We start from the raw sequence: 54,817 nt of genomic DNA, 5'->3' as shown, positions 1-54,817 counted from the left end.
AGGAAGCCGTCGGCGACCCGACGCCGTCGCGCAACCTGAACACGTACGCCGGGACCGCCTCCTGCACGGTGAGCCGGATGCACAAGTCGGGCAACACGGTGACGACGGCGTCGGTGATGGCGATGCCGACCGTCTACAAGGACGTGGCCTCCGGCTCCGCCGTCGCCAAGCAGCTGCGGGACTCCGCCGCGCTGAACGGCACCGTCACCGACGTCCCGGGCGTGGGGGAGCAGGCGTTCACCTACGCCGACCTGCAGCAGCCGGCCGCGCCGACATTCACGCTCGTCGGCGTCGACTCGAACCTGGTCTACACCATCACGCTGGTCGCCGGCACGGGCGGGAAGGCCCTCACCGACGCGCAGGCCCGCGACATGCAGAGCCGCCTGATCCAGGTGGGGAAGGGCACGTTCCCGAAGCTGGTGGCGGCGCTCTCCTAAGCCCGGTCCTGGATGAGCGTCACCGGGTTGCCGGACGGGTCGGTGACCTGCGCCTTGACGACCCAGCCGTTGTCGGTCGGCGGCATCGTCACGGCGCCGCCGAGCGCGACGGCCCGCGCGACCGCCGCGTCGAGGTCGGGCACGGCCACGCCCACGGTGACCGACGGTGATTCGGCGTCGACGAGCGCGCCGCGCAGGCCGCCCTCACCGGTGCTGACCTGCGCGTACCCGGGCCCGCGCGGGCTGACCTGCCAGCCGAAGAGTCCGGCGTAGAAGCGGTGCTGCGCACTCTCAGGCGCGGCGCCGTGGATGTCGAAGTGGACGATCGGACTGGTCATGGCTGCTCCTCGAATACGGCATCGGGAAAGTCACGCAGCCAGGCGGCGAGGTCGGCCACACGGGCGCGGTCGGTGCTGTACCACCGGAACGTGCCCTCCTTGTGCAGCGTCACCAGCCCGCACTTGCGCAGCACCTTGAGATGCTCCGACACGCTGGCCGCGGCGAGTCCAGACGCGGCCGTGAGCGCCCCCGCCGACTGCCGCTCGTGCCAGCAGTGCCGCAGAATCTCCCGCCGCGCCGGATGGGAGAACGCCCGCAACACCTCATCAGCGTCGTCCTCCGTCACGCCCCGACTATTTCGTCTCAACCCGAAATAGTCAAGCACCCAACTCTCGCCAGTGTCCTGCTGTCAGCGGAGGAGCCGGGCCTCCGGAGCGACGGCGGGCATACAGCCCCCGAACGACGATGGCGACCGGATTCCCCAGGTCGCCGACGAGCGCGTGCCGGATGAAGCCCGGAGGCCGGTCGGGCCTCCGGGCTGTCTTCGTCAGGGCTTCTTCGGGTCCTCTCCGTAGCCGTTGCACTGGCGCCCGCCGTTGATGCAGTAGGTCACCAGGTACGCCTGCCGTGCCGCGTCCCACCCGTTCATGAAGTCGTAGTGGAACGTGTAGCTGGCCCCCGACGAGTACGCCAGGTTCGACGTGTTGCCGCCGGGCAGCTTGTACGGCAGCTTGATCTCCAGCATCGGCAGCGGCACCGGGTGCGAGGCCGGGCACACCCCGCTGACCGGCCACGCCATGTGTGACTTGTGGTCGGCGGTGTCGAGGTGCACGCCGTCCCAGCAGCTCGGCGCGGTCATGCGGACGACCAGCGACGAGCCGGACGGGCAGGACGCGGGGATCTCGTTGCCCTTGTACCCCGGGCACTGCCAGTTGCCGGTGAAGTGTGCCGCGTCCGGGGTGCGGGCGTCGCCGACGAGCAGTTTGAAGCCCGCCGGGAACGGTTTGACGGTGCGGTAGTCCTTGACGTCGGACTTGTAGTACACGGTCGGCTTGTCGGGCAACACGGGGTTGCCGTTCTGCAGCAGGGTCGGGAACCAGTAGCCGGACGCGTCCTCCTGGTCCTCGCAGGAGGTGGCGCCGCCGACCAGCGACGCCGGGGTCGAGTTGGCGTTCGTGGCGGGGTTGCCGATGAACGAGTGGTTGTGGGAGGCGCCGGCGAGCCCCGGGAACACGATGGGGTCGTCGCCGAGCCGGTGGGTGACGGTGCAGTTGGCGTGCATCTCGTGGTACTGGGCGCGCGGCGGGTCGTCCGCCGCGGCTGCGGTGCCGAGCCCTCCGACGGTGGCGATGACCGTCGCCGCGACCGCGACGACGAGGACGCGCCGGGCCGGACTTCGCAGGGCACGGGGCAGCACGGACCTGATGCTCATAGCAACTCCTTGGCGGTGGAATCGAGCATCTCCAATGGGGATGAAACCCGACGCTAGCAGCGCGTTCTTCACGCCGACAACCGTTTGCCACCGCTTGCCAGATGGATCATCAGTCCACTGTGGACAGCGCTGCGGCGAGATCGGCGACGATGTCCTCGGGCTCCTCGAGACCGACCGACAGCCGCAGCATCGTCGCGTCGACGCCAGACGCGGCGAGCTCCTCGGCGCTCTGGTGCGCGAACACGAGCGACGCCGGGTGCGTGATGAGGGTCTCGGGGCCGCCGAGGCTGACCGCGTTGCGGCAGAGCTTGGTCGCGCGCAGCACCCGTACAGCCGCATCGGCATCCGCCACGGTGAAGGCGAGCATGCCGCCGTGCCCGCGCATCTGCCGGACGGCGAGGTCGTGCTGCGGATGGCTGGGCAGCCCGGGGTGGTGCACGGCCCGCACCGCCGGATGCTCGGCCAGGAACCGCGCGACCGCGAGCCCGTTGGCGTTGTGCCGGGCCATCCGCAGCGGGAACGTCTTGAGCCCCCGGGCGAGCAGCCACGCCTCGAACGGATGGCAGACCGGTCCGAGGACCCGCGCGGTCTCCCACGCCTTCGCGATCAGGGCGGCCGACCCGGTGACGACGCCGGCGGTGACGTCGCTGTGCCCGTTGAGGTATTTCGTGGCCGACTGCACGACCAGATCGACCCCGAAGTCGAGGGGCCGGGTGTTGTACGGCGTGGCGAAGGTGTTGTCGGCGATGATGATCGCGTCGGGGGCGGCCGCCCGCACGGCGCGCAGGTCGGTCAGGGTCATCGTCGGGTTGCTGGGCGTCTCGACATAGACGACCCGGGTCTGCCTGCCGGCCGCGGCGGCGAGCTCCTCCTGCGGCACCAGCCGCACCTGCCTGCCGAACGCGGGCAGCATCTCCTGCAGCAGCGTCAGCGTGCCGGTGTAGTGGCTCTTCTGGGCCAGGATCTCACCAGCGTTGGCGGCCACTGTGGACAGCAGGGCGGCGCTGACGGCCGCCATGCCGCTGCCGACCAGCAGAGCCGCCTCGGCGCCGTCGAGGTCGGCGAGCATCGCCTCGGCCTCGCGGGCGTTGGGCGAGCCATACCGGGTGTAGTAGCCGGTGGGCGCCACCGCGGCCGCGATCCGTGCGGCCTCGTCGGTGCGGGGCAGCTCATAGGTGCTGGTCTGGTGGATCGGCGTGACCAGCGGCGCCCCGCCCGCCTGCGGTGCGACGTGCGGGTGCAGCAGCCTGGTCATGCTCGCTTGCTTTTCCATGCGTTCAGCCTGGCACGGGCGGGTGGGTCGCGGCGTCGGGCCTTGGGCTGGCCGGCTTCTAGGTCTTTGGGCCTGGGTCTCGGGCCCCGGTGCTCAGCCGTGCACCCGCCACGGCTCGGCGCGCAGGCCACCGCGCTGGTTGATGCCGTCCTTGATGCGGTTGCCGAGGTCGCCGGAGATGCCGGGCGCGAGATAGGCCGGGATCTCCACGGCGTCGGCGGTGTACGCGTCGCCCTCGCCGTTGTACTCGACGCGCAGCGCGACCGGCCCTCGGTCGGTCTCCAGCACGACGAACACGGTGCCGTCGGGGTCGCCGCCCGGCGGGGTGCGCCGGCCGAGCATCATGCAGGAGGCGACCACACCGTACGGGGCGTTCGTGCCGGCGGTCAGCAGCCCGCACGTGCCGGGCTGGTGCGCCGCGAGCGCGTCGGACCGGGCCGGGAAGTCGGTCGCGAGCAGGTATCCGGTCACCAAGACGACCGCGCCGACGACCCCGCCGCACCACCACCAGAGACGATTCATGCCCACCTTGGTACCGGACGCCGTCCAGCGATGTAGTACCGGGGTGGTACTGCGATGCAGTCCCGCAGCGTGACGACGGTGCGGGTGCGCCGACCGTAGCGTCGCCGCATGGCTTTGCTCGCCCTTGCGCAGCGCTTGGAAGACAGGACCCCGCCGACCCGGGACCGTGCGGTCGACGGGCTGCGTGCCCTCGCGATCGGCGGGGTCGTGCTCGGCCACTGGATGGTGACGGCGCTGGTCACCGACGGCGGCGTGGTGCGCGGCGCCAGCCCGCTGCGGTTCATGCCCGACCTGGCGCCCGTGTCCTGGCTGTTCCAGACGCTCGCAGTGTTCTTCCTCGTCGGCGGGTACACCGCCGGCCGGCCGCGGACGCTGCCCTACCGCCGGTGGCTCGCGGCGCGGCTGACCCGCCTGCTGCGGCCGGTGCCACCGCTGCTCGGCGTGTGGGCGGTCGTCGTCGCGGCGATGCTGGCCGCCGGCGCCGCCGACCGGACCGTGCACACGCTGGTGAAGCTGGTCCTGTCGCCGCTGTGGTTCCTGCTGGTCTTCGCCGCGCTGACCGCCGTCGCGCCGCTGGTGTCGCGGCTGCACTGGCAGTGGCCGCTGAGCGTGGTGATCGCCGTGGACGTGCTGCGCTTCGGGCCGCTCGGGCCCGAGTGGCTCGGCTGGGTCAACCTGGCCGCGGGGTGGCTGGTGCCGTTCTGCCTCGGTGCGGCCTGGTCCCGCGGCGCACTCGACGTGCGGCGGACCGGCTGGACGCTGCTGGCCGGCGGGGCCGTGGCGACGGCGGTGCTGATCCGCTGGTTCGGCTACCCCGCGTCGATGGTCGGGGTGCCCGGCGAGGGCCTGTCGAACCTCAACCCGCCGACTCTCGCGGCGGTCACCTTCGGTCTCGCCCAGTGCGGGCTGGCGTTGCTGCTGCTCGAGCCGCTCCGGGCGGTGCTGCGCCGGCCGGTCGCGTGGGCCTGCGTCGCGCTGCTGAACCTGTCGGCGATGACGGTGTTCCTGTGGCACCAGACGGCGATGATCGCGGTGTCGCTGCTGGTCGACGGCACCCGCCCCGGCCTGCACACGATCCCCGACACGCCCGGGTGGATGGCGGCGCGGATCCTGTGGCTGCCGGCGTTCGCGGTGGTGCTCGCGGTGTGCTGGGCGGCGTTCCACCGCTTCGAACGCGGCCGCCCGCCCGCTGATGCGAATATTCGGATATGAGGGACATTTCCGAGTATGGCTCGTTATGTTCCGTTGCATGGATGCACCCTGGCTCAAGGCATCAGCCGTCCTCACCGCGGCCGTAGCTGCCCTTGCCCCGGCGGCGGTCGCGCACGCGGCGCCGGCTCCCGCTCAACCTGTCGCGCAGACGGTCGTCGTACAGGCGGGAGACACGCTATGGGGGTTGGCGCGGCGCAACGGGACCACGGTCGCCGACCTGCAGCGGCTCAACAACCTCGGCACCTCGACCCTGATCAGGATCGGTCAGACGCTGACGATCACCGGCTCCACGCGGGCCGCCCGCGCCGCCACCGCGATCGCCTACGCCAAGGCGCAGGTCGGCAAGCCGTACAAGTTCGCGACCGCGGGACCTGAGACGTTCGACTGCTCCGGGCTGGTCATGCGAGCCTGGCAGGCCGCCGGTGTGCAGCTGCCACGCATCACGTACGACCAGATCAAAGTCGGACAGCGGGTGACCCGGGAAGCCCTGGAACCGGGCGACCTCGTCTTCACCAACAACGGCGGCCACGTGATGCTGTACATCGGCGAAAACCAGGTCGTGAACGCCGGCCACACGGGCGTCTCCGTGCACCTGCAGGCGCTGCCGCGCACGGAGAACGTGGTGGCGTTCGTCCGCCTGCCGTAGCTCCGCGTTACTTGGCGGTCTTCTCGTCGAGGTACTGCAGGAGGTCGTGCGCGGCCAGCTCGACCTCCTTGTGGCGCCACTCCGACGCCCGGTACACGCAGGCGATCAGGCCGGTGCGGTGCAGCCGCCGCAGGTCCCCGTAGGCGAACGCGTAGCGCGCCTTCGTCTCCTCACCCGGGCCGACGGTCAGCCCGAGATGCCACCGCGCGTACTCGTCCCACGTGTGCTTCTCCAGGAACGCGTTGTCGTCGGCCGCCTTGGGCTGCGCCGCGCCCCAGTCGCTGTCCAGCACGTACTGCCGCGCGTCGATCAGCTTCCGCGCGTACGCCACCGCGTCCTCGTTGACCTCATACTGCGCCATGGGTCAGCGATACCCGCCGGCCGCGCCTCCTAAGCGCGGGCATGGCGAAGGCCGGTCACCGTGGTGGTGGCCGGCCTCACGCCAGGGGCTTCGCTTGCTGTTACGCCGAGACGCCGCTGATCTGGGTCGACGAGGCGAACGCGCTGTCCAGGCGGGCCTGCAGGGCCTCGAGCTCGTGGAACTCGCTCGAGGACGCCGACTCGGAGCCCTCCGCGGCGAACACGTGGTCCGTCTCGGCCGCGCTGTGGTCGTAGGAGGTGTAGTCCGACTCCTCGTACTGCGCGCCGCTCGGGTCGGTGTAGGACATGTGGTGGCCCTGGTCGAAGCTGGTGCTCTCGGCGGAAGCGTGGTCCTGCTCGTACACGCCGAACTGTGAGTCGTAGTTCTGCTCGCTGGCGTCGACCTGGTGCAGCTGGTCCAGCGCCTCGTGGTTCTCGCCGGTCTCGATGTGGCCGTAGTCGAAGTCGCTCATCGTGTGCTCCCTGGAAAGTCTGTGTGCTGTTGGAATTGAAGGTAGGCGACTCCGTACGCGGACAAATCCCGGAAACGTGCCAGTGCCTCGACCCTGCTCCGGCGTGCACCCGCCGTAGGATCGGGAGGTGGCGCGGGTCGAGGTCGAGATGATGACGGGTCAGCACAACTACGCGGTGTTACGACTGCCCGGCCGCCGTCACCCCGGCGTCCTGGTGCAGGGTGACTCGCTGTCCGTCCTCGCCGGCGAGGTGCAGCAAGCCCTGGACCTGCTGCGCTCCGGCGACACCGCCGCCGCGGAGGAGGAGCTGGCGTACGCCGCGAACCATCTCGCGGCCATCGTCGACGGGTACGTCCGCGTCCTGGACGCCGCCGGCATGCCGCTGCCCTTCGAACGCCCTGCCTGACTCAGACCCGGCGGACCGCCTCGACTCAGACCCGGCGGATCGTCTCGGCGTCGGGGGCGCCGCCGAAGAAGCGGTCGACGACCCTGGCGAAGACGTTGTCCTCCGGCGCGGCGAGCTGGAACAGGGTCATCGACGAGCGCAGCTTCATCGCGTCGATGTCACCGAGGACCTGGCGCGCGGTCGCCTCCGTGTTACCGAGCATCGCCTCGGCGCACTCGTGCAGGCGCGGACCGAGGACCGGATGCTGCAGGTACGCGCGCGCCTCGTCCAGCGACGAGATCGCGAAGCGCTGCGCCATGTGGCTCGACCCCAGCCCCGCCACCTGCGGGAACACGAACCACATCCAGTGGCTGCGCTTGCGCCCCCGGCGCAGCTCGTCGAGCGCGTCGTCGTAGGTGTCCTCCTGCGCGACCACGAACCTGGCCAGGTCGTACGGATCATCCATCCCAGAATTGTCGTACCCGGGGGGCATGATGCGTGTGACGGGGAGGGGTGCTTTCATGGCGGTGCATGTGGCGAGCAGGCGGCGGGGTGCGGCCTCGCTGGCGGCGGCGTTCCCGGGAGCGACGGTGCTGGACGTGACGTCGCGGGGGCCGCAGCCGTGGGTGCGGCTCAGCCCGTTCTATCCGCACGGCGGCATCCCGGTGCCGTTCAGTCCGGGGACGGACGGGGCGTCGGTCGAGGGCATCTGGCAGGCGCTGAAGGTGTTCGACACCGCCGACGTCGACCCGGCGAAGCTCACGGCGACGGGCATGACCGGGCTGAAGCGGACGGTCCGCCGGTTCGGGCAGGTCCACGGGCACCGGCGCGGGCTGACGGGCGACACGCTGCTGGACTACGAGACGGCCCGCCGCCAGATCTACTTACCGGCGTATCGCTGGGTGCTGGAGCAGCAGGCGGCGGAGCAGGTCGAGGAGCTGCGGCGGCTCACGGAGGACGGCGAGGTGGTCCTGCTCGACTACACGACCAACGGCGACGTGACGGACCTGTCGACGCCGCTGTCCCACGCGGCCCTCATCCGCCACTACGTCCTCGACGACTGGCCCGCCTGACGATGAGGTCCGCCTGACGATTGGGTCCGCCTGACGACTGGCCCGCTTGACGGACGGCGGCCCGTGCCCGCGCGCGGGGCGAAGCGGGCCCAGCCGGCGGGGACAATTCCTGCACCGGGTCACCCGGCGCTCCACCTCAGAGGATGACGGAAGGTGTGCCTCTGGGGGATTGGCCCTCGGAGTCGCACGGGGGCTATGGGGCGCTGGTTTGGGCGGGTGGTGTTGGGAGTGGTGGTTAGGCTCGCGGGATGACGGTGGTTGCGGTGCGTGGTGAAGCGGTGCGTGAGGTCGACCCCGAGTTGGCCGAGTTCACGGTGACGGTGGTCGCGCGGGACAAGGATCGGGAGGCGACTCTGACGCGGCTGCGGGAGCGGGTCGAGGCGTTGCGAGGGCTGTTCGACCGGTATGGCGACGGGATCGAGCGGCGGGAGACCAGCGGGCTGCACGTGCACCCGGAGATGGGCAAGAAGGGTGAGCGGGTCACCGCGTATTCCGGCAGCGTGTCGACCACGGTGGTGGTGAAGGACTTCGCGGCGCTGGGGGAGATGCTGCTGACCGTCGCGAACCAGGACCAGACGCACGTGCACGGGCCGATGTGGTCGCTGCGGCCCGACAGTCCGGTGTTCAAGGAGGTGCGGCGGGACGCGGTCGCCGATGCGATCGTCCGGGGCAAGGAGTACGCCGACGCGCTCGGGGCGCAGGTCGTCGACCTCCTCGAGCTGTCCGACCCTGGGCTGAGCCGCGGCTCGGAGTCGTTCGCGCAGTTCCAGGCGTACGACGCCGGGGCGATGAAGCGGGCGTCGTACGGCGGACCGGCGCCGCTCGAACTGGATCCGCAGCGGCAGCGGGTGCGGGCGGAGGTCGAGGCGCGGTTCACGATCACGGCACCGACGGTGCTGTGAGACTTGATATGCAAGTAGCTGCTTGCCTATCATGAATGGGTCATGAGCGAGATGAGCGGCGACGTCTTCAAGGCGCTCGCCGATCCGACCCGCCGCGCGATCGTCGACGAGCTGACCGACCGCGACGGGCAGACGCTGTTCGAACTCTGTAGCCGCCTCACCATGAAGCACCACATCAGCTCGTCGCGCCAGGCGATCTCCCAGCATCTGGAGCTCCTGGAGGCGGCCGGGCTGGTCGTGGCGCGCCGGGAGGGGCGGTACAAGTACCACCACCTCGACACGCGCCCGCTGCGGGAGATCGTCGAGCGGTGGCTGATCCCGAGAGAGCCGGAGCAAACATGATCATCAACCTGGCGAGCGTGTTCGTCGACGACCAGGCCAAGGCGCTGAAGTTCTACACCGAGGTGCTCGGCTTCGTGAAGAAGCACGACGTGCCGATGGGGGAGTTCAGCTGGCTGACCGTGGTGTCGCCGGAGCGCCCCGACGGCACCGAGCTGCTCCTCGAGCCGGCGAACCACCCGGCCGTCGCCCCGTTCCGGGCGGCGCTCATCGAGGACGGCATCCCGTTCACGTCGTTCGCCGTCGAGGACGTGCACAAGGAGTACGAGCGGATGCGCGCCCTCGGCGTCGTCTTCACCCAGGAGCCGACGGAGATGGGCCCGGTCACCGTCGCCACGTTCGACGACACGTGCGGCAACCTGATCCAGATCGCGGCCCAGCAGGCGCAGTAAGGAACGTACAAGACGGGGCGAGGACCATGGGAGGCATGCAGCCCGTGAACCTCACCGATGCCCTCGCCTCCTTCGACGACGTCTACAGCCCGCGGATCGTCGCCCGGGTCAACGACTACGACGTGCGGATCGCGCACACCCTCGGCGAGCACGTCTGGCACGTGCACGAGCACACGGACGAGTTCTTCCTGGTGCTCGACGGGCGGTTCGACGTCGCCGTCCGCGACGAGCACGGCGAGCGGGTCGTGCAGCTGCACAAGGGCGACACGTTCGTCGTGCCGCGCGGCGTCGAGCACCGCCCGTCGTCCCCGGGCGGCGCGATCCTCATGTTCGAGCCGACCGGCACCATCACCACCGGCGACCGCCACGACGGCACGGTCCCCACCCACGTCGACAGCACCACCGGCCACACTCTGCGAGAAGACCCCCTATGAGAACACCCCCTGCGAGAAGACCCCTGCGAGCCGCGGGAGTCAGTGAGCCGGGGTGGTCAGCAGGTCGAGGAGGACGGCGAGGGGTGGCCAGGCGCGGCGGCCGAGGCGGGTCACGGCGAACGCGCGCATCGTCACGTCGGGGGAGCGCAGCGGCACCAGCGTGACACCGGGGATCGTGGGCTGGTCGGCGGGCAGGAGACCGATGCCGAGGCCGGCGACGATCAGGTCCTGGATCAGGTCGAGGCTGTCGGCGCGGTGGGTGATCAGCGGGGTGTGACCGGCCATCGCCGCGACGGTGTGGACCACGTCGTCGTCGGCGGTGTTGCGGGAGTTGACGAGCCAGTGGGTGCCCTCGAAGTGCCGGAACACCTCCAGCGCGCTGCCCTGAACGGCGCGGCCCGCGGGCACGCCGAGGCTCCACTCGCTGGTCCACAGGGCGGTGGCCTCGACGGTGTCCGGGAGCGGGGCGGGCGCGAGGTTGTAGTCGTAGGTGAGGCCGAGGTCGACCCGGTCGCCGGCGAGCAGCTGCAGCACCTCGGCCGGCTCGTGCTCGTGGATGAGGACGCGCAGCGCGGGGTGCCGGGACGGCAGGGCGGCGACGATCGGCAGCAGGGAGCGGCGGATCGCGGTGGCGAAGCCCGCGACGCGGACAGTGCCGGCCGGCTCGGCGGACGGGTCCAGGTCCAGCCGGGCGGCCTCGACGGCGGCGAGGATCGTCACCGCGTGCCGGGCCAGCCGGCGGCCCGCCGGGGTGAGGCGGACCCGCCGCCCGTCGGGCTCGGTCAGGGCGGTGCCGGCCTCCTTCGCGAGGACCGCCAGCTGTTGTGACACCGTCGAGGTGGTGGTGCCGAGCTCGTCGGCGACCTCCCGCATGGAGCCGAGCCGGGCCAGCTCCGCCAGCAGCAGCAGGCGGTCATTGTTCAGCATTCGCGAACGGTACATCAGCGAATCACACGTGGACGTGGACGATCCGGATGCCGTCTACTTCGCGGTATGTTCGCCGCGATCGCTTCCATGGTCTGCATCCAGATCGGGCTGGCCGCCTCGGTCGGCCTGTTCGACAGCGTCGGCCCGTCGGGTGCCGTCTGCCTGCGCCTCGTCTGCGCCGCGCTGCTCCTGCTCGTGCTGGTGCGGCCGCGGCGGCGGGACTTCACCCGCGCCAGCATCCTGGCCACCGTCGCGCTCGGGGTCGTCACCGCCTGCCTGATGCTGTCGTTCATGGCCGCGGTCGCGCGGATCCCGCTCGCCACCGCGGCCGCCCTGGAGTTCCTCGGCCCCCTCGGCGTGGCGGCGGTCCGCGGCCGGCGCGCGACGCTGGTCTGGCCCGTCCTGGCCGGCGGCGGCGTCGTGCTGCTGACGGAGCCGTGGCACGGCGGCACCGACCCGGCCGGCGTCGCGTTCGCCCTCGCGGCCGCCGCGTGCTGGGCCGGGTACATCCTGCTGACCCAGCACGTCGGTGACCACGTCAGCGGTTACGCGGGCCTCGCCGTCTCCACCGTCGTCGCCGGTCTCGTCTCCACCGCCGTCGCCGGCCCGGCGGTCGTCGCCGGCCTCTCCTGGCCCGTGCTGGCCGCGGGGCTCGGACTGGCGGTCCTGCTGAGCGTCGTGCCGTTCAGCCTGGAGATGTACGCGTTGCGCAAGCTCACTGCCGGCGCCTTCGGCACGCTGATGAGCCTGGAGCCTGCGTTGGCGCTCCCGGCCGGCGCGCTCCTGCTGCACCAGGCGCCCGGACCGGTGGCGGTCGTCGGCGTCGCCCTGGTGGTCACCGCCGGCGTCGGCGCCACCCGGACCGGCGCCCGCACCCCGCAGGACGCGGAGGCGCACGCCGGCTCACGGGCTGTAGGCGCGCAGGGTGGTGCCGTCGGTGGTCCAGATCCGGCCGCCGGAGACGACGACGTGCTGGACGGCGCCCTCCAGCCGTGCGGCGCCGGGCACGTCCCCGCCGGTGACCGGTGACAGGATCGCGACCGGCCTGCCTTCGACGGTGACGTACAGCAGGCCGCCCGCCCGCACGGGCCCCTGCGGCGCGCCCGGCAGGCTCCGCGACCAGAGCCGCGAACCCCGCCCGGCGTGGAACGCGGTGACGCTGCCGCCGCCCGCCGCGTAGACCCGCCGCCCGTCCGTCGCGACCGAGTCCACCGCCTCGGTCCGCTGCCACGCCACGCCGCCCGAGCCGGCCCGGATCGCGACGAGGCCCCGCAGGTCGCCCTGCGCGACCGGGTCGGGGACGGCGAGGAACCGGTCCGCGGTCGCCGCCAGGGGCTTCCACCGCACCTTCGACCGCCACAGCGCCGTCCCCGCGGCTATGGTCACCGCGGTCGTGCCCTTCGCGTCGTGCAGCAGCACCCGACCGGCCGACGAGACGGGGCCGGCGAGCACGGCACCGGTGCGGTCCCACCGCCGGTGGCCGTCGCGGATGTCGTACGCGATGACGGTGTCCTCGTTGGTCGCCGTGGCCCACCCGGACGTGAGGACGGTGCCGGCGTCGACGACGAGCGCGTTGACCGGCGGCTCCTGCGTCAGCCTCCACCGGCGGGCCCCGGTCGCGGCGTCGAGCGCGACCACCCGCCCGTCGGGGTCGCTGTTGGCGTAGCACGACGTCCCGGTGGCGATGAGCAGGCCGCCGGCGACGACGAGCTGCCGGAAGTCGAGGCTGTCGAACAGCTTCGGCTCCCGCCACAGCCGCTTGCCGGTCGCCGCGTCGAGCGCCGTGACGCCCTCGCCGTCCAGCACGTACACCCGGCCGCCGGCGACGAGCGGCGGCGGCAGCGCGGGCGCGCACCCTTCCGCCCCGGCGGCGGGCCGCACCGACCAGCGCTGCTCGAGCCGGCCGACGCTGCCGGCGTTGACGACCGCCTCGGACGGGTTGTATCCGCTGTTCCCGGCGTCGAACCCGGCGTGCGTCCAGTCGCCCGCGCGCCCGGCCGGTGCCGCTGTGCCCGGTGCTGCTGCGGTGGCGACGATGGTGACGGCGATGCCGATGGCGAGCATCAGCCGGGTCAGCCGCCGCGATGGCATGGTCATGCAGGAGGTCCCTCTCGGTCCGCACCGGGGGAAGCGCTCGACACAACCAGGCGATCGTACTTCCAGCATTTCCGGAAAATACGCATTTACCGGCCTGAAACGGCCGCGTCCATACCCTGGGTGTGATCATCCGGCGGCCGCCCGCGCCGCACCCCGAGGAGCGTCCTGTTGCCGGTCGGTGCGGCCCACAACTTTTGAACCGGCGACACTGGTCGGCATGTCAGCAGGTGCCGTCGTCATCGTCCTGGAGCTCGCCGGGCTGTACGTGTTCGCGACCTCCGGCGCGCTCATGGCCATCCAGAAGGGGTTCGACGTCGTCGGCATCGTGATCCTGGCGCTGCTGACCGCGCTCGGCGGCGGCATCCTCCGCGACGTCATCATCGGCGACACGCCGCCGCCCGCCTTCGCGAACCTCACCTACCTCGGCATCCCGCTCGCCGCCGCGGCCGTCACGTTCTTCATCCACCCGTACGCCCAGCGCCTGTCCTTCACGGTCCTCGTCTTCGACGCCGCCGGTCTGGGCCTGTTCTGCGTCACCGGCACCCTGAAGGCGTTCGAGCACGACCTGGGCCCCATCCAGGCGGCTCTCCTGGGCATCACGACGGCCGTCGGCGGCGGCGTGCTGCGCGACATCACCGCCCGCGAGACGCCCGCCCTCGTCAAGGCCGACACCCACCTGTACGCGATCCCCGCCGCCGCGGGAGCCGTCGCGGTCGCCGCCGCCCACGAGGCGGGCCTGCCCATGCCTGCCGTCGCGGTGGCCGCGGCCGTGTTCGTCTTCGCCTTCCGCCTCACCGCGATGCTCCGCAAGTGGACCGCCCCCCGAGCCTGGCAACGCCGCCCCCCGGCCGACCCGAGCTGAGCCCGCGGCCTGCCGTGCTGACCGGGCTCGGTCCGCGAGACCAGGACGAGGGCGCATGGTGCCTCCGCCGCCCGATCGGCGGCGCACCCCCGCGACCTGAGCAGAATCGTCAGACGACGGTCAGGGTCCGGACCACCACATGTACATCCCCAGGTCCGGGCGGGTGACCTCGCGGGCGAGGTCGCGCAGGCCGAGGACGGTGTCGTCGAGCTCGCCCGGCTCCCAGTCGCCGATCCACTCCTCGCACCTGGACCAGACGGCCGCGACGGCGGGGATACGCTCGTCGGCCAGCCCGGCGAGGGCCCGCACGAACCCGTCGGCGATCCGCAGGACGCCGTGCCCGTAGTCGTCGGCCGCCCCGACGATCTCGCCCGCGGCGTCGTAGCGGTCCAGGTCCAACGGCACGCGGTCCCCCTCGGCGGGGACGCCCTCGATGATGGCCCACAGGCTGCTGCCGAGGACCGCCGGCTCGACCCACTTCATCTCCAGCGTCGGCAGGTCGGGCTCGGCGGCCGGGCCGTGCTCCACGGCGGCCGCCGCGCGTCCGGCGGTGGCCACGAAATAGTCGGTCACGATCCCCAATGCCGGGAAGCTACTGCACGGCGACGGTCAGGGTGACGGGGAGTTCGCCGCCGCCGCTGAGCTGGGCGGCGAGGGTGCGGACGGCGGACTCGGTGAAGTTGCCGGTGACCTGGACGTCGCCGGGGATGACGCCGGCGATCTGTGGGGCGGAGATGACGGTGTTGTCCAGGACGATGGCGAGGCGCTCCTGGGCGTCGAAGAGCTGCTTCGACAGGTTGGTGAATTTGGCCTGCGCGTCGGGGCGGAACGACGCGACCACCACCCACATGCCCTGCTCAGAGCGGGCGGCCTCGGCCGAGGCGATGTCGGCGCCGGTGATGGTGGCCGGGTCCAGCAGCAGCTTGGTGGGGCCCTCGCAGGCGACGACGGGCTCGCCGGCGGCGTCGGCGGGGCGGGCCGAGAGCTGCTCGCAGCGGATCTCGGGGATGAGCAGCCGCATCCGGGCGGGGAGGGTCGCGACGTCCGCCGGCGGCAGGGAGGCGAAGGCCGCCCGTACCGAGGCCGGCAGCGCCTGCGCCTCCTGCTCGGTGGTGACCGAGGACGCCGCGGTGTAGGCGTCGCCGAGGGCCGCGGCGACCGGTGGGGTCGACGTCGGCGCGGGCAGGGAGGAGGTGGCGGCGCCGGAGCCGTCGGCGGCCGCGGCGACCCGCCGCAGGTGCAGCCGGCCCGGCGCGGTCAGCGCCTTCAGCTGCGCGGCCGTGGCGCCGCGGGCGGTCAGGACGAGCTTGCGGTCGCCGTCGCGGGTCACCGACGGGTCGCGCAGCTTGGCGGCCTTCATCCGGGCCAGGAGCATCGCCCGGGTCACCTCGAGGTCGCCGTCCCCGGCGGCGGTCGCGGTCACGCTCACGGGAGCCCCGCCGCCGACCTTGGCCAGCACCAGCACGATCCCCGTGACGGCGAGGGCGACGGCCGCCACCACCGCCGCGACCAGCACGAGCACCTGCCGACCCCGCAACGCCATGCCGACACTCTAGAGCGTCGATCAAGCGATGGTCTTCCATCGGTGGTTGTCGCGGAGGTACGCGTCGTGCCGGCCCGACTCGAACCGGTCGCCGGACCAGCGCCGTGCCGTGACGGCCAGCCGGTCGCCGGTGGCCTCGATGAGGTTGAAGCTGTTCGGTTCGCCCTTGAGGCGGTCGGAGAACGCGGTGCCGGACTGCGCGACGACGAGGCCGTCGACGAGGCCGCTGTACGCGAGGTGCACGTGCCCGCCGAGCAGCAGGTCCGCCCGGCCCCGCAGGTGCCGCAGCGCCGGACCGGACCGTCCGACCAGGCCGCGGGCGCGCCCGGCGGCGGTCAGCAGGAACGGGTGGTGCGCGACGAGCACGCGCAGGTCACCGCCGGGCGCCCCGTCGAACGCGGCGGCGACGGCCGCGATCTGCCGGGCGCCGAGCCGCCCTCGCGACCAGTCGTGGTGCGGGCCCCACCGGCGCGCGGTGGTGACCCCGACCGCGGTGACGCCGTCGCCGGACCAGGTGACCAGGCCGTCCGGGTCGGTGCCGAGGTGGTGGCGCCACGACCGCCACGGCCGGGCGAACCGCGTCCACACCCGCCAGCCGGGCAGGTCGTGGTTGCCGGGGACGACGACCGCCGGGGCCGGCAGCTCGTCGAGGAACGCGCGGACCGCCCGGAACTCCGCGTCGCTCGCCGTCTGGGTCAGGTCACCGCACACCGCGACCAGCGCCGGCGCGGCGGTCCGCAGGTCGGCCAGCACGGCCTGCGCCATGGCCGGGACGTGCCGGCCGAAGTGCAGGTCGGAGATCTGCGCGATCGTCGTCACGGCCGGTCCCCCGGAGCGAGCACGGCGAGCGCGCGGCGGCGCAGCTCGTAGTGCAGCGGCACCGTCAGCTGGGCGATCTCCCCGTCGCTCATGACGCTCATCATCGCCAGCGCCGGCGTCTTCACGCGCACGGTTTCGCCGATGTACGTGTGGACCCCGGGATCCCGCTGCCAGGTGCCCCGCACCAGCTTGCCGGCGACCCGCAGGAGGTCCCAGCCGGTCCGGTCGTCGGTCACGTAGACGGCGAGCGTGCCGGCGTCGAGCCGCTGCCGGCCCGGCATCGGGGCCGGCCCGGCGTCGAGAGGGTTGCAGGAGACCACGACGGCCCTGGTGCGCGCCTCGTACACGCGCCCGTCGACGTCGATCGTCAGCCGCAGCCGGGGGTACCGCCGCAGCAGCCGCCAACCGCGCCCGAGCAGCCGCACCGTGCCGGCACCGCGCCGCCCGCGCGCGTGCTCCCGGAGCCGCCCGAGGTGCGGCATCATCGCCAGCGTCGAGCTGCACAGGAACGGCACGCCGTTCACCGTCGCCACGTCGATCCGGCGGACCGGCGCCGCCAGCAGCGCCCCGATCGCGCGGTCCAGGTCCTCCGGCACGCCGAGGTCGCGGGCGAGCACGTTCATCGTGCCGGCCGGCAGCACCCCCAGCGGGACGTCGCCGCCCAGCATGCGCTCGGCGACCGCCCGGACGGTGCCGTCCCCGCCGGCGACGAACACCGCGTCGGGCCCGCCCTTCAGCAGCTCCTCGACGTCGGCGGCGAGGGTCTCCGGGGCGAACGCGCGCACCCGCGCCGTCACGCCCGACTCGCCGAAGCGCCGGACGAGCCGCTCCTGCGGCGGGTCGCCGCCCAGGAACGCCCCGGACCGGCCGTTGTACACCACCGCGACGCGCTCCACGGGCGGGATCGTACGAACCTTGCCGGGCCGCCCGCTGTCGCGGAGGTGGCCGTTGGCTTTCGTGAATATTGATAAGGACTGTTGACAGTTTGCGTGCGGAAATGTTTGCTGATGTCGAATCCGTCCGGCCCTTCCACCGCCATGGGGAGCCCAACGTGACATCGATGCCACACGCGTCCCGCCGGGACGTCCTCCGGCTCGCCGCGCTCGCCGGGCTGGCCGGCGCGGCCGGGGTCACCCTGGACGCCGAGGCGGCCAAGGCGTTGGCGGCGTCCACGTTCAGCCCGATCCGGCCGCCGGCGACGCCCCTGGCGGTCCGGTCGCCGTACCTGTCGACGTGGCTGCGCGGCGACACGCTGCCCGGCAACTGGCCCACGTTCTGGGCCGGCGCCGCGACCGCGATGACCGGCATCGTGCGGGTCGACGGCCAGCCCTACGTGTTCATGGGCTCGCCGAGCGGCGGCTGGCCCCTCGCCACGCAGACCGCGCTCGTCGTCACCGCGACCCGCTCCACGTTCACGATCACCGCCGGCGCCGTCCGCCTCGAGGTCGAGTTCCTGTCGCCGGTCGACCCCGCGAACCTGCGCCGCCAGTCGGTGCCGATGAGCTACCTGAGCGTCGCCGCGACCGCCACCGACGGCGGCAGCCACGCCGTCAGCGTCTACCTCGACATCTCCGGCGAGTGGGCGCACGGCGACCGGACGAAGCAGATCGGCTGGAGCACCGCCGTCGTCGGCGATCAGCGGGTCCACACCTGCGCACCGACCAGTCCGACGGTCCTCGGCGAGGCCGGCGACCAGGCGTCGTGGGGCACCGTCGTCTTCTCCACCGACGAGGTCGCCGGGCTCACCTGGCAGACCGGCGCCGACGCGACCGTGCGCGCCCGCGGCGCCGGCAACGCGACCCTGCTCAACACCGCCGACACCAACCAGCCGCGGGCCATCGACAACGCCTGGCCGGTCCTCGCGTTCAGCCGGGACCTCGGCCAGGTCGGCGCCGCCGGCAGCCCGGCGGTCGTCTGCGTCATCGGGCACGTGCGCACGCCGGCCGTGTCCTACCTGGGCGCCGACCTCGACCCGTACTGGCGCACCCAGTGGGGGACCTGGCAGGACATGCTGCGCTGGTTCCGCGCCGACCGCGACGCGGCCCGGGCCGGCGCCGCCGCGACCGACGCCGCCGTCACCGCGGCCGCGCAGCAGGCGGGCGGCACGCAGTACGCGGCGCTGTGCTCGCTCGTGCTGCGGCAGGCGTTCGGCGGCACCGAGCTCGTCAGCCGGGGCGGCGCGCCGTGGGTCACGCTGAAGGAGATCTCGTCCAACGGCGACTTCAGCACCGTCGACGTCATGTACCCGGCGTTCCCCGCGTACCTCGCGCTGAGCCCCCGCTACCTGGAGCTGCTGCTCGCGCCGCTGTTCGACTACACCGAGCTGCGGGGGTTCGACAAGCCGCACGCGCCGCACGACCTCGGCGTCTACCCCAACGCGTTCGGCCGGATCGGCACCGACGAGGAGGACATGCCGGTCGAGGAGTCCGCGAACATGCTCATCATGGTCGCCGCGCTCATCGCCCGGATGCCCGCCGCGAAGGCCACCGCCTACGCCACCGCGCACCTGGCGAAGCTGCGCCAGTGGGCCGACTACCTCGTCGCGAACCTGCCCGACCCCGGCAACCAGAACCAGACCGACGACTTCACCGGCTTCATCGCCCACAGCGTCAACCTCGCGCTGAAGGGCATCGTCGGCATCGCCGCGATGGACTCGATCGCCCGCGCCGCCGGCGTCACCACCACCTACGCCGCCACCGCGAAGTCCTACATCGGACAGTGGGCGACGATGGCGCAGAACGGCGGCCGCACCCACCTGAAGCTCACCTACGACGGCGCCGACACCACGTGGAGCCTGAAGTACAACGGGTTCGCCGACCGGCTGCTCGGCACCAACCTGGTCCCACCGGCGATCGCCGCGGAGGAGGCCGCCTGGTACCTGTCGCAGCAGCACGCCTACGGGGTGCCGCTCGACCCGCGGCACGGGTACACGAAGGTCGACTGGGAGCTGTGGACGGCCGGCTTCCTCGCCGCGCAGCCGGCCGCTCGCGACGCGCTCATCGCCAAGGCGTACCTGTACGCCAACACGACCACGTCGCGGGTGCCGTTCTCCGACTGGCACGACACCGACTCCGGCAACCAGCAGGGTTTCGCGGCCCGACCCGTGATGGGCGGCGCCCTGGCGCTGATGACGCTGCGGTCCGTGCCGAACGGCCTCACCGGCGCGTGGCCCTTCACCACCGGGCCGTCGGACGCCAGCGGCAACGGCAACGACCTCGGCGCCGGCGGCACCGTCAGCGGCGGCGCGCTGAATCTGACCGGCTCGACGGCTCCGGTCACCGCCCGGCAGGTGGTGCGCACCGACACGAGCTTCACCGTGATGGCCCGGGCCAACCCCGGCAGCCTCTCGGGCTTCCGCACCGTCGTCAGCCAGGACGGCACCCGCCTGTCCGGCTTCTACCTGCAGTACTCCGCCGCCGACAACCGGTGGGCCTTCACGATGCCCGCCGCCGACACCGACAACGCCGCCGCGACCCGCGCACTGTCCACAGTGGTCCCCACGCTCAACGCCTGGACGCACCTCGCCGGCGTGTACGACGCCGACGCCGGCCAGCTCCGCCTGTACGTCGACGGCGTCCCGCACGGCAGCGTCGCCTACACCACCGCCTGGCGTGCCGCCGGAGGGCTCGCCGTCGGCCGCGGCAAGTGGAACGGCGCGCCCGCCGACTTCTTCATCGGCGGCGTCGACGACATCGCCACGTTCGGCCACGCGCTCACCGCCGCCGAGATCGCCGCCGCCGCGGGGATCAATGCCGGCCTGGTCCGCGCGTTCGAGCTCGACGCCGCCGAGGCCGGCCTCACGCTGTCCGGGAACGCCACGTACAGCGGCGGCGCCCTCACCCTCACCGGCGGCTCGGCGGCGACCGCGGGGTCCCTTGTGGACACCGCCGGCAGCTTCACGGTCGCCGGGTGGGTCAACCTCACGTCCACCGCCGACTTCGCGACCGTGCTGAGCCAGGACGGCGCCCAGGGCAGCGGCTTCTACCTGCAGTACTCCGCCGCCGACAACGCGTGGGCCTTCGCCATGCTCGCCTCGGACACCGCCGGCGCCGCCGCGACCCGCGCGGTGTCGCCGTTCCCGCCGCAGGCCGGCGGCTGGACCCATCTCGTCGGGGTCCGTGACGCCGCCGCCGGGCAGCTGCGCCTCCACGTCAACGGCGTCCTCGTCGCGACCGCCGCGAAAACCTCGGCGTGGGCCTCGGGCGGGGCCTTCGCGATCGGCCGCGGCAGGTGGAACGGTGCCGCCGCCGACTTCCTTCCCGGCCAGGTCGACCGGGTCAGGGTCTGGAACCGGGCCCTGACGACCACCGATGTCAGAGTGCTGAGGTGACCTCATGCGACGCGTCCTGGTATCCCTGCTGCTGCTCGGGTTCATCGTGCTGCCCGGGCCGGCCGCGCACGCCGCGGCCGCGATCTGCGCGCTCTACTGCGACACCCGCGACCCGTCGCTCGCCCGGCAGGAGACGTTCCCCGTCCCGACGGTCCTGATCAACGGCCGCCGCCTCGTGCTGCACGTGTCCGATGTGGACGGCATGGCGTGGGGCAGCATCGACGCCGGCGTCGTCGGCGACTCGGTGTGGCTCGACCGGTCCTTCGACGGCGGCGCCACCTGGGACGGGCTGCTCGGCAAGGCGTCGATCCCGGGCACCTGGACCGGCACCCGCACCCTCATGTACAACGTGGGCGACCCGTCCCATCACCGGCGGGGCGTGATCCGCGCGTGCGGCGACGCCGGCGGGGTCACCTGCACCGGCTGGAGCCACCTGCCGCTGTGCGCACCGACGTGCGACGGGGCCTCCGGCGGTACCGACGCCGAAACCGTCAGGACGACCAGCCTCAACGGCCGGACGTTCGGGCTGCACCTGGACGCGGCCGGGATGGCGTGGGGCACCATGTCGGGCGCGCAGGCCGGCGACGAGGTGTGGCTGGACCGCTCCTGGGACGCCGGCGCGTCCTGGCCCGGCGGCTCGCTGCTCGGCCGCACCACGGCGGCGCGCACCGCCAGGTTCAACACCGCCGATCCCGTGTCGCTGCTGTACGGCGGCGCGATCCGGGCCTGCGGGCGGGCCGGCTCCGTCACCTGTACGGCATGGGCGCGCCCGTCCTCGAACCGTCCCTCGGCGATGGCCGACGCGCTGATGCACTCCTACGACCCGAGCACCGCCTGGTGGCCGTCGAGCTGGTGGAACTCCGCCGTCGCGCTGCGCACCGTCATCGACTACACCCGCCGCACCGGCGACACCCGGTACCTGTGGACGGTCCGCCGGACGTTCGACGTGAACCGGGTCGCGTTCCCGGCCGGCGCCCGCTCCTCCGACCCGATCGACGGGCACTTCATCAGCCGCTCCATCGACGACAGCGCCTGGTGGGGCCTGACCTGGGTCGCCGCCTACGACCTCACCGGCGACCGCGCCTACCTCGACGAGGCGGTCACCATCGCCGCCTACGTCCACGGCTTCTGGGACACGTCCACCTGCGGCGGCGGCGTCTGGTGGGACCGGGAGCGCACCTACAAGAACGCGGTCACGATCGGCCTGTACGTGCGGCTCACCGCGGCCCTGCACAACCGCCTCGCCGGCGACACCACCTGGCTGCAGCGCGCCGTCACGTCGTGGAACTGGTTCACCGCCAGCGGCATGATCAACGCCTCCGGGCTGGTCAACGACGGGCTCACCGCCGGCTGCGCCAACAACGGGCAGCCCGTGTGGAGCTACAACCAGGGCCTCGCGATCGGCGCCGCCATGGAGCTCTACCGGGCCACCGGCACCGCCGCCTACCAGGACCGCGCCCGGCAGCTCGGCACGGCGGCGCTCGCCTCGCCGCTGGTCCGCTCCGGCGTGCTCACCGAGGCGTGCGACGTCGCCCCGTCCACCTGCGACGACAACGGCAAGCAGTTCAAGGGGATCTTCATGGGGTACCTGGCGGAGGCGGGCACCCAGTTCCAGTCGTTCCGCACCACGCAGGCGAACACCGTGTGGAACGGCCGCGACTCCCTGAACCGGGTCAGCTCCCGCTGGGCCGCCTCCTCGTCCGCCCCCGCGGACTGGCGCACCCAGGCCAGCGCCCTGTCCGCCGTCCTGTCCGGCTGACCGTGATGCGGAAGGTTGCGTTCGCGCTCGTCGCGCTGGTGCTGATGGCGTGCGGGTTCGAGGCGTGGTGGCGCGGCTCCCAGGCAACGCTGCTGAGTCACGGCTTCGCGTTTCTGAAGTGTGCCGAGCCGTGCGGCATCAGCGGCGACCTGTCACCGGCGACGCCCCGCTGAGGGCGGGCTGCGTGAAGGTGTCGCGGCGCACGGGCATGGGGGCGGGCCGGCGGATTGATCGTGCGGGCGAGCGGGTGCGACCCGATCGGAGCTGTCCAGCGGTCCGGTCGCAGAAGACATGTCGCTGGTCGCCCTCGACCATGACACCCGCGACCCTGACGCCGCCGCCGGGCCCGACTGAGGAACCGCACCGTGACCGGCTCCACCCAGCACGTCAGAATGGTGAAACCATGGAACCTGACCGTGCCCGGGCCGCCGTCACACCGGTCATCACCCCCGAGGCCCTCATCCTGCGGATCGTCGGCGACGTGGACGCCGACACCAGCGGGGCCGTGCACGGCGAGTGCTGGACGGCGGTGGTGTCCATGCCGCCGCCCAGCCTCGTCATCGTCGACCTGCTCGCCGTCGAGTTTCTCAGCGCCGCCGCGGTCCGGCTGTTCCTGCAGTTCGCCGACGCCTGCGGCGCCAAGGGGCTGCGGCTGTGCCTCATCGTCGCCCCCGGCACCTTGCAGCTGCGGATCCTCATGTTGGCGGGCCTGCACCAGCGCGTCCCCGTCTTCCCCACCGTCAACGACGCGTTCGGCGCCGACGGGGCTTGACCTGAAGCCCGGTTGAGGTCGGATGGTGTCCGGCATGGACACAGCGATCGCAGCGATCCGGGACGTCGTCGGTAGGGTGCAGGACGCGCAGCGGCGGGAGGCGGTCGACGACTTCGTCGCGCTGTTCCGCCACGACGCGGTCTGGACCACGGGGCACGGGAAGCGGCTGACCGGCCGGGACGAGATCGGCGAGTTCACGCGGAAGGTGCTGCCCGGCGCGATGCACGGCACGACCGTCACGTATGAGCTGGTCGACGTCCTGTTCATCCGGCCCGACGTGGCCGCCGCGCGGGTCCGGCAGACGACGGTGTCGCCCGACGGCACCGCCGAGGGCAGCCCCGTCTACGTGATGGCCCTCGATGACGGCCACTGGCTGCTGACCGCCTGCCAGAACACCCCGGTCGTCAGCTGAGGTCCCTGAGGTCCGCAGCGTGGTCGCGGGCCCACTCCGCGAACGTGCGGGCCGCCCGCCCGGTCACCGGCGTCGCCGTCGGCAGCTCCACCGGGACCGGCGCGGCGGCCTCGACGCCGGCCTCGAGGGCGGTGGAGGGCGTGTTGCCGGAGTAGTCCTCGAACCCGAGCAGGAAGTCGGCGTTGGCCGCCGCGAAACCGCCCTGCGCGCGGTACAGCTCCCGGGCCCGCCCCGCGGTCACCACCTCGAGCCGCACCGGCCGGCCGGTCGCCGCGGCGATCGCGTCGACCTGCTCCCGGCGGGTGATCACCGCGGGGCCGTTCACGTCGTACGCCCTGCCGTGGTGCCCGTCCTCCAGCAGCGCCACGGCCGCGACGTCGGCGATGTCGGCCTCGTGGACCGGGCACCACGCGGCGTCGGGGAACGGCTCGCGGACGACGCCCTCGGCGCGGATCGACGGTCCCCACAGCCACAGCTTGTTGAGCATGAACTCGCCGGGGCGAACGTGCGTCCACCGCAGGCCGGAGCCCTCGACGGCCCGCTCGACCGGCAGGTGGAAATCGGTGTCGAATCCGCCGGTGACGGCGCCCGAGGACAGGGTGACGATCCGCTCGACGCCGGCCCGCGCCGCCAGCTCCACCACGTCGCGGGCGGTGCGGGCGACCGGGAACAGGTACATCCGGGAGACCCCGGCGAGCGCGCCGGCGAGCGATGCCGGGTCGTCGAGGTCACCGCCGAGCACCTCGACGCCATCCGGAAACCGTGCCGTGCCGGGCGAGCGGGTGAGGGCGCGGACCCGCGCTCCCCGCGCGGCGAGCCGCTGCACCACGAGCCTGCCCACGTTGCCGGTCGCGCCGGTCACGAGGATCGTCACGCCACCATCCTAGGCGCGGCGCAGGTCGGTGGCGGTGGCCCGGCGGCGGACGGCGGCGGGCGCGATCACGGCCAGGACGCCCAGCAGCGCGGCCGCGACCCACAGCGCCGGGGCCGCGGCGCCCAGGATGTCCGATGTGGACAGTGACAGGGTCCGGGTCCAGGCGGTGAGCACGACGCCGGCGCAGGCGCCGGCCAGGGCCAGGGCGACGACGAGCGGGACCGCGGCGGCCAGGAACTCCGCCGCGGCGACCGTGCGCCACGGCGCGCCGAGGACGAGGAGACGGGCGTTGCGCCGGCGGTGCCGCAGGAACCGTCCGATGGCGCCGACCCCGAACGCGGCCCCGGCGAGCAGCGCGGCGACGGCGAGGGTCACCGACGGCAGGACCAGCCCGGCGGAGCGGTCGAAGCCGTGCGCCGACTCCAGCGGCCCGCCGAGCGGGACCGGCCGGAGGTCGCCGGGCCGCTGCAGATAGGTCGCCGGGAGGTGCGCGGCGAGGTAGGCGGCGAACGCCTCGGCGTCGGCCGGATCGGTGGAGAGGGCGACGACGGTGTGCCGGCCGTCGTCGGACGACCCCGCCACGCGGTCGACGCCGGGTGCTTCCGTCAGTCCGGCCGCCGGGCCGAAGACGATGTAGGTCGCCAGCGGGGTGCCGTTGCGCGGGCTCGGTCCGGTCCATTCGGCGTAACCGGCCGTGGCGGCCAGACCGACCACTGACAGGAACAACGCCACGGCGACCGACGCGACGTGCCGCGGCGCGTGGGACGGCGTGTGGTCCAGGCGCCGGCCGGCCAGGCGCACCGGCACCGGGCCCACGGTGGCGAGGCGGCGGCCGAGCCAGGCGGTGAGCACGGGCACGGCCGCCGGAAGGCCCGCGGCGCACAGCAGGACGCCGCCGGCGAAGAGGGTCGCCTGCGCCGCGAAGGGCAACCCCGGCACCAGTACCGACGCCGCCGACGCCACACCGAGCACCGGGGTGAGCAGCCGGCCCGCGTTCGGGCGCGGCGCCGGAGTCTCGAGGGTCGGCCGAGGCCAGCCGTAGTCGCCGAGATAGACGGCGAGCAGCGTCAGCCCGGCCACCACCGCGGCGATCATCGCGGGTGGGGTGTGTACGTCGGTGGCGAACCAGTGGAACCGGCCCAGGTGCCAGCCGCCCGACAGCGGCCGCAGCAGGAGCAGGAACACCCCGGTGCCCAGCAGCGCGCCGAGCGCGGAGACGACGCCGATCTCGGCCGCCTCGACCAGCTCCGCCTGGCGGCGGCTGGCGCCCATGCGATGCAGCGTGGCGGACCGGCGGCTCGGCACGCCGGGGGCCACCGCAGAGCAGGTGGCGAGCAGCACGCCGAGCGGGAACAGCAGGAACAGGGTGAGCGCGGTGGTGACGATCCGCTCGCCGACGTGGTACTTCTCCCACGGGATGGGCGGCTCGCCGTGGGGGCCGAAGCCGATGATGGCGGGCGCGCCGGCGAGCGCCGCGGGGTCGACACCCACCCAGGCGCGCAGTTCGTCGGGGGCGACGAGGCCGGCGGGGCCGATCGTGCCGACGACCCGCTGTGGGAAGCGGGCGCGGGCCCGCGGGTCGGTGCGGATGAGCTCGGCGAGCGCGGGCGAGACGACGGCCTGGTCCGGCAGCGGGAGCTTCGCCAGCCCCGGTGGCACCTGCGGATCCCGGGTTCCGATGGCCGCGACCGCGAACCGGACGAGCTCCCGCCCGCCGATGCTGTCCTGGATCATGGTGAAGCGCGTCCCGCCGGCCTTGTCGACCGGGCCCGCGATGATGTCGCGTGCGGTCTCGCGGTGGTCCTGCGCCTCGATGACGCCCGGGACGGCGAGCGCGCCGAGCAGCAGCACGGCGCCGATCGCGGTGCCGGACGCCATCAGCGCCATCCGGGCCCATGCCCGGCGCCCGCCGGTCAACGTGAGCCGGATTCCGAGGCGGAGCCAGGGTGTCATGTCGCGTCCTCAGATCGGGGAGTCGGCGAGCCGGCCGTCGTGGATGAAGACGGTGCGGTCGGCGTACGCGGCGACGCGGGCCTGGCGGGTGGCGAGCACGATCGCGGTGTCGCGGCGGCGGGCGGCGCCGGTGAACGCGTCGAGGAGCAGCTCGCCGGCGGCGTCGCCGACGGCCGTGGCCGGCTCGTCCGCGAAGACGACGGCGGGGTCGTGGACGAGCGCCCGCGCGACGGCGGCCCGCAGCACCTGGTCGTCGGGCACCTCCCAGGGCAGCCGGTCGGCGACGTCGGCGAGGTCGAGCTCCTTGAGCAGCCCGGCCGCGGACTCGCGGCGGCCCTGCAGGCGCAGCGGCAGCTCCACGTTCTCCCGCAGGGACAGCTCCGGGATCAGGTCGCCGGACTCGAACACGAAGCCGAAGCGGCGCAGGCGGATCGCGCTGCGGGCGTCGTCGGACAGCCCGTTCAGCTCCTGGCCCTCGAAGGTGACGAGGCCGCCGTCTGGGACCAGCACCCCGGACAGGACGTGCAGCAGCGTGGACTTGCCGCAGCCGGCGGGCCCGACGACCGCCGCGACCTCGCCCGGCGCGACGGACAGGTCGACGTCGTCGAGGGCCTGCGTGGCGCCGAACGCGAGCCGCAGCCCCCGGCCCGTCAGCACGGGTGCTCCTGGAGACCCGCCCGGATGCGGTCGATGCGGGGGCCGGCGGCGTCGATCCAGCGCAGGTCGGCCTCGAGGTGGAACATCTCGAAGTCGGCGTCGAGCTGCTCGATCGGTTCGCCCGCCGTGCGGACCTCGCGCAGCTGCCGCATGCGGGCCATGTGCGTCTGCCGCTGCCGCTCCAGGATCCGCTGCGGCTGCCGGCTGGTCAGCAGCGCGACCACGATCTTGGCGAACAGGACCTGCCGGGCGGCGCGCAGGTCGGGCAGCTCGGGCTCGGCGAGCCAGCGCTCCAGCTCCTCGACGCCGGCGCCGGTGATGCCGTAGAGCCGCCGGTCGGGGCCGCCGCCGGGCTCGACGCCGACCTGCTCGGTGAGCCCGGCGTCGGCGAGGCGGCGCAGCGACGAGTACACCTGGGCGGAGGCGACCGGATGCCCGCCGGCGAACCAGCGGTCGTACCGCTGGCGCAGCGTGTACCCGTACTGCGGCTGCCCTTCGAGCAGACCCAGCAGGGATCGACTGACCGACATGTGTCGGACAGTACCGCAACTAGCAACCGCGTTGCTAGAGGCCCGGGAAGTCCTCCGGAATGCGGGCCGGCTCGTCATAGTCGGCGCTCAGCCGGGCGATCTCCGCGGCGAGGTCGGCCCGCAGCCGGTCGTGCCCCGGCCCGAGCGGCACCGTGTGCGCCGCGGCCGGGTAGTGGCTGACCGGACCGCGCAGCAGCTCCGGCGGCTCCCACCCGTACCGCGGGTGGATGTGCGCGTGCAGGATCGGGTCCAGGTTGCCGAGCACGCTGTAGTTGACCCGGCGGAACTGCGGGTCGTGCCGCGCGCACACGGTCTGCACCGCCTCGCCGATGAGGTCCATGTCCGCCAGGAAGGCCAGGCGCCGGGAGCGTGTCAGGTCGGCCAGGCGGTCCGCGGAGGGGTCGTCGGACAGCAGGAGGCAGTAGCCCGGCAGGAACTGCGTGTCGCCGATCACCGCGAACCCCGACGACAGCCGGGCCAGCACGGCCGGGTTGCGACCTTCCAGTGCCGACCGGATACGGTCTTTGCGCCAGTCGTCCATCGCCGTCACGGTACCGTCAGCGCATGGGGACGAGCTACCAGACGCTGCTCGTGGCCGCCGCGCTCGGACCGGTCTGCGACGCGCTGGCCGTGGCCGGCGTCGACGCGATCGCGCTGCCCGCCGCGCCCGACCGGACCGCGGTCATCCCGCGCGAGGGCGACCTCGACTTCGCCGACCCCGGCGACCTGGCGGAGCGCATCGGCGCCGGCACCGGCTGGGCCACCCTGGCCAACGTGGTCGAGGACTCCGACTGGCTGCAGCTGGAGGCCTACCGGGAGGGCCGGTTCGTGCACCGGTACCGCTCGGACCGCCCCACCCCCGACGACGCCGCCCGCCTGGCCCCGTTCGGCACCGGCGAGGTCGACACCACCCGCCTCGGCCGGGCGCTGCGCGGCGAGTTCGACGGCACCGGCCCCGTCTACGCCGAGTTCCAGCACCGCCTCATCCTCAACGCCCTGCACCTCGACCCGCGCGGCCTCACCACCGCCTACCGCTGGGCCGACCCCGGCGACCTCCCCGGCGCCGTCAGGGTCGCCCCGTAGCGCCGGCGCCGGACTCGTCACCGGCCCCCGGTCACGCCGGGTCCAGGATCGCGGCGAAGCGCTCCTCGGCGAGGTCGAGCTGGCGGAAGATGTGCTGCTTCACCAGCCGCGACAGCGGGGTGTCGGGCCGGGCCACCAGCTCGCGCAGCACGGGGACCAGCGGCCGGTACTTCGCCGCGGACGAGGCGACCTTCGGCCCCGTGGTGTGGATGACCCCGACGCCGTTGTCCGTGAAGTCGGAGACCTTCAGCACCCGCGCCCACGGCTCCCGCTCCAGGCTGTCGCGCACGTGCTGCCGGTATTGCGTGTGCTTGTCGACGGCCGGGTCGTAGACCGGGTTGGTCACGGCCGCGACGAGCCGCGCCGTCCGCTCGCCGAAGCGCGCGGCGAGCACCGCCAGGGCCGCCTCCGCCGTCGCGCCGGGCGTGCCGGCCAGCTCGTCCGGGTGGTCCTCGACCGCGTCGTGCAGCACCGCCGCCACGATCACGTCGACGTCGCCGACCTCGTAGTGGTGCATGATCCGGATCGCCACGCGCAGCAGATGGTTGACATACGGCTCCCGCACCCGCCGGTCGTCCTGGTGCAGCCGAGCCGCCAGCTCCAGCGCCTCGACCAGCCGCTCCCGCTCCTGGGGCGCGAACCGCTGCGTCTCGAGCCGGTACCGCTCCCGCAGCCCGTCCTCCCCGTAGACCTCGGTGATCGCGTGCATCGGCATCGTCGCGAGATACGCCGGATAGTCCATCGACAACATATAGCGGATCACGGCAACCGCCGGGTTGACCTGAACCCAAGTTGAGGTTGCACGATCGCCGGGTGATGCGAGCTGTGTGGTGGCGTGCGGTCGGTCCCCCCTCGGTGCTGGAGCTGGGGGAGGCGGAGGAGCCGGTCCCCGGACCGGACGAGGTGCTGATCCGGGTGGAGGTGGCCGGGATCACGTTCATCGAGACGCAGACCCGGGCCGGCCGGGCCCCGAAAGCGGGCGCGGTCCCGCCCGCCGTGCTCGGCAACGGGGTCGGCGGGACCGTCGCCGCGGTCGGTCCGGGCGGCGACCCCGCGCTCGTCGGGCGGCGGGTCGTGGCGAGCCTGAACGGCACCGGCGGCTACGCGGAGCTGGCCGTCGCCGCGGTCCGCGACACGGTCCCGATCCCGGACGGCGTGCCCACGCCGGACGCCACGGCGCTCGTCGCCGACGGCCGGACCGCGCTCGGCCTGCACGAGCTCGCCCGCCCGCGGCCGGGTGAGACCGTGCTCGTCGAGGCGGCCGCGGGCGGCGTCGGCAGCCTCCTCGTGCAGCTCGCCCTGGACGCCGGCGCGCGCGTCATCGGGGCGGCGTCGGGGGAGCGGAAGCTGGCCCTGATCCGCGACCTCGGCGCCGAGGCCGTCGACTACACCGCGCCCGGCTGGACCGAGCCGTTCAAGGATCTCGACGTCGTGTACGACGGGGTCGGCGGCGCCATCGGTCGCGCGGCCCTCGCGGTGACGGCCGGCCGGTTCGTCGTCCACGGCGCCGCGGGCGGCCCGCCGACCCAGCCCGGCGACGGCGTGACGGCCTTCGGCTTCCCGGACCTGCTGGCGATCGGCCGCCGCGCCCCGGAGCTGGCGACCCGCGCCCTGCGCGCCGCCGCCGAGGGCCGCCTGCGCCCGGTCATCGGCCAGACCTTCCCCCTCGCCCGCGCCGCCGACGCCCACGCCGCCATCGAGTCCCGCCAGACCATCGGCAAGACCCTGCTGACGGTCTAGACGGGGATGCCGGTGCGGGCGGCCCGGGCGGAGCCCCAGTCGTAGAGGGCCTGCAGGACCGGGGCGAGGCTCGCGCCCTCGTCGGTGAGCCGGTATTCGACGTGCGGCGGGACGGTGCCGTGGTCGTGGCGGGAGACCAGGCCGTCGGACTCCAGCTCGCGCAGGCGCTGCACCAGCATCTTCTCGCTGATCTGCGGCATGCGGCGGCGGAGCTCACCGTACCGGTGAACGCCCTCCTTCAGGTGCGCGAGGACTACCGGGCGCCAGCGGCCGCCGATCACGTCGACGGCGAGCTCCACCGGGCAGTGGTAGCGCTTGTCCAACACGGGCCCCCTACTCACCAGAAGGTGCGTACTTGATCGACAACCGCGGGGTGTGGTCGGGTGTTCCCATGAGCGACGTTGACTCGTCCCAGACACCGACGCTGTACGAGTGGGCCGGCGGCACCGAGGCGCTGAAGAAGCTCACCGAGGCGTTCTACCGCAAGGTCCCGCAGGACGAGGTGCTCGCGCCGGTCTTCGCGCACATGAGCCCGCACCACGCCGAGCACGTCGCGGTGTGGCTGGCCGAGGTGTTCGGCGGGCCGGCCACCTACACGGAGCGGCACGGCGGCTACCCGTACATGCTGAGCCAGCACCTCGGCAGGGCGATCACCGAACAGCAGCGGCGCCGCTGGGTGAACCTGATGCTCGACACCGCGGACGAGGTCGGCCTGCCCGGCGACCCCGAGTTCCGGGCGGCGTTCGTGGGCTACCTGGAGTGGGGCACGAGGCTGGCGCGGGAGAACTCCCAACCGGGCGCGCAGCCGCCGAAGGAAGCGCCCGTCCCGCGCTGGGGTTGGGGTGTCGCGCCTCCGTACCAACTGTGAGACAACGGGCCTGTGGGACATTTAGCCTGAATGGGTGGGAGGCTATCAGCTGAGCGTCGACCTCGGCACCTCGAACACCGTTGCGGTGCTCGCGGGGCCGGACGGCGTGCACCATCCGCTGCTGTTCGACGGCGAGGAGTTCATGCCGTCCGCGACGTGTCTGGACAACGCGCCGCACCTGCTCGCCGGCCGTGACGCGCTCGCCCTCGGCCAGTCGTTCCCGGACCGGCTCGCCGCGTACCCGAAGCGCTGCGTCGACACCGGCGGCGTCGTCCTCGGCGGGGTCGAGTGCCCGGTCACCGACCTGTACGCGGCGGTCCTGGCCCGCGTGGCGGCAGAGGCGCGGCGCGTCGCGGGCGAGCCGATGAGCACCGTGACCCTCAGCCATCCTGCCTGCTGGGACCGCCGCCAGCAGCAGACGCTCACCCGCGCCGCCGCGAAGATCGGTCTGGGCCCCACCCGGCTCGTCCCCGAGCCCGTCGCGGCGGCCCTGCACGTCGTCGACTCCGGCGTCCTCGACGTCCCCGACGGCATGTCCCTCATCGTGTACGACCTGGGCGCCGGCACCTTCGACGCCGCCGTCGTCTGCCGGACGGGCGCGACGTTCGAGGTCCTCGCGCAGCGCGGCCTGCCCGACGCGGGCGGCCTCGACCTCGACGCGGCCATCGTCAGGCACCTCGGCGCCGTGCTCGCCGACGACACCATCCGGTGGGAGCGGCTCACCCGCCCGCAGACGGTCGAGGACTGGCGGGCCGGCCGGCGCCTGCTGGACGCGGTCCGCGCCGCCAAGGAGCTGCTCTCCGTGGCCGAGTCCACCACGATCCAGGTGCCGCTGTTCGAGGAATCGGTCCTGTTGGACCGGAAAGATCTGGAGAAGGTCGCCCGCCCGCTGCTCGACCGGACGGTCGAGGCCACCTGCGGCGCGATCACGGAGGCGGGCATCATGGCCGAGGAGGTCGCCGGCGTGCTGCTCATCGGCGGCGCCTCCCGCATCCCGCTCGTGTCCCGGCTGCTGCGCGACCGGCTCGGCTTCGAGCCGACGCTGGACCGCCGGCCGACGCTCGCGGTCGCCGACGGCTGCCTGCCGGTCCGCCCCCGCAACGCCGCCCGCCGCCCGCGCCGCGCCACCGCCGCCACCGTCTCCGCCGCGGCCGCCTCCCGCGCGGCTGCCGCGGCCGCTGCCTCGAACGCGGCCTCTGAGGATGCCGCTCCTGTTGCGGATGCTGCTGCTGTTGCGGATGCGGCTGATGTACCGCCCACCGCCGCACCGCCCGTCTCCGCCCCGCCGGTGTCGTCGCCGCCCGTCTTCACGCCGCCCGTCTCCGGTCCGTCGCCGTTCGCGCCGGCTGCCGGGCCGTCGCCCTTCGCACCGGCTGGCGGGCCGTCACATTTCGTGCCGACCGCCGGGCCGTCGCCCTTCGCACCGTCCTCCGTCGGCGTGCCATCGGCGGCTGCACCGGTCGATGCGGCTTCGCCTGTTGCGTCGCCGGCAGATGTACCGTCGGCCGCGGCGCCGCCCGTCTCCGCCCCGCCCGTCTCCGCCCCGCCGGTCTCCGCACCGCCTGTGTCTGGGCCGCCGGTGTCGGCACCACCTGTGTCTGGACCACCTGTGTCTGGACCGCCTGTGTCTGGACCGCCGGTTTCGGCGCTGCCTGTGTCTGGACCGCCGGCGGCCGACGAGGTGGCTGATGCGGTGGTCGACGCTGAGCCCGAGGCCGCCGAGCCTCCGGAGCCGGAGCCGCCGCGCGTCCCGCACCCGGCGTCCAGGGCACACGCGTCCGCCGTCTCGCACGTGACCGACGCCGAGCCGGAGCCTCCGGTCGAGCAGCCGCCTCCCGTCGCGCACCCGGCATCGGCCGCACGCGCGTCCGCCGCGGACCACTCGCCGGGCGCCCGGCGCAGGACGTACGGCAGGCACCCCGGCTCCGGCCGCCAGCGGGCGTCGGCTCCCCAGGCAGCCACGGCGCCGGGCGACAGCTGGGACCCGCACGAGACCCCGCCCCCGGACGAGGCGCCGCAGGACTCCTGGGGCTCGCCCGAGGGGGAGCACTGGGACCCGCGCACGACGCCGGACCAGTACGCCGCCGCGCCCCCGCACGACTGGGGCGCGGCACCCGGCCACCAGGAACCTTGGGACCCGCACCCGGCTTCGGCTCGTCACGAGGCCTGGGATCCCCGCGACGCCGCCCCGCACGCGGCTCACGCCCCCCAGGAGGCCTGGCACCAGCAGGAGGCGTGGGATTCGCAGGAGACGTTCGTCCCGCACGAGGCGTGGACCACGTACCCGGCGACCGGGTCGCCCGAGCCCCCGGCCTCCGCGCCGCCCCAGGCCCCGTGGGTGGACCCCCACCAGCACCCGACCGGCGCGTCGCGGCAGGCGTCAGCCTGGCCGTGGTCCGAGCCGGCGTTCGGCCAGGCACCCGCCCCCGCGACGACCGCGCCGCGGAAGGCCCCCAAGGTGCGCCGCAAGCCCGCGAACATCACGCCCGGCAGCACCAGGTCGAAGGCCGTCCGCGCCGCGAAGATCACCGCCGGCACCCTCACCGGCGCGGTCGTGGCCATCGCCACCGGCGTGTGGGTCGGCTTCGCCGTCGCGCCGTCGGACCAGCTGCCCACGATCCAGGTCGGCCAGTGCGTCCGCCAGGACGGCGCCCAGGCCCGCCGCGTCGACTGCACCGAGCCCGACGCCTACACCGTCACCGCCAGGGTCTTCCCGGCCGGCTCGTGCCCCGACCCCGCCCAGCCCTACGCGATGCAGGAACAGACCCAGCTCTGCCTCGCCCCCGCCGCCGGCAAACCCGCCGGCCCGAAACCCGCCGCCCCACCGACCCGCCGCTACGGCCCCTGACCCCACCGGGAAGCGGCTCGGGGCCGCCTACTCGTCGAGGGCGGGCTCCGGGCCACCTCAGAAAAGGCGCTCCGCGTCGGCGGGGATCCAGGGTCCCGGCTGGGTCGTCCAGCCGGCGTCGTAGTGCCGCACCGCCTCGATGAACTCCGCCGGCGCACGCAGCTCCAGCCATACCGCGGCGTGTCGGTGTCACCGCCGTAGGCGTAGGGCGTCAGGTCGCGAAGTAGGTCACGGCGCACGGTACCCCCGTCCCGGCGCCATCGACGTTGGTCTCGGCGCCGGCACTGACATCGGAAGCGCGGAGAGGACGACAGGCGCGGGACGGCGCGGCCTTGCCCTCGCCGCCCCGGCTTCAGGAGTGGGACAGCTCCGTGATGCGGCGGAGCAGGAGGCCTTCGCGCAGGGCCCAGGGGCAGACGTCGACGTGGTCGATGTCGAGGGCTTCCATCGTGGCGGCGGCGATGACCGCGCCGGCGAGGAGCTGGCGGGAGCGGCTCGCGGCGACGCCGGGCAGGGCGGCGCGCTCCTCGGGGCGCATCGCGGTGAGCCGGGGGATCCAGTCGTGCAGGCCGCGCAGCGTGAGCCGGCCCTCGGCGCCCGCGACCCTGGCGAGCTGCTTGAACGTCTTCGACGTCGCGACCTGCAGCGCGCCGGCGGGCACGGCCGACGCATACGGCCGGACGGAGCGCAGCACGTGCCGGTGGACGGCCTCGACGTCGCGACGGCGGGCGGGGTGGCACGGCAGCATGGTGCGGGTGATGCGGGCCGCGCCGAGGGGCAGCGACACCGCGAACCCGGGCTGCTCGCCGGCGCCGGCCGCGATCTCGGTCGTCGCGCCGCCGATGTCGAGCAGGAGCAGCGGGGCACTGGACGCGCCGGGCGCACTGGGCGCGCCGGGCGCGCCGGGCGCGCCGGGCGCGCCGGACGCACTGGGCGCGCCGGAGGAGTCGCCGAGCCAGCGCCGGACGGCGAGGAACGTCACGCGGGCCTCGTCCTCGCCGCTGAGCGAGCGCAGCTCGATGCCGGTGACCTCGCGGACCCGGTCGCGGATCTCCTCGACGTTGGTGGCGTCGCGGATCGTCGCCGTGGCGAGGGGGATCAGGTCGGTGACGGCGTGCCGGCGGGACGCGTCGACGGTCTCGATGACGGCGGACACCAGCCGGTCCACGGCCTCGTCGGACAGCGCACCGTCCGCGTCGACGGAGTCGGCGAGCAGCGTCGGCGCCTTGAGCCGGAACACCGACTGCGGCGGGCCTCCCGGGTGGGCGTCAACCACGTGCAGGTGCGCGGTGTTGGAGCCCACATCAAGCACGGCCAATCGCATCGGCTCCCCCTTCTCCCCGCGCAAGCTCGCCTGCTACCCAGACATTGTCCCACCGAAACATCACAACCCTGTTGCCGGCAACAGTCAGATCCGCGGCAGTGTCCACCGTGGACTACGCCGAAGGAACGTGACCCAGATTCACGATGCAGAACCGGTTCCCGTCAGGGTCGGCGAGCACCACGAAGTCGGGGTCGGCCGGATAGCTGTCCCAGTCCACACGGGACGCGCCGAGCGACTCCAGCCGCGCCGCCTCGGCCGACAGCTGTGCGGCGTCGGCGACGTGCAGGTCAAGGTGGATCCGCGGGTGAGCCTGCGGGGCGGTGACGTTGCGCTGCAAAGCGATCGGCGTGCCGACGCCGTCCGGTGGCACCAGGATCGTCGCGGCACCGCCGAACCCGGTCTCGTGCCGACGGTACCCCACCGCCTCCCGCCAGAAGCGGGTGGCCCGCGCCACGTCGTCGACGCCGAGGACGATCGCACCAACTGTCAGCATCCGCGTCATTGTGCCAGCCGCGTCGAGGCGACCCAGCGCACCGTTGGGTCGTTGTCGCTCATGTACCGCCGGAGCACCGGCACCGCCGCGACCCGGTCCAGGTGGCTGAGGATGACGGCGACCCGCTGCCGCACGACGGGGTCGGGGTCGTCGGCGAGGCCGAGCACCAGCGGCGCCCACCGGCCCCGGTCCCGGGTCGCGAACAGTGCGCTCACGGCCTCCGCCCGCACCGCCGCCACGTCGTCGCGCAGCAGCTCCGCCAGGCGCCGTGCCGCCAGGGGATCGGCGTCGACGGCCGCGCCGAGAGCCTTGGCGGCGGAGCGCCGGTTGCCGGACGCGGGGTCGTCGGCGAGCGCCAGCAGCGGGCCGAGGTCGTCGAGGCGGCCGAGCGCGGCCCGGGCATGTTCGCGGACGGAGCGTTCGGTGTCGTCGGCGAGGCGGCGCAGCAGGGTCACCGAGGCGGCCCCGCCGAGCCGGCCGAGCGCGTTCGCCACCGCCGCCCGCACCTGCGGCGACGGGTCGTCGGCGGCCGGGGTGAGGTCGGCGGCGGCGCCGGGCGACCCGGACCGTCGCAGCGACTCGACCGCCGCCGCCCGGGTCTCCTCGAACGGGCTGCGCAGCGCCTCGACCAGCGCCGCGTACGCCGCGTCGTGCCGCACCGCGATGTCGAGCTGCCCGGCGGCGCTCAGGCGGACCGACCGGTCCGGGTCGTGGAGGGCCGCGGCGAGCAGGGCGATGTCCTTCGGGCCCGGCAGGTGCCCGAAGGCGTGCAGCCCGACCCGGCGCCGCTCGACGCTGCCGTCGGTGGCGTACTCGGTCACCAGCCGGCGCCCGCGGGCGGGGTCGGCCCGCAGCAGCTCGGCGATGGTGTTGTCCAGGTCCACCTGGCTGTCGGAGAGGTCGCGGGCCGCGGCCTCCAGCAGCGCCGGCAGCGCGTCCGGACCGGCGATCGCCGCGAGCACCGAGGCGATCAGGTCCCGGCCGGCGGGGTTGCCCTCGTCGAGGAACCGGGCGAGGTGCGCGTGCAGCTCGGGCACGAGGGAGCCGTCGCCGGATCCGGTCAGCGCGTCCAGGGCCGCCGCCAGGGCGTCGGCCTCGACGGGAGCGCCGTCCACCGGGCGGTTCGCGAGCTCCGCGAGCTCCGCGGCGGCGTGGTGGAGCACGGTGGCGAGGGCGGCCCTGGTGTCGGTCACCCGCGCCACCCTGTCACAACGCGGGTGGTCGCGCGTCAGGCCTTCGGGGCCTCGAAGACGAGCATCGCGTCCGCCGGGGGCTCACCGTAGATGGAGCGGATGGTGGCCTCGTCGAAGCGGGTCTCGTCGGCGACGTTGACGAAGTCGCGGATCGCGGTGCCGGTGCAGTACGTGTCGGCGAGCGGCGCGCCGCGGCGGGCGACGACGTCGGGGACGTGCACGGTGCGGAAGTCGACGCTGTAGCGGGCGAGGCCCGACGTGTTCGGGGTCGAGCGGTGCAAGTGGGCGCCGGAGAACAGCAGCACCTGGCCGGGCGCGGGCAGCACGACCAGCTCGTTGGGCGGGTTGTGGTCGGTGGCGCCGGGGCGGACCTGGGCCTCCCGCTTGACCGACGCGGCGGTGGTGAGCCGGCCGACGTTGTTGGCGTAGTAGTCGAAGTCGCCGGAGTTGTTGGCGACCGGCGCGTTGAAGCGGTCGAGGTCGAAGGACATCGCGTTGGTGTCGCGGGCCGGGAAGATCGGCAGCCACCAGTTGAGCTGCTGGTTGGGCGCGGAGTACCAGACGTCGCGGTGCCACGGGAAGGCGAACGCGACGCCCGTGGTCAGGTGGCCGACGGGGAACGAGGTGCGGGGCTTCGGCACGTCGAAGTGGGTCTCCTCGGCGGTGAAGCCGGCCTCCTCGATGATGTTGCGGACCAGCTTCTTGGACCGCTCGTCGTGGATGAACCGCGGCTTCCACGGCCCGAGCAGGGCGGCCATCGCGGCCGGCTCGAAGTGCTCGTGGGCGTGCTCCGGGTCGTGCGGCGCGAAGAGCTCGGTCAGCTGCTGCCTGGCGTGGTCGACGAACTTCGCCACGGACGGCAGCTTCGTCATGACCAGAAGGTGACCGTCATACAGGCGTTGGCGGAGCACCTCGGGCGTTGCCTGCAGGTCGACGTGAACGGCCATCTGTCTTCCTCCCCGGAGAAGTATTCGCAGGTGAGCGTAGGCATCCCCCGGGGCGCATGACACCCGGGCCCCCAACTCGGTGCTGGTTCGTCAGGTTTCTGACTCAACGTGACCGCCGAAGATCGAGTTTGGCAAATGGATGGCAAACGATTGCCGCCGCTGTCGGGGCGTCACTACCGTCCGAGGCACATGTCCCCGCCCCGCCAATTGAGGGAGATGCACCAATGCCCCATGCCCCAAGTAGGGTGACGAAAGCCCTGCTCAGCGCGGTACTCATGCTCGGCGGCACCGTCGCCGCCATCGGTGCCACCACGGGCGTCGCGCACGCCGCCTGCGGCACGACCAACGTCGCGCTCAACAAGCCCGCCACCTCCTCGTCCAACGAGAACGGCAACCTGACCCCCAACAAGGCCGTCGACGGCAACACCGCGACCCGGTGGTCCAGCGCCTTCAGTGACCCGCAGTGGTTGCAGGTCGACCTCGGCGCGGTCACCGACGTCTGCCAGGTCGTCATCACCTGGCAGACGTCCTACGCCAAGGCGTTCAGCGTCGAGGTGTCGCCGACCGGCGCGGCCGGCAGCTGGACGTCGATCTACTCGACCACCACCAGCACCGGCGGCACGCAGACGCTCACCGTCAGTGGCAGCGGCCGCTACCTGCGCGTGTACGGCACGCAGCGGGCCAACAACTACGGCTACTCCATCAAGGAGCTGGCGGTCTACAGCGGCACGCCGGTCGAGCCGCCGGTCTGCCCGACGCCGCCGGCGAACCCGACCCTGCCGCCGAACTTCATCGTGTTCGACCCGTCGATGCCGGCGAGCACCATCCAGGCCCGCGTCGACGAGGTCTTCGCGGCGCAGGAGTCCAACCAGTTCGGTGCGCAGCGCTACGTGCTGGCGTTCCAGCCCGGCACGTACAGTGGCATCAACGTCAACACGGGCTTCTACACGTCCGTGATCGGCCTGGGTCGCAACCCGGACGACGTCGTCATCAACGGTGACGTGACGGTGGACGCGGGCTGGTTCGGCGGCAACGCGACGCAGAACTTCTGGCGCTCGATCGAGAACCTGTCGATCGTGCCGAGCAATGCCAACAACGGCGACCGGTGGGCGGTGGCGCAGGCCGCGCCGATGCGGCGGGTGCACATCCGCGGCAAGCTCAACCTGGCGCCCAACGGCTACGGCTGGGCCAGCGGCGGCTACATCGCCGACAGCAAGATCGACGGCAGTGTCGGGCCGTATTCGCAGCAGCAGTGGTACACCCGCGACAGCTCGATCGGTGGCTGGGTCAACGGCGTGTGGAACATGGTGTTCTCCGGCGTGCAGGGTGCCCCGGCGAACAGCTTCCCGAGCCCGCCCTACACCGTCCTGCCCACCACCCCGGTGATCCGCGAGAAGCCCTACCTGTACCAGTCGGGCGGCGCCTACAACGTGTTCGTGCCGAACCTGCGCACCAACGCGGCCGGCACCACCTGGTCGGGCGGCTCGACGCCGGGCACGTCGATCCCGCTGAGCAGCTTCTACGTCGTGCAGCCCGGCGCGACCGCCGCGTCGATCAACGCGGCCCTCGCCTGCGGACGGCACCTGTTCTTCACCCCGGGCATCTACCACCTGAACCAGACGCTCAACGTGACCAACCCCAACACGGTGATCCTGGGTGAGGGGTACCCGACGCTGATCCCGGACAACGGCGTCAACGCGATGACCGTCGCCGACGTCGACGGGGTGAAGATCGCCGGGGTGCTCTTCGACGCCGGCACGGCCAACTCCGACACGCTGCTCACGATCGGTCCGGCCGGCTCGGGCGCGAGCCACGCCACCAACCCGACCACCGTGCAGGACGTGTTCTTCCGCATCGGCGGCGCCGGCCCCGGCAAGGCGACCAACAGCCTGGTGGTCAACTCCGACAACACGATCATCGACCACATCTGGGCCTGGCGGGCCGACCACGGCGCCGGCGTCGGCTGGACCGTCAACACCGCCGACACCGGGCTGATCGTCAACGGCGACGACGTCTCCGCCTACGGCCTGTTCGTCGAGCACTACCAGAAGGACGAGGTGGTCTGGAACGGCCAGGGCGGCCGGACGATCTTCTTCCAGAACGAGATGCCGTACGACCCGCCGAGCCAGTCCGCCTGGCGGACCGGGGCGAGGGGCTACGCCGCGTACAAGGTGGCGAACAGCGTGACGACCCACGAGGCGTGGGGGATGGGCAGCTACTGCAACTTCAACGTGGACTCCACGATCGTCGCCGAGCACGGCTTCGAGACCCCGGTCACCGCCGGCGTGAAGTTCCACGACCTGCTCACGGTCTCACTCGGCGGCAAGGGCACGATCGCCCACGTCATCAACACCACCGGCGGCCCGGCGCAGGGTCAGAACACGGTTCCCGTGTACCTGGTCAGCTTCCCGTGACCGATTTCTGTTAACACCGTTTGACATTTCTGCTCCATCGACGTACAACACTGTGAGAGCGCTCTCAGCAGGCTTGCCCGGGTCGGCCGCCACCGGCCCGGGCAGGTTCCTCATGACCGCGCAGACAGGGCCCGTCCGGCATGGGAGCGCCGGACGGGCCCATTCAGCCGGGTCAGGCCTACCTTGTCGCAGCCGCCGCCGGTGTACGGGTGTCCTCCCGGACGGCGGTGACCGCGGGCGGGACCCGGCCGGGCCACCAGGCGGCCTTCCCGAGCAGGGTCATCGTCGCCGGGACCAGCAGCATCCGGACCACGGTCGCGTCCAGCACGATCGCCACGACCAGGCCCAGGCCGATCTCCCGGATCGGGGCGAACCCGCCGACCAGGAACCCGGCGAACACCACCACGAGCAGCAGCGCCGCCGACGTGACGATCCGGCCGGTCTCCTGCAGCCCGACCGCCACCGACCGGCGGGAGTCCGCGCCGGTGAGCCGGTGCTCGCGGATGCGGGCGAGCAGGAACACCTCGTAGTCGACCGACAGGCCGAACGCGATCGCCGCCACCAGGACCGGCACGGTCAGGTCGATCATGCCGAGGTCGCCGCGCTCCTGGAACACCAGCGTCACCACGCCCAGCGCGGCGCCGATGCTCAGGACGCTGGTCATGACCGCCTTCACCGGCAGCAGGACCGACCGGGTGAACGCGGCCAGCAGCGCGATCGTCGCCGCGACCACGACCAGCGCGGCGAGCGGCCCGTAGTCGGCCAGCATCCCGCGGTAGTCGACGAGCTGGGCCGCGGCACCGGTCACGAGCACCTCGAACGGCGCCGGCACGTCCCGCACCGCGTTCACCGTCGCCCGGCCCTGCGGGGTCTCGGGGCGGTGGGCGGGCGCGGCCCGTACCAGGGCGACCGCCGCCGACAGGGGCTCGACCTCGACCTTCGTCACGCCCGGGACCGCCCGGACGCGCTCGGCGAACCGCAGCGTCGCCGGGTCGGTGGCGGAGGCGCGGACCACGGCGACGATGTCGCCCGGCCCGACGAGCTCGGGGAAGTGCGCGGCCAGCTGGTCGTGCTGCTGCCGGGTCTGCGTCGAGGCCGGCAGCGCCCGCGCGTCGCTGTTGCCCAGGCGCATGTCCAGGGCCGGGACGGCCAGGGCGAGCAGCCCGGCGGCGGTCACCACGGTGGTCAGCAGCGGCCGGCGCTGCACGGCGACCGCGATCCTGCCGAAGACGCCGTCGCCCGTGCGGGGCTTCGCGGGCTTGACCCGCCGGCCGACGAGCGCCAGCACCGCCGGCAGCAGCGTGAGCACCGCGACCATGTTGACCAGCACGACGCCGGTCCCGGCGAGACCCATCGACCGCAGGAACGCGTCGGGGAACACGGCGAGCCCCAGCAGGCTGGCGGCGACCGTCAGGCCGGTGACCGCGATCGTGCGGCCCGCCTTGTCCACCGCCGCGGCGAGCGCCTCCTTGACGTCGCCGGTGGTCGCGCGCTCGGTCCGGAACCGGCTGATCAGCAGCAGCCCGTAGTCGACGGCGAGACCGACGCTGAGCATCGTGGCGACTTGGATCGCGTAGACGGAGATGTCGGTGCCGAAGCTGAGCGCGTAGAGCAGCCCGAACGTGCCGCCGATCCCGGCGAGCGCGACCAGCAGCGGCATCGCCCCGGCGAGCAGCCCGCCGAACACCACCACGAGCAGCACCAGCACGACCGGCATCGTGTAGAGCTCGGCCCGCTGCACGTCGGACTGGGCCTGCCCGCCGAACTCCGCGTCGGTGAGCATCCCGCCGGTGACGGTCACGTCCGCCGACCGCAGCCGGTCCGCGACCTTCTGCGCCACGACGGCGTCCTTGACCGTCACCTGCAGCAGCGTCGCCTGACCGTCGGCGGCCGGCAGCGGCGCACCGACCTGGCTGACGCCGTCGAACCCCCGCACGTCGGCGAGCGCCGCCGTCAGGTCCACCCCGCCGGTCGCCACCACCGTCAGCTGCGCCGGCTGCGGCCCGGCGGCCTCGTCCCGCAGCTTCAGGGCCCGCTCGGTCTCCGACCCGGGCACGGTCGCGACCTGCGCGGTCAGCTTCATGAACACCCCGCCGCCGACGCCGAACCCCACGGCGACGACCGCCACCCAGAACACGATGACCATCACGGGCCGGCGCAACGCCAGCGCTGTCAACATCCGGAACATGCCGACGATATTGGTCGCGGTGACCGTGCCGGCACCTCGCCGTGGGGAGCGGTCTTCGCCCTCCCTCTCAGGAGTGAGGTGGCGTCAGAGCTCGTCCCAGGGGACGTCCTGCAGCGTCTGCCGCACGCCGGCCATGAGGGTCTCGTCGACGGCGAAGACGTGCTCGTCGACGGCTGAGACGGCGGCGACGCCGATGGAGTTGGTGACGAACGCGGCGGTGTAGAGCGGCAGGTCCTCGAGGGTGACGGTGGCGCGGCGGGAGGGCAGGAGCGGCTCGAGGAGCTGCATCGTGATGCCCGGCAGCGCGGGGGCGTCCGGCCAGACGACGTGCGTGCCGTCGAAGAACGCGATGTTGTGGACCGCCGCCTCGGTGATCTCGCCCTCGGGGGTGGTGAGCAGCGCGTCGTCGAAGCCGTGCTCGACCGCGGCCCTGCCCCAGTAGATCTGGCCGAAGCCGCCGAGGTGCTTGATGTGCGCGACCGGGCGCTGGTACGGCACGGACATCAGCCGCAGCGGCGTGGGCGACGGGTAGGCGGGCGGGCGGACGGCGACGAGCACCGACAGCGGGCCGCCCGGGCCCGGCTGATAGACGTTGACCCGCACGGCGGCGTCCGGGGTGTCGCGGACGGCGTGGCGCAGCAGCGAGCGGGCGCGCTCCGGCTCCAGGGCGGTGTCGAACAGGGCGAGCGACGCCGACGCCAGGCGGCTCAGGTGCAGGCCGAGACCCTGCACGCGGCCGGAGCGGACCTGCAGCGCGGTCAGGTGCCCGTAGTTGACCAGCGCCGGGAAGTACAGCTCCTCAGGCGTTGGCGAGTGCCCGTCGATCTCCAGCCGGATCAGACCGTCCATGATCGCCCACCATAGCCCGCAGGACCTGCTCCAGGTCGATGCGGGGCAGCATCCGGCCGTCGATCTTCACCAGCGGGCTGCCGGCGAGGCTGACGGGCGCCCCGGGGTCGGTGCCGCCCCGGCGCTCCTCCCATGCGGACTCCTCGATGGCGCGCAGCTGCGGCACGATGAAGCCGGCGCGGGCGTCCCCCGCCTCGACGAGCAGCACCCGGGCGGTCGCCTCGTCGACCTCGAGGTGCCCGCCGAGCAGGCCGGTCAGGCAGATCAGCGGCACCGTCGCCCGCTGGTGGGTGAAGACGCCGCGCAGCGGGCCGCCGCCGGCGAAGGGGATGACGTCGGCGGGGAACGGCACGATCTCGCTGATCTGGGTCAGCGGCGTGGCGAGCTCGACGCCGGCGTCGTACGTGAGGAACTTCCGCACGCTGGTCTCGATCGCGCGGCCGTCGAAGCGCGGGTCGGCCGCCTCGGGGCGCTCGGCGACGCGGGTCACGGGCGGCGCGCCGCCGACCGGGGTGCCGAGCGCGGCGATCGTGCCGAGGTCCTCGTCCGCCCGCAGCGCCGCGCCGTCGAGCACCAGGTAGGAGCCGCCCTCCTGGCCGGGCAGGATCCCGATGGCGTGGCCCGCGGCGGGCAGGCCGAACCCGGGCATCGGGAGCACGTCGGCGTCCGGCACCGCGATGATGCTGACGACCTCCGTGACGGCGAACGCGAGCAGCCCCCGCTCGAACGACAGCGACACGCCGCGCTTGACGTCGACCGGGGTGAGCGCGCCGAGGCCCAGCACGGCGAGGGTGTCGACCGTCGGCACGAACCGGTCGCCGAGCTGGACGACGCCGTGGATCGTGGGGCCGTCCAGCGGCGAGGACTTGAGCACCAGCTCCGGCACCACCGAGTGGATGTGCGACACGTCGACGGCCAGGCCGATCTCGCCGCAGCGCAGCAGCATCATCATGCGCCGGCCGCCGGCGGAGATCCCCGCCGCCGCCTGCTGCGCCTGGGCGACCGCGCCGCTCGGCCCGCCGGTGTCGGCGGCGAGGACCATGCCCGGGGTGTGCCTGACCGCGGCGCAGTCCAGGACGCTGACGACGGCGCTGTCGTCGAGCCGCTCGAACGTGCGGCTGAACAGCGGCAGGTCGGCGTTGACGCTGATGTCCAGGTGCGCGTCGTCCTCGATGAGCACGACGCCGCGGACCACGTTGGCGAGCAGGCCGAACACCGACCCGTCGTAGGTGACGACCACGACGACCTCGGCGTCGGTGGCCTCCCGGCGGCCCAGCAGCAGCCGCAGGTCCAGCACCGGGATCACCTGGTGACGCAGGTTGACGGCGCCGACGAGGCCGGGCGCGACGGCGAGCAGCGGGTCGAACGCGGCGGGGCACGGGATCACCTCGCGCAGCTCCGACAGCGGCAGCGCCACCTGCACGTCGGCGACGGTGAACAACCCGTACAGCGTCCCGGTCATGTCATCGCCGCACCGGAAGTGGGCGCGGCGCCGATCAGGTCGCCGATCAGGGTGTTCACGGTCTTCGACGTCTCCTGCTGGTGGCGGGTCGACGTGACGATCTGGTGGATCGACTCGGAGGTCTTGCCGACGCTGCGCAGGATCTCCTCGAACGCGTCCTGGGCCCGGTGCGCCACCTGCGCGCCCTGGTTGATCCGGGTCGCCGACTCCACGATGAGCCGGCTGATCTCCCGCGCCGACTCCGAGGACCGTTCGGCCAGCTTGCGCACCTCACCGGCGACGACGGAGAACCCGACGCCGTGCTCGCCGGCGCGGGCCGCCTCGATCGAGGCGTTGAACGCCAGCAGGTTCGTCTGCGACGCGATCTCGCCGATGACCTGCACGATCGCCGCGATCTGGTCGGAGGAGCGCTCCATCAGGTCGATGGCGTCGATCGACTTGCGCAGCTCCTCGAAGCCGCGCTGCGCGTTGGACTGGGTCTCCCCGGCCAGCTCGCTGGCGTGGCCGGCGTTGCCGACGATCTGCGCGATCGACGTCGACAGGTCGTCGATGGCGCCGCTCATCTCCCTGGTCTTCGTGGTGAGCCGGTGCTCCAGGGCGATCTGCTCGGTGATGTCCTGCGCGTACTTGACGACCTTCACCGGCTCGCCCTTGAGGTTGAAGATCGGGTTGTACGTGGCCTGCAGGTACACGTCGCGGCCGTACTTGCCGACCCGGTGGAACCGGCCCGCGAGGAACTCGCCGCGGCTCAGCCGCAGCCAGAAGTCCCGGTACTCCGGCGAGGTGATGTAGTCCTGGGTGCAGAACATGCTGTGGTGCTGCGTCACGATCTCGCGCAGCGTGTAGCCCATGGTGCGCAGGAAGTTGTCGTTGGCGTTCAGGATGTTGCCCTCGAGGTCGAACTCGGCGACCGCCTGCGCCCGGTCCATCGCGGTGACCTTGCCCTCGAACTCGGCGTTGCGCAGCCGCGACGCCGTCACGTCCGCCGCGAACTTCACGATCTTGTAGGGCTGGCCGTCGAGGTCGAGGATCGGGTTGTAGGACGCCTGGATCCAGATCTCCCGGCCGTCCTTGGCGATCCGCTTGTACTCGCCGGTGTCGTACTCGCCGCGCCGCAGCCGTCCCCAGAACTCTTCGTACTGCTCCGAGGCCGCCTCCGAGGGCTCGACGAAGACCCGGTGATGCTTGCCGCGCAGGTCGTCGATCGTGTAGCCGAACAGGTCCAGGAAGTTGCGGTTGGCGTCCAGGACGATGCCCTTGGGGTCGAACTCGATGACCGCCTGGGCCCGGTTCAGCGCCGCCACCTTGCCCTCGAACTCGGCGTTGCGGGACTTCTGCGCGGTGACGTCGGTGGCGTACTTGACGATCTTGTAAGGGTTGCCCTCCAGGTCGAATATCGGGTTGTACGTCGCCTGTAGCCACACCTCCTTGCCGCCCTTGCCGATCCGCTTGTACTCGCCCGTCTGGAACTCGCCGCGCGACAGGGCCTCCCAGAACATCCGGTATTCGTCGCCGCCGACCTGCGCCGGGTCGACGAACATCCGGTGGTGCCTGCCGCGCACCTCGTCGACGTTGGTGTAACCGGTGAGGTGCAGGAAGTTGCGGTTCGCGTCCACGATCGTGCCGTCGAGGTCGAACTCGATCACCGCCTGCGCCCGGTCGATCGCGGTGACCTTGCCCTCGTACTCGGCGTTGCGGTGCTTCGATGCGGTGATGTCGGTGGCGTACTTGATGATCTTGTACGGGCGGCCCTCCAGGTCGAGTATCGGGTTGTAGGACGCCTGCAACCACACGTCCCGGCCGTTCTTGCCGATCCGCCGGTACTCGCCGGCCTCGTAGCGGCCCTTGGCGAGCTTCTGCCAGAAGTTGCGGTAGCCGGTGCCGCGGGCCTCGTCCTCGGGGACCAGCATCTTGTGGTGCTGCCCGATCAGCTCGTCGGCGGTGTAGCCGGTGGCGTCGAGGAAGTGCTTGTTGACCTGCCGGATCGTGCCGTCGAGCTCGAACTCGATGACCGCCTGCGCCCGGTCGACCGCGGCGACCTTGCCCTCGAACTCGACCGTGCGCAGCTTCTGGTCGGTCACGTCCATCGCGTACTTGATGATCTTGTACGGGCGGCCCTCCAGGTCGAGGATCGGGTTGTAGCTCGCCCGCAGCCACACCTCCCGGCCGCCGCGCCCGATCCGCTTGAACTCCCCGCTCTCCGACTCCCCGCGGACCAGCCGCTCCCACAGCCTGGCGTACTCGGCGCTGTTGGCGAACGCCTCGTCGACGAACATCCGGTGGTGCTTGCCGACCACGTCACCGAGCGAGTAGCCGGTCAGGTTCAGGAAGTTCTCGTTGGCGCCGATGACCTCGCCGTTGAGGTCGAACTCCACGACCGCCTGCGCCCGGTCGACCGCCGTGTAGCGCCCGCGCAGCTCCGCCAGGACGCGCCGGTCGTCGGTGATGTCATACGCGGTGAGCAGGATCGCGTCCGGCTCCTTGCCCGCGCCGCGCACCGGCCCGCTGTTGAACCGCAGCCACCGCTGCCGCCCGCCGCTGTCGACGATCGACGTCACCTGCTCCAGGAACCGCCCCGCCCGCGCGCTGTCCAGGAGCTGGTCCATGATCTGCGACTGCAGGTGCCAGATCTCCTCCAGCCGCTTGCCGGCCAGGTCCGCCGGCGGCAGGTCGGTCGTCTCCAGCACCCGGTCGTTCACGGACACGACCGTGCCGTTCTTCGCGTTCAGCACGACGATCATGCGTTCCTGCACCAGCAGGCTCAGTGATGCCTCCGCGAGCGCCGGCGTGTGGCTGTCGTTCACGAGGCTGATCGGTTCCGGCACGGTTGCTCCTCGGGTGCGCTTCGTCCTGATCTTCGGCCGCGGCCCACCCGCCTTGAGAGGAACCATTCTTACGACTGAGGCGCCCGGACCGGGCGCCGATGACAATGGCTGCCATGCGCATCCGGGCCGTGGACATCCTGATCACCGTCGCGGTCACCGCCGCCAGCGTGTATCCGGCGGTGCTATGGGGCACGACCCTGGACGTCGCGCTGGCCCTGGTCGCGTCCGTGCCGCTGCTGTGGCGCCGGCAGGCCCCGATCCTCGTCGCGCTCGCCTGCGGCGTCGGCACCACCTGGCTCTCGGTCACCGACCACCTGTTCGACCAGCCCTATGGCCAGCTCGTGGCCACCTACACGTGGGCCGAGCTCGCCACGCCCGGATGGCGGCTGTTCGCCGCCGCCGGCACCGCCATCGGGGTCACCGTGTCCCTCGTCGTGCCGCAGGAAAGCCCGCCGTCCTTCGCCTACGTCGGGATGATGTTCGTCGCCGCCTATGCGCTCGGCACCGGCATGCGGGCCCGCCGCGACCGGATCGCGTTCCTGGAGGAGCGCACGCTGCGCCTCACCGAGGAGCAGGCCGGCGCGGCCACCGCCGAGCGGGCGCGGATCGCCCGCGACATGCACGACGTCCTCGCCCACTCCGTCGGCCTGATGGTCGTGCAGGCCGAGGGCGGCGCGTCCGTCGTGCGCACCGACGCGGTGCGCGCCGAGGCGGCGTTCGACGCGATCGCCGGCACCGGCCGCGAGGCGCTCGTGCAGCTGCGCCACGCCCTCGGCGTCCTGCGCGACGAGCGCCCCGAGACGCCCGGCCTCGACGCCGTCCCGTCGCTGGTCGAGCGCGCCCGCCGGACCGGCCTCGACGTCACCCTCACCCGCGACGCCGTCCCGCCTGTGCCGGCCGAGGTCGGCGCGACCGCGTTCCGGGTCGTGCAGGAGGCCCTCACCAACGCCGTCAAGCACGCCGGCGCGCGTCACGTCGCCGTTGTACTGGCCGCGGAAGGCCCGTCCTTACGCGTCCGGATCCGCGACGACGGCCGCGGCGGCACCCCCAAACCCGGCGGCCACGGCCTGTCCGGGATGGCGGAGCGGGTCGCGGCGGCCGGCGGCACCCTGCGCACCGGGCCCGCCGAGCCCGGCCCGGGCTTCGAGGTGTCCGCGCTGCTGCCGGCCGTGGCCGGTTGACCCGCGTGCGCTCCGTGCCGGCTGGCGGGTCGTGTGCGGTGGCGTGTGCGTGTCGCCGTCCTGGCGGCCGGGTGCCGTCGCGTCCGGTGGCGTTGCCGGTACAGGCCGGCGATGGCCCGCCCGGATCGGCCGCCCGGGCGCTGCGGTGGCCGTGCTGCCCGCCGGGTGTCGTGGCCGCTGCCCGGTCGGGTCCGGCGCGGGTAGGTTGACGGCTGTGCTCAATGTCGTGGTCGCCGACGATCAGGCCCTCGTGCGTGACGGCCTGTGCATGATCCTGTCCTCCCAGCCCGACATCACCGTCGTCGCGGAGGCCGCCGACGGCGTCGAGGCCGTGGCCGCCGCCCGCGCGCACCACCCCGACGTCGTCCTCATGGACGTGCGCATGCCCAACCTCGACGGCATCGGCGCCACCCGGGAGATCAGCGCCTGTTCACCGGCGACGTGCGTGCTCGTGCTCACCACGTTCGACCTCGACGAGTACGTCTACGACGCGCTGCGCGCCGGCGCCTCCGGCTTCCTGCTCAAGGACATGCACCGCACGGAGCTCGTCGCCGCCGTGCGGACCGTCGCCGCGGGGGAGTCGCTGCTCGCGCCGACCGTCACGCGCCGCCTCATCGCCGACGTCCTGCGCCAGCGGGCGCCCGTCGTCGCGACGCTCACCCCGCTCGCCGCCCTCACCCCGCGCGAGCTGGACACGCTGCGCCAGGTCGCGCGCGGCCTGTCCAACGCCGAGATCGCCGCGGAGCTGTTCGTCACCGAGCACACCGTCAAGACCCACGTCTCGAGCCTCCTGTCCAAGCTCGGCCTCCGCGACCGCGTGCAGGCGGTCGTCGTCGCGTACGAGTCCGGGCTGGTCCGCCCCGCAACCCCGCTGTGAGACGTGTGTAGCGTGTGGTCGGTGGATCTGCGTTCCGGCACCCTGGAAGACCGCGAGGAGCTGCTGTACGAGCTGCTCGACCGGGCACCCGTCGACCCCGCCGCGGCGGAGACGGTCCGCGCCGTCGTGCGCGACTACCAGGATCACCATCGCTCGCTGTACACCAGAGCCCTGAACCGCGCGGACGCCTTCGTCGACGCGTCGCTGCGCGAACCGCTGCTCGCGGCGCTCGCCGACACCCGCTACAACTGCCAGGCGTGGGCGGCCATGGGCTGCGCGGCCGGAGGCTTCACCGAGGCGGTGCCGACCCTGTTGGACCTGCTGGACGACCGGGACTGGAACATCCGCGAGCAGGCCGTCCGCGCGCTGGGCCGGCTCGGCGACGCGTCCGTGGTGCCCGCGCTCGCGCCGCTGCTGCGCGACCCGCAGGAGCATCCCCGCCAGTACGCCGCCGACGCCCTCGCCGACATCGGCGGGCCCGAGGCGCTCGAGGCGCTGTGGCACGAGCTGGAGCACCGGCGCTTCCCCCGGATCGGCTACATCGCCAGCAACCTTGCCCGCTTCACTCCAGCCGTGCTGCCCCGCCTCGCCGAGGCCGCCACCAGCGCCGACCCCAACGTGCGGTACTGGGCGGCGGTCGCGCTGGGCTCCACCGGCGACTCGTTCGCGGCCCCGATCCTCGAGCGGCTCATGGCGACCGACCACGCCGCCACGGTCTTCGACGGCCGCGTCGACGTCGCCGCGAAGAAGGCCCTGCGCACCCTGCGGCGCATCCAGGCCGCCGTGGCGGCGCGAGCGGCCGGCTCCGCCGACTCGGCCGCGGGCTGATTCCACCGCCGGCTCCGCCTGTGGGCCGCCGTCGGCCGCCGGGTGCCGATGTGGGCCGCGCCGGTCGCGGTTCGGCTGTGGGCGGATTCCGCCACCGGTGAACCGCTCTTGATCGATGGCTGCGGGCGCGGTCGAGTGGGCGGATGAGCATCGGAGTCCGTTCGTCGCCGTACTGGCCCGTCGTCAGCCATCCGAAGCTCGGCCGGATCCTGCCCGGACTCGTCGTCTCCGCGCTCGGCGACGGTATGTCCCTCGTCGCCGTCACGTGGCTCGCGTTGCAGCTCGCCCCGCAGGAGCATCGCGGCACCTGGGTGGCGGTGGCGGGGGCGGCGTATTCGCTGCCGAGCGCCGCCGGCGGGGTCCTCTTCGGGCGGTTCCTGCGGCACCGCGGCGGCGCCCAGCTCGCCGGGTGGAACGCCATCCTGCGGGCGGCCGCCCTCGGCGCGATCGCGCTCGCCGCCGCGCTCGGCGCGCTGCACCTGCCGCTGTACGTGGCGCTGCTCGCCGTCTCGTCGCTGCTGGCGGCGTGGGGATCGGCCGGGCACTACACGCTCATCGCGGAGCTGCTGCCGCCAGTACACCACCTGCCGGCGAACGCCGTGCTCACCACGATCGCCAACGGCGCCACCATCGCCGGGCCGCCGCTCGCCGGGCTGCTCATCGGCTGGACCAGCCCGGCGACCGTCATCGCGATCGACGCGGCCAGCTTCGTGGTGCTCGCGCTGACCTACCGCCTGGCGGTGCCGCCGGGCGCTCCGGCGGCCGACGGCTCGTCGTCCAGGGCCGGGTTCGCCGCCCTGCGGCGCGACCGCACGCTGCTCGGCCTGCTGGCCCTGTCGTTCGCGTTCTTCTTCCTGTTCGGCCCGTTCTACGTCGCCATGCCGATCCACGTCGCCACCGACCTGCACGGCTCGGCGACGCTCCTGGGCGCCTACTACACCGCGTTCGGCGCCGGGGCGCTGCTCGGCGGCCTCGTCACGGGATACCTGCGGCGGCTGTCACTGTGGCCGACCACCATCGGCATCGTCCTCGCCTTCGGCACCGCGATGCTGCCGCTCGGCCTCGACGTGCCGACCCCGGTGGCGATCGGCAGCTTCGCGCTCGCCGGCGCGATCTGGGCACCGTACATGGCGACGTCGATGGCGCTCTTCCAGCGCACCACGCCCGCCGCCGACCTGCCGCAGGTCCTCGCCGCCAACGGCGCCGTCCTCGTGCTCGCGGTCCCGCTCGGCACGATGCTCGGCGGCCCGCTCGTCGCCCTGCTCGGCGCCCGCCCCACCCTGCTTGCCTGCGCGGCCGCGACGATCGCCCTCGGCGTTTTTGTCATACCCGTGTGGTGGTATCGACGGCATGGAAGCGGTGGCGGTCCGGCATGACACAGGTTCACATTCGGAGTTCCGGCTCACGCAGGTGGCCGACCCCCTCGTCCCCGCGGTGCGCAAGGCGGGCTTCACCCGCGAGGACGGCCACTGGCTGAAGCGGTTCCCGGCGGACACCCCGCACCTGGACCGCGCCTGGGAAAACTTCGCCCGCCTGGTCGTCCTGATGCTGCGCCAGTCCGCCGGCCTGGACCCGGTCCCGTGGGACACCGCACTCGACGAGGTCTGCCGCCGCCTGGATGCCGCGGGCGTCGACTGGTGGCTCACCGGCAGCGCCGCCCTCGCCGTCCGCGGCCTCCCGCTCACCCCGGGCGACCTCGACCTGGTCGTCTCCGCCGCCGACGCCCGCCGCGTCGGCGACCTGCTGCTGGACGGCCTGGTCGAGCCCGTCGCCCCGGCCGACTGGTTCTGCGACTGGTGGGGAAGAGCGATGCTCGGCGCCCGCGTGGAGTGGGTCGGTGGAGTCGGCCCCGCCGCCGACCAGCCCGCCCCGACCGACTTCGGCCCGACCGCCGCCGCCCACCTCGATCTCGTCCACTGGCGCGACCACAAGCTCCGCTTACCCCCGCTGTCCCTCCAGCGCGCCGTCAGCCTGCGCCGCGGCCTCCACGAGCGGGTCAGGCTGATCGACGCCATCGAGTGACCGCACCCCCGACGGGACGTGACCAGCCACCACGACCAGGTGCTGTCACGCGGATCATGGGTCTGGATCGTTGAGCGGGTGTGGCTCGTGGTGATCTGAGCAATGAGGAGCGGGCTGTGCTGGCGCCGCTGTTGCCGGCGCAGCCTGTTCGTGGTGGGCGGTGGCGTGATTCCCGGCGGGTTCTCAATGCGATCTGCTGGGTGAATCGGACCGGGTCGCCGTGGCGTGACCTGCCGGACCGGTATGGGCCGTGGAAGACGCCGCGCCAGCGGTTCCGGCGGTGGGCCGCTGACGGGACGTGGGCGATGCTCAAGCAACGGGTCGTCGCGCTCGCCGAGGCGGATGGCGACATCGACTGGGATGCCCCAGATCGACTCGACCGTCGTCCGGGCACACCACCACGCGGCCGGTGCCCACAAGGGGGGCTCGACCGTGACGAGTCGAGGGCATGGCAAGGGATCGGACGGTCCCGTGGTGGGCTGACCACCAGGGTGCACACCCTGTCCGACGGGCGCGGCGGGTTCTGGCCGCACGGCACCCGCCAGCTGGAGCCGTTGTTTGAGCAGGTGTCGGTGGCGAATCCTCGCCGGTCCGGACGCTCACGCAAACGTCCGGACTCAGTGACTGGTGACGAGGCCTATGCATCCTGGGCCAACCAGAGCCTGCTGCGTTCACGGGACATCGCCACGGTCATCCCAGAACCCGAACGACCAGATCGCCGACCGGAAGCGACGCGGCTGCGCCAGCGGTAGGCCACCGACCTTCGACCGTGTCGCCCACCGCCGCCGCAACCAGGTCGAACGTGGCTTCGACCCGCACAAACGCGTCAACGGCCGCATACGCCGCATCAGCGTCGACACCCTCGGCCCATGACCCGCCGCCGAGGCCGACCAGCACCACCCATCGCTACGGTCTCGACACAGGCCCCAGAGCGGGCACTCCCAGCGACGGCCGGTCGTACGGTCGTCGTTCCACTATCCTTGATAGTGGATGCATGTCCGCTATAGTGTATTCGTGGCTGGCGGTGCGGGCTTCCTTTCCAGCGGGTTGTCGATGACTGAGCTGGGGTTGCGGATTCGGGCTCGGCGGCGCGCGCAAGGGCTCGCGCTGGAGCAGTTGGCTGAGCTGAGCGGCGTGAGCCGCAGCATGGTGTCGGATGTGGAGCGAGGCACGAAAACGCCGACCGTCCTGGTCCTGGACAGGCTCGCGACGGCGTTGGGCACGTCGATCTCCCGCCTGCTGGATGAGCCTGCCGGCAATGCGTTCGTGCTGCTGCGCAACGGACAGCAGCGGGTGGTCCGCGACCCCGCGGGGTGGGAGCGGCGCATCCTTTCGCCGGTGCTGCCCGGCGTCGAGTTCGAGTTCATGCGCACAGTGCTGGGACCCGGCGTCGATGCCGGGGAGTTCTCGCCGCACCGTCCGGGCTCGCGCGAATACGTGGCGGTCGAGTCGGGCCGTCTCACGCTCACGATCGACGGTCAGGCATCGACGCTGGAGGCGGGCGATTCGGTCTACTACCCCGGCGACTGCCGGCACGCGTTCGCCAACAGCGGGGACGTCGAGTGCGTCTACTACCTGGTGATGGACCTCGGGACGGCCGGGCCGCACGCGGCCTGGCCGGGCAGGGAGCGGTGATGGATGAGCTGAGGCGTGCGGGCCGGCTCGCCGCCGACGTCACGGCCGATCATCTGGGTGGCGTCCGTGACCGGCCGGTCTGGCAACCGGTGACGGAGGCCGACCGTAGCTGGCTGATGCGTCAGGATCTGCCCGCAGCGGGCCGGCCGTTGACCGATCTGGTCCACGACATCCGCACCCGCGTGCTGCCGTATCCGATGGGCAACGGTCATCGGATTTCTTCCGTGGATACTCCGGCCTTCAGGCCGGGGTGTTCTCGAGGAGCGCGTCGCGGAGCATCGCGTCGTCGCGGGTCTCGCGGACGATGGCCGGGATCGCTTCCTTGCCGAGCGCCTGTGCCGCGCGC

57 protein-coding genes and 1 pseudogene (1 of these 58 cut by a window edge) are annotated in these 54,817 nt (G+C 73.0%); 28 read left to right on the top strand and 30 right to left on the bottom strand.

Features of this window, described 5'->3' with window-relative positions; all coding sequences use genetic code 11:
- Nucleotides 1-437, top strand: partial view of an Hsp70 family protein gene (locus tag AB0I21_RS18515; protein ID WP_360562529.1) — the 3' end only. It extends 1,879 nt beyond the left edge of the window; 437 of the gene's 2,316 nt are visible here — the last part of the coding sequence; its start codon lies beyond the left edge, outside the window; the stop codon is at nt 435-437.
- Here AB0I21_RS18515 and AB0I21_RS18510 read toward each other — a convergent pair.
- From AB0I21_RS18510 to AB0I21_RS18490, 5 genes are all read right to left on the bottom strand, one after another.
- A complete protein-coding gene (locus tag AB0I21_RS18510; protein ID WP_360562527.1) occupies nt 434-775 on the bottom strand; it encodes a VOC family protein in 342 nt (113 codons plus the stop codon). The two genes, AB0I21_RS18515 and AB0I21_RS18510, sit on opposite strands and share 4 nt — an antisense overlap.
- The gene (locus AB0I21_RS18505; RefSeq protein WP_360562525.1) at nt 772-1,062 is read right to left on the bottom strand and encodes a metalloregulator ArsR/SmtB family transcription factor; all 291 of its coding nucleotides are present in this window, start codon (nt 1,060-1,062) and stop codon (nt 772-774) included. Before AB0I21_RS18505 ends, AB0I21_RS18510 begins: the two co-directional genes overlap by 4 nt.
- Before the next feature lie 201 nt (nt 1,063-1,263).
- Entirely contained in the window at nt 1,264-2,148 is an 885-nt protein-coding gene (locus AB0I21_RS18500; protein ID WP_360562524.1) for a DUF1996 domain-containing protein, read from the bottom strand.
- A 109-nt stretch (nt 2,149-2,257) separates the two neighbouring features.
- Nucleotides 2,258-3,421, bottom strand: coding sequence for a PLP-dependent aspartate aminotransferase family protein (locus tag AB0I21_RS18495; protein WP_360562522.1), 1,164 nt, complete (start codon nt 3,419-3,421; stop codon nt 2,258-2,260).
- A gap of 93 nt (nt 3,422-3,514) precedes the next feature.
- Nucleotides 3,515-3,943, bottom strand: coding sequence for a hypothetical protein (locus AB0I21_RS18490; RefSeq protein ID WP_360562520.1), 429 nt, complete (start codon nt 3,941-3,943; stop codon nt 3,515-3,517).
- A 108-nt stretch (nt 3,944-4,051) separates the two neighbouring features.
- On the opposite strand from AB0I21_RS18490, the gene AB0I21_RS18485 reads away from it, so the two are divergent.
- Together AB0I21_RS18485 and AB0I21_RS18480 are read left to right on the top strand one after the other, a co-directional pair.
- Nucleotides 4,052-5,155, top strand: a complete 1,104-nt coding sequence (locus AB0I21_RS18485; protein ID WP_360562518.1) for an acyltransferase — start codon at nt 4,052-4,054, stop codon at nt 5,153-5,155.
- 37 nt (nt 5,156-5,192) lie between these two features.
- A complete protein-coding gene (locus AB0I21_RS18480) occupies nt 5,193-5,801 on the top strand; it encodes a LysM peptidoglycan-binding domain-containing C40 family peptidase (protein ID WP_360562516.1) in 609 nt (202 codons plus the stop codon).
- A 7-nt stretch (nt 5,802-5,808) separates the two neighbouring features.
- Here the strand turns inward: AB0I21_RS18480 and AB0I21_RS18475 are convergent, their stop codons facing one another.
- Both AB0I21_RS18475 and AB0I21_RS18470 read right to left on the bottom strand, forming a co-directional pair.
- Nucleotides 5,809-6,162 (bottom strand): hypothetical protein, encoded by a 354-nt coding sequence (locus AB0I21_RS18475; protein ID WP_360562514.1) that lies wholly within the window; start codon nt 6,160-6,162, stop codon nt 5,809-5,811.
- Between the two features lie 100 nt (nt 6,163-6,262).
- The gene (locus AB0I21_RS18470) at nt 6,263-6,634 is read right to left on the bottom strand and encodes a hypothetical protein (RefSeq protein WP_360562512.1); all 372 of its coding nucleotides are present in this window, start codon (nt 6,632-6,634) and stop codon (nt 6,263-6,265) included.
- Nucleotides 6,635-6,761: 127 nt separating this feature from the next.
- On the opposite strand from AB0I21_RS18470, the gene AB0I21_RS18465 reads away from it, so the two are divergent.
- Nucleotides 6,762-7,040: a hypothetical protein gene (locus AB0I21_RS18465; RefSeq protein WP_360562510.1), complete on the top strand. Its 279-nt coding sequence runs from the start codon at nt 6,762-6,764 to the stop codon at nt 7,038-7,040.
- Between the two features lie 25 nt (nt 7,041-7,065).
- On the opposite strand, the gene AB0I21_RS18460 is transcribed toward AB0I21_RS18465, so the two are convergent.
- Nucleotides 7,066-7,485, bottom strand: coding sequence for a DUF1810 domain-containing protein (locus tag AB0I21_RS18460; protein ID WP_360562509.1), 420 nt, complete (start codon nt 7,483-7,485; stop codon nt 7,066-7,068).
- 55 nt (nt 7,486-7,540) lie between these two features.
- Here AB0I21_RS18460 and AB0I21_RS18455 point away from each other — a divergent pair, with 55 nt between their 5' ends.
- From AB0I21_RS18455 to AB0I21_RS18435, 5 genes are all read left to right on the top strand, one after another.
- Complete coding sequence (locus AB0I21_RS18455; protein ID WP_360562508.1) at nt 7,541-8,092, top strand: hypothetical protein; 552 nt, start codon at nt 7,541-7,543, stop codon at nt 8,090-8,092.
- A gap of 248 nt (nt 8,093-8,340) precedes the next feature.
- Complete coding sequence (locus AB0I21_RS18450) at nt 8,341-8,994, top strand: SIMPL domain-containing protein (RefSeq protein WP_360562506.1); 654 nt, start codon at nt 8,341-8,343, stop codon at nt 8,992-8,994.
- Nucleotides 8,995-9,036: 42 nt separating this feature from the next.
- Entirely contained in the window at nt 9,037-9,336 is a 300-nt protein-coding gene (locus AB0I21_RS18445) for a metalloregulator ArsR/SmtB family transcription factor (protein ID WP_360562505.1), read from the top strand.
- Complete coding sequence (locus AB0I21_RS18440) at nt 9,333-9,725, top strand: VOC family protein (RefSeq protein WP_360562503.1); 393 nt, start codon at nt 9,333-9,335, stop codon at nt 9,723-9,725. Before AB0I21_RS18445 ends, AB0I21_RS18440 begins: the two co-directional genes overlap by 4 nt.
- Nucleotides 9,726-9,760: 35 nt before the next feature.
- Nucleotides 9,761-10,159: a cupin domain-containing protein gene (locus AB0I21_RS18435; protein ID WP_360562501.1), complete on the top strand. Its 399-nt coding sequence runs from the start codon at nt 9,761-9,763 to the stop codon at nt 10,157-10,159.
- 39 nt (nt 10,160-10,198) lie between these two features.
- Here the strand turns inward: AB0I21_RS18435 and AB0I21_RS18430 are convergent, their stop codons facing one another.
- A complete protein-coding gene (locus AB0I21_RS18430; protein ID WP_360562500.1) occupies nt 10,199-11,086 on the bottom strand; it encodes a LysR family transcriptional regulator in 888 nt (295 codons plus the stop codon).
- Between the two features lie 66 nt (nt 11,087-11,152).
- Here AB0I21_RS18430 and AB0I21_RS18425 point away from each other — a divergent pair.
- Nucleotides 11,153-11,917 (top strand): annotated as a pseudogene (locus AB0I21_RS18425) (EamA family transporter); the annotation flags it as partial.
- A 72-nt stretch (nt 11,918-11,989) separates the two neighbouring features.
- Here AB0I21_RS18425 and AB0I21_RS18420 read toward each other — a convergent pair.
- Nucleotides 11,990-13,183 (bottom strand): PQQ-binding-like beta-propeller repeat protein, encoded by a 1,194-nt coding sequence (locus AB0I21_RS18420; protein ID WP_360562498.1) that lies wholly within the window; start codon nt 13,181-13,183, stop codon nt 11,990-11,992.
- 217 nt (nt 13,184-13,400) lie between these two features.
- Between AB0I21_RS18420 and AB0I21_RS18415 the strand changes: the two genes are divergently transcribed.
- On the top strand, nt 13,401-14,045 hold the full coding sequence (locus tag AB0I21_RS18415) for a TRIC cation channel family protein (RefSeq protein WP_360562497.1): 645 nt from the start codon (nt 13,401-13,403) through the stop codon (nt 14,043-14,045).
- Nucleotides 14,046-14,165: 120 nt separating this feature from the next.
- On the opposite strand, the gene AB0I21_RS18410 is transcribed toward AB0I21_RS18415, so the two are convergent.
- The 4 genes from AB0I21_RS18410 to AB0I21_RS18395 are packed head-to-tail and all read right to left on the bottom strand — an operon-like array spanning nt 14,166 to nt 17,303.
- Entirely contained in the window at nt 14,166-14,618 is a 453-nt protein-coding gene (locus AB0I21_RS18410; protein ID WP_360562495.1) for a hypothetical protein, read from the bottom strand.
- Between the two features lie 19 nt (nt 14,619-14,637).
- On the bottom strand, nt 14,638-15,588 hold the full coding sequence (locus AB0I21_RS18405) for a hypothetical protein (RefSeq protein WP_360562493.1): 951 nt from the start codon (nt 15,586-15,588) through the stop codon (nt 14,638-14,640).
- A 21-nt stretch (nt 15,589-15,609) separates the two neighbouring features.
- On the bottom strand, nt 15,610-16,407 hold the full coding sequence (locus tag AB0I21_RS18400; RefSeq protein ID WP_360562491.1) for a metallophosphoesterase: 798 nt from the start codon (nt 16,405-16,407) through the stop codon (nt 15,610-15,612).
- Nucleotides 16,404-17,303: a diacylglycerol kinase family protein gene (locus tag AB0I21_RS18395; protein ID WP_360562489.1), complete on the bottom strand. Its 900-nt coding sequence runs from the start codon at nt 17,301-17,303 to the stop codon at nt 16,404-16,406. The genes AB0I21_RS18400 and AB0I21_RS18395 overlap by 4 nt, the downstream gene beginning before the upstream one ends.
- A 164-nt stretch (nt 17,304-17,467) precedes the next feature.
- Here AB0I21_RS18395 and AB0I21_RS18390 point away from each other — a divergent pair, with 164 nt between their 5' ends.
- The 5 genes from AB0I21_RS18390 to AB0I21_RS18370 all read left to right on the top strand — a co-directional run bounded on the left by AB0I21_RS18390 (nt 17,468) and on the right by AB0I21_RS18370 (nt 23,680).
- The gene (locus AB0I21_RS18390; RefSeq protein ID WP_360562662.1) at nt 17,468-20,737 is read left to right on the top strand and encodes a DUF5127 domain-containing protein; all 3,270 of its coding nucleotides are present in this window, start codon (nt 17,468-17,470) and stop codon (nt 20,735-20,737) included.
- A 4-nt stretch (nt 20,738-20,741) separates the two neighbouring features.
- Entirely contained in the window at nt 20,742-22,496 is a 1,755-nt protein-coding gene (locus AB0I21_RS18385) for a glycoside hydrolase family 76 protein (protein ID WP_360562487.1), read from the top strand.
- Nucleotides 22,497-22,501: 5 nt separating this feature from the next.
- A complete protein-coding gene (locus AB0I21_RS18380) occupies nt 22,502-22,669 on the top strand; it encodes a hypothetical protein (RefSeq protein ID WP_360562486.1) in 168 nt (55 codons plus the stop codon).
- Between the two features lie 230 nt (nt 22,670-22,899).
- Nucleotides 22,900-23,268, top strand: coding sequence for an STAS domain-containing protein (locus AB0I21_RS18375; RefSeq protein ID WP_360562484.1), 369 nt, complete (start codon nt 22,900-22,902; stop codon nt 23,266-23,268).
- A gap of 34 nt (nt 23,269-23,302) precedes the next feature.
- Complete coding sequence (locus tag AB0I21_RS18370; RefSeq protein ID WP_360562482.1) at nt 23,303-23,680, top strand: SgcJ/EcaC family oxidoreductase; 378 nt, start codon at nt 23,303-23,305, stop codon at nt 23,678-23,680.
- Here the strand turns inward: AB0I21_RS18370 and AB0I21_RS18365 are convergent.
- The 5 genes from AB0I21_RS18365 to AB0I21_RS18345 are packed head-to-tail and all read right to left on the bottom strand — an operon-like array spanning nt 23,673 to nt 28,235.
- Nucleotides 23,673-24,554 (bottom strand): NAD(P)H-binding protein, encoded by an 882-nt coding sequence (locus AB0I21_RS18365; RefSeq protein ID WP_360562480.1) that lies wholly within the window; start codon nt 24,552-24,554, stop codon nt 23,673-23,675. The two genes, AB0I21_RS18370 and AB0I21_RS18365, sit on opposite strands and share 8 nt — an antisense overlap.
- A gap of 9 nt (nt 24,555-24,563) precedes the next feature.
- Nucleotides 24,564-26,507: a hypothetical protein gene (locus AB0I21_RS18360; protein WP_360562478.1), complete on the bottom strand. Its 1,944-nt coding sequence runs from the start codon at nt 26,505-26,507 to the stop codon at nt 24,564-24,566.
- A gap of 9 nt (nt 26,508-26,516) precedes the next feature.
- Nucleotides 26,517-27,164 (bottom strand): ATP-binding cassette domain-containing protein, encoded by a 648-nt coding sequence (locus AB0I21_RS18355; protein ID WP_360562476.1) that lies wholly within the window; start codon nt 27,162-27,164, stop codon nt 26,517-26,519.
- Nucleotides 27,158-27,694, bottom strand: a complete 537-nt coding sequence (locus tag AB0I21_RS18350) for a PadR family transcriptional regulator (RefSeq protein ID WP_360562474.1) — start codon at nt 27,692-27,694, stop codon at nt 27,158-27,160. The genes AB0I21_RS18355 and AB0I21_RS18350 overlap by 7 nt, the downstream gene beginning before the upstream one ends.
- A gap of 34 nt (nt 27,695-27,728) precedes the next feature.
- Nucleotides 27,729-28,235, bottom strand: coding sequence for a diadenosine tetraphosphate hydrolase (locus tag AB0I21_RS18345; RefSeq protein WP_360562472.1), 507 nt, complete (start codon nt 28,233-28,235; stop codon nt 27,729-27,731).
- Nucleotides 28,236-28,258: 23 nt separating this feature from the next.
- On the opposite strand from AB0I21_RS18345, the gene AB0I21_RS18340 reads away from it, so the two are divergent.
- Complete coding sequence (locus AB0I21_RS18340; RefSeq protein WP_360562471.1) at nt 28,259-28,777, top strand: hypothetical protein; 519 nt, start codon at nt 28,259-28,261, stop codon at nt 28,775-28,777.
- Between the two features lie 31 nt (nt 28,778-28,808).
- Here AB0I21_RS18340 and AB0I21_RS18335 read toward each other — a convergent pair whose 3' ends face one another.
- Nucleotides 28,809-29,519, bottom strand: a complete 711-nt coding sequence (locus AB0I21_RS18335) for an HD domain-containing protein (protein WP_360562469.1) — start codon at nt 29,517-29,519, stop codon at nt 28,809-28,811.
- A gap of 74 nt (nt 29,520-29,593) precedes the next feature.
- Between AB0I21_RS18335 and AB0I21_RS18330 the strand changes: the two genes are divergently transcribed.
- Nucleotides 29,594-30,517: a zinc-binding dehydrogenase gene (locus AB0I21_RS18330; RefSeq protein ID WP_360562660.1), complete on the top strand. Its 924-nt coding sequence runs from the start codon at nt 29,594-29,596 to the stop codon at nt 30,515-30,517.
- On the opposite strand, the gene AB0I21_RS18325 is transcribed toward AB0I21_RS18330, so the two are convergent.
- Complete coding sequence (locus AB0I21_RS18325; RefSeq protein WP_360562467.1) at nt 30,514-30,858, bottom strand: helix-turn-helix domain-containing protein; 345 nt, start codon at nt 30,856-30,858, stop codon at nt 30,514-30,516. The genes AB0I21_RS18330 and AB0I21_RS18325 overlap by 4 nt on opposite strands.
- Nucleotides 30,859-30,908: 50 nt before the next feature.
- On the opposite strand from AB0I21_RS18325, the gene AB0I21_RS18320 reads away from it, so the two are divergent.
- The gene (locus AB0I21_RS18320; protein WP_360562466.1) at nt 30,909-31,385 is read left to right on the top strand and encodes a group II truncated hemoglobin; all 477 of its coding nucleotides are present in this window, start codon (nt 30,909-30,911) and stop codon (nt 31,383-31,385) included.
- A gap of 34 nt (nt 31,386-31,419) precedes the next feature.
- Nucleotides 31,420-34,233, top strand: coding sequence for an Hsp70 family protein (locus tag AB0I21_RS18315; RefSeq protein WP_360562464.1), 2,814 nt, complete (start codon nt 31,420-31,422; stop codon nt 34,231-34,233).
- A gap of 352 nt (nt 34,234-34,585) precedes the next feature.
- Here AB0I21_RS18315 and AB0I21_RS18310 read toward each other — a convergent pair whose 3' ends face one another.
- From AB0I21_RS18310 to AB0I21_RS18295, 4 genes are all read right to left on the bottom strand, one after another.
- Nucleotides 34,586-35,557 carry a hypothetical protein gene (locus tag AB0I21_RS18310; RefSeq protein ID WP_360562463.1) on the bottom strand — a complete coding sequence of 324 codons (972 nt, stop codon included), beginning with the start codon at nt 35,555-35,557 and terminating at the stop codon, nt 34,586-34,588.
- A 112-nt stretch (nt 35,558-35,669) separates the two neighbouring features.
- Nucleotides 35,670-36,050 carry a VOC family protein gene (locus AB0I21_RS18305; RefSeq protein ID WP_360562461.1) on the bottom strand — a complete coding sequence of 127 codons (381 nt, stop codon included), beginning with the start codon at nt 36,048-36,050 and terminating at the stop codon, nt 35,670-35,672.
- 5 nt (nt 36,051-36,055) lie between these two features.
- Nucleotides 36,056-37,243, bottom strand: coding sequence for a HEAT repeat domain-containing protein (locus AB0I21_RS18300; RefSeq protein WP_360562460.1), 1,188 nt, complete (start codon nt 37,241-37,243; stop codon nt 36,056-36,058).
- 35 nt (nt 37,244-37,278) lie between these two features.
- Entirely contained in the window at nt 37,279-38,190 is a 912-nt protein-coding gene (locus AB0I21_RS18295) for a hypothetical protein (protein WP_360562458.1), read from the bottom strand.
- 275 nt (nt 38,191-38,465) lie between these two features.
- Between AB0I21_RS18295 and AB0I21_RS18290 the strand changes: the two genes are divergently transcribed.
- Nucleotides 38,466-40,604 carry a discoidin domain-containing protein gene (locus tag AB0I21_RS18290; RefSeq protein ID WP_360562658.1) on the top strand — a complete coding sequence of 713 codons (2,139 nt, stop codon included), beginning with the start codon at nt 38,466-38,468 and terminating at the stop codon, nt 40,602-40,604.
- A gap of 178 nt (nt 40,605-40,782) precedes the next feature.
- On the opposite strand, the gene AB0I21_RS18285 is transcribed toward AB0I21_RS18290, so the two are convergent.
- The 4 genes from AB0I21_RS18285 to AB0I21_RS18270 form a co-directional block, all read right to left on the bottom strand.
- Complete coding sequence (locus tag AB0I21_RS18285) at nt 40,783-42,783, bottom strand: MMPL family transporter (RefSeq protein ID WP_360562456.1); 2,001 nt, start codon at nt 42,781-42,783, stop codon at nt 40,783-40,785.
- Nucleotides 42,784-42,876: 93 nt separating this feature from the next.
- Nucleotides 42,877-43,641, bottom strand: a complete 765-nt coding sequence (locus AB0I21_RS18280; RefSeq protein ID WP_360562454.1) for an aminotransferase class IV — start codon at nt 43,639-43,641, stop codon at nt 42,877-42,879.
- A complete protein-coding gene (locus tag AB0I21_RS18275; protein ID WP_360562452.1) occupies nt 43,592-45,103 on the bottom strand; it encodes a chemotaxis protein CheW in 1,512 nt (503 codons plus the stop codon). Before AB0I21_RS18275 ends, AB0I21_RS18280 begins: the two co-directional genes overlap by 50 nt.
- The gene (locus tag AB0I21_RS18270; protein ID WP_360562450.1) at nt 45,100-47,928 is read right to left on the bottom strand and encodes a PAS domain-containing methyl-accepting chemotaxis protein; all 2,829 of its coding nucleotides are present in this window, start codon (nt 47,926-47,928) and stop codon (nt 45,100-45,102) included. Before AB0I21_RS18270 ends, AB0I21_RS18275 begins: the two co-directional genes overlap by 4 nt.
- A 113-nt stretch (nt 47,929-48,041) precedes the next feature.
- Between AB0I21_RS18270 and AB0I21_RS18265 the strand changes: the two genes are divergently transcribed.
- The 6 genes from AB0I21_RS18265 to AB0I21_RS18240 all read left to right on the top strand — a co-directional run bounded on the left by AB0I21_RS18265 (nt 48,042) and on the right by AB0I21_RS18240 (nt 53,588).
- Nucleotides 48,042-49,109: a sensor histidine kinase gene (locus AB0I21_RS18265; RefSeq protein WP_360562448.1), complete on the top strand. Its 1,068-nt coding sequence runs from the start codon at nt 48,042-48,044 to the stop codon at nt 49,107-49,109.
- A 214-nt stretch (nt 49,110-49,323) separates the two neighbouring features.
- Nucleotides 49,324-49,986, top strand: coding sequence for a response regulator transcription factor (locus AB0I21_RS18260; RefSeq protein ID WP_360562446.1), 663 nt, complete (start codon nt 49,324-49,326; stop codon nt 49,984-49,986).
- A gap of 21 nt (nt 49,987-50,007) precedes the next feature.
- Nucleotides 50,008-50,814: a HEAT repeat domain-containing protein gene (locus tag AB0I21_RS18255; protein WP_360562444.1), complete on the top strand. Its 807-nt coding sequence runs from the start codon at nt 50,008-50,010 to the stop codon at nt 50,812-50,814.
- A 143-nt stretch (nt 50,815-50,957) separates the two neighbouring features.
- Complete coding sequence (locus AB0I21_RS18250) at nt 50,958-52,190, top strand: MFS transporter (RefSeq protein WP_360562443.1); 1,233 nt, start codon at nt 50,958-50,960, stop codon at nt 52,188-52,190.
- Between the two features lie 34 nt (nt 52,191-52,224).
- Nucleotides 52,225-52,836 carry a hypothetical protein gene (locus AB0I21_RS18245; protein ID WP_360562441.1) on the top strand — a complete coding sequence of 204 codons (612 nt, stop codon included), beginning with the start codon at nt 52,225-52,227 and terminating at the stop codon, nt 52,834-52,836.
- 80 nt (nt 52,837-52,916) lie between these two features.
- Complete coding sequence (locus AB0I21_RS18240; RefSeq protein WP_360562439.1) at nt 52,917-53,588, top strand: IS5 family transposase; 672 nt, start codon at nt 52,917-52,919, stop codon at nt 53,586-53,588.
- Here AB0I21_RS18240 and AB0I21_RS18235 read toward each other — a convergent pair.
- Nucleotides 53,527-53,736, bottom strand: a complete 210-nt coding sequence (locus AB0I21_RS18235; protein ID WP_360562666.1) for a hypothetical protein — start codon at nt 53,734-53,736, stop codon at nt 53,527-53,529. The genes AB0I21_RS18240 and AB0I21_RS18235 overlap by 62 nt on opposite strands.
- Before the next feature lie 114 nt (nt 53,737-53,850).
- Between AB0I21_RS18235 and AB0I21_RS18230 the strand changes: the two genes are divergently transcribed.
- Nucleotides 53,851-54,471 (top strand): XRE family transcriptional regulator, encoded by a 621-nt coding sequence (locus AB0I21_RS18230; RefSeq protein ID WP_360562437.1) that lies wholly within the window; start codon nt 53,851-53,853, stop codon nt 54,469-54,471.
- Nucleotides 54,472-54,817: the final 346 nt, after the last annotated feature.

Origin of the sequence: Dactylosporangium sp. NPDC050588 (assembly GCF_040654975.1) — a bacterium.
GTDB classification, from domain to species: domain Bacteria; phylum Actinomycetota; class Actinomycetes; order Mycobacteriales; family Micromonosporaceae; genus Dactylosporangium; species Dactylosporangium maewongense.
The sequence above is the reverse complement of the archived record's forward strand: the minus strand, read 5'-3'. Positions and strand labels throughout refer to the sequence as shown.

What these genes read in the sequence shown, in the direction of transcription:
- AB0I21_RS18510 (WP_360562527.1), bottom strand. Translation starts at nt 775, where the DNA reads ATGACCAGTCCGATCGTCCACTTCGACATCCACGGCGCCGCGCCTGAG.
- AB0I21_RS18500 (WP_360562524.1), bottom strand. Translation starts at nt 2,148, where the DNA reads ATGAGCATCAGGTCCGTGCTGCCCCGTGCCCTGCGAAGTCCGGCCCGG.
- AB0I21_RS18495 (WP_360562522.1), bottom strand. Translation starts at nt 3,421, where the DNA reads ATGGAAAAGCAAGCGAGCATGACCAGGCTGCTGCACCCGCACGTCGCA.
- AB0I21_RS18490 (WP_360562520.1), bottom strand. Translation starts at nt 3,943, where the DNA reads ATGAATCGTCTCTGGTGGTGGTGCGGCGGGGTCGTCGGCGCGGTCGTC.
- AB0I21_RS18485 (WP_360562518.1), top strand. Translation starts at nt 4,052, where the DNA reads ATGGCTTTGCTCGCCCTTGCGCAGCGCTTGGAAGACAGGACCCCGCCG.
- AB0I21_RS18480 (WP_360562516.1), top strand. Translation starts at nt 5,193, where the DNA reads ATGGATGCACCCTGGCTCAAGGCATCAGCCGTCCTCACCGCGGCCGTA.
- AB0I21_RS18475 (WP_360562514.1), bottom strand. Translation starts at nt 6,162, where the DNA reads ATGGCGCAGTATGAGGTCAACGAGGACGCGGTGGCGTACGCGCGGAAG.
- AB0I21_RS18470 (WP_360562512.1), bottom strand. Translation starts at nt 6,634, where the DNA reads ATGAGCGACTTCGACTACGGCCACATCGAGACCGGCGAGAACCACGAG.
- AB0I21_RS18460 (WP_360562509.1), bottom strand. Translation starts at nt 7,485, where the DNA reads ATGGATGATCCGTACGACCTGGCCAGGTTCGTGGTCGCGCAGGAGGAC.
- AB0I21_RS18455 (WP_360562508.1), top strand. Translation starts at nt 7,541, where the DNA reads ATGGCGGTGCATGTGGCGAGCAGGCGGCGGGGTGCGGCCTCGCTGGCG.
- AB0I21_RS18450 (WP_360562506.1), top strand. Translation starts at nt 8,341, where the DNA reads ATGACGGTGGTTGCGGTGCGTGGTGAAGCGGTGCGTGAGGTCGACCCC.
- AB0I21_RS18445 (WP_360562505.1), top strand. Translation starts at nt 9,037, where the DNA reads ATGAGCGAGATGAGCGGCGACGTCTTCAAGGCGCTCGCCGATCCGACC.
- AB0I21_RS18440 (WP_360562503.1), top strand. Translation starts at nt 9,333, where the DNA reads ATGATCATCAACCTGGCGAGCGTGTTCGTCGACGACCAGGCCAAGGCG.
- AB0I21_RS18435 (WP_360562501.1), top strand. Translation starts at nt 9,761, where the DNA reads ATGCAGCCCGTGAACCTCACCGATGCCCTCGCCTCCTTCGACGACGTC.
- AB0I21_RS18430 (WP_360562500.1), bottom strand. Translation starts at nt 11,086, where the DNA reads ATGCTGAACAATGACCGCCTGCTGCTGCTGGCGGAGCTGGCCCGGCTC.
- AB0I21_RS18420 (WP_360562498.1), bottom strand. Translation starts at nt 13,183, where the DNA reads ATGACCATGCCATCGCGGCGGCTGACCCGGCTGATGCTCGCCATCGGC.
- AB0I21_RS18415 (WP_360562497.1), top strand. Translation starts at nt 13,401, where the DNA reads ATGTCAGCAGGTGCCGTCGTCATCGTCCTGGAGCTCGCCGGGCTGTAC.
- AB0I21_RS18405 (WP_360562493.1), bottom strand. Translation starts at nt 15,588, where the DNA reads ATGGCGTTGCGGGGTCGGCAGGTGCTCGTGCTGGTCGCGGCGGTGGTG.
- AB0I21_RS18390 (WP_360562662.1), top strand. Translation starts at nt 17,468, where the DNA reads ATGCCACACGCGTCCCGCCGGGACGTCCTCCGGCTCGCCGCGCTCGCC.
- AB0I21_RS18385 (WP_360562487.1), top strand. Translation starts at nt 20,742, where the DNA reads ATGCGACGCGTCCTGGTATCCCTGCTGCTGCTCGGGTTCATCGTGCTG.
- AB0I21_RS18380 (WP_360562486.1), top strand. Translation starts at nt 22,502, where the DNA reads ATGCGGAAGGTTGCGTTCGCGCTCGTCGCGCTGGTGCTGATGGCGTGC.
- AB0I21_RS18375 (WP_360562484.1), top strand. Translation starts at nt 22,900, where the DNA reads ATGGAACCTGACCGTGCCCGGGCCGCCGTCACACCGGTCATCACCCCC.
- AB0I21_RS18370 (WP_360562482.1), top strand. Translation starts at nt 23,303, where the DNA reads ATGGACACAGCGATCGCAGCGATCCGGGACGTCGTCGGTAGGGTGCAG.
- AB0I21_RS18360 (WP_360562478.1), bottom strand. Translation starts at nt 26,507, where the DNA reads ATGACACCCTGGCTCCGCCTCGGAATCCGGCTCACGTTGACCGGCGGG.
- AB0I21_RS18350 (WP_360562474.1), bottom strand. Translation starts at nt 27,694, where the DNA reads ATGTCGGTCAGTCGATCCCTGCTGGGTCTGCTCGAAGGGCAGCCGCAG.
- AB0I21_RS18345 (WP_360562472.1), bottom strand. Translation starts at nt 28,235, where the DNA reads ATGGACGACTGGCGCAAAGACCGTATCCGGTCGGCACTGGAAGGTCGC.
- AB0I21_RS18340 (WP_360562471.1), top strand. Translation starts at nt 28,259, where the DNA reads ATGGGGACGAGCTACCAGACGCTGCTCGTGGCCGCCGCGCTCGGACCG.
- AB0I21_RS18335 (WP_360562469.1), bottom strand. Translation starts at nt 29,519, where the DNA reads ATGGACTATCCGGCGTATCTCGCGACGATGCCGATGCACGCGATCACC.
- AB0I21_RS18330 (WP_360562660.1), top strand. Translation starts at nt 29,594, where the DNA reads ATGCGAGCTGTGTGGTGGCGTGCGGTCGGTCCCCCCTCGGTGCTGGAG.
- AB0I21_RS18320 (WP_360562466.1), top strand. Translation starts at nt 30,909, where the DNA reads ATGAGCGACGTTGACTCGTCCCAGACACCGACGCTGTACGAGTGGGCC.
- AB0I21_RS18310 (WP_360562463.1), bottom strand. Translation starts at nt 35,557, where the DNA reads ATGCGATTGGCCGTGCTTGATGTGGGCTCCAACACCGCGCACCTGCAC.
- AB0I21_RS18305 (WP_360562461.1), bottom strand. Translation starts at nt 36,050, where the DNA reads ATGCTGACAGTTGGTGCGATCGTCCTCGGCGTCGACGACGTGGCGCGG.
- AB0I21_RS18295 (WP_360562458.1), bottom strand. Translation starts at nt 38,190, where the DNA reads ATGGCCGTTCACGTCGACCTGCAGGCAACGCCCGAGGTGCTCCGCCAA.
- AB0I21_RS18290 (WP_360562658.1), top strand. Translation starts at nt 38,466, where the DNA reads ATGCTCGGCGGCACCGTCGCCGCCATCGGTGCCACCACGGGCGTCGCG.
- AB0I21_RS18285 (WP_360562456.1), bottom strand. Translation starts at nt 42,783, where the DNA reads ATGTTGACAGCGCTGGCGTTGCGCCGGCCCGTGATGGTCATCGTGTTC.
- AB0I21_RS18280 (WP_360562454.1), bottom strand. Translation starts at nt 43,641, where the DNA reads ATGGACGGTCTGATCCGGCTGGAGATCGACGGGCACTCGCCAACGCCT.
- AB0I21_RS18275 (WP_360562452.1), bottom strand. Translation starts at nt 45,103, where the DNA reads ATGACCGGGACGCTGTACGGGTTGTTCACCGTCGCCGACGTGCAGGTG.
- AB0I21_RS18265 (WP_360562448.1), top strand. Translation starts at nt 48,042, where the DNA reads ATGCGCATCCGGGCCGTGGACATCCTGATCACCGTCGCGGTCACCGCC.
- AB0I21_RS18250 (WP_360562443.1), top strand. Translation starts at nt 50,958, where the DNA reads ATGAGCATCGGAGTCCGTTCGTCGCCGTACTGGCCCGTCGTCAGCCAT.